The sequence below is a fragment of the Mesorhizobium sp. M1004 genome, assembly GCF_040318795.1.
In the GTDB taxonomy this organism is placed as follows: Bacteria; Pseudomonadota; Alphaproteobacteria; order Rhizobiales; family Rhizobiaceae; genus Mesorhizobium.
On sequence record NZ_JAMYNB010000002.1, the window covers coordinates 112,090 to 169,550 of the forward strand.

The 57,461-nt window shown below is 63.6% G+C and carries 50 protein-coding genes (2 of these 50 only partly in view); 21 read left to right on the forward strand and 29 right to left on the reverse strand.

The genetic code is table 11. The annotated features are described in order from the left end of the window. Positions 1-766 carry the 3' portion of a complex I NDUFA9 subunit family protein gene (locus NKH54_RS04810; RefSeq protein ID WP_023750418.1) on the forward strand. The gene continues 215 nt to the left of window position 1, outside the view, so 766 of the gene's 981 nt are visible here — the last part of the coding sequence; its start codon lies off the left edge, out of view; its stop codon occupies positions 764-766. Between the two features lie 15 nt (positions 767-781). Here the strand turns inward: NKH54_RS04810 and NKH54_RS04815 are convergent, their stop codons facing one another. Beyond that, positions 782-2,152 carry a cytochrome P450 gene (locus NKH54_RS04815; RefSeq protein ID WP_023671330.1) on the reverse strand — a complete coding sequence of 457 codons (1,371 nt, stop codon included), beginning with the start codon at positions 2,150-2,152 and terminating at the stop codon, positions 782-784. Between the two features lie 210 nt (positions 2,153-2,362). Between NKH54_RS04815 and NKH54_RS04820 the strand changes: the two genes are divergently transcribed. The 3 genes from NKH54_RS04820 (at position 2,363) to gyrB (ending at position 8,256) form a co-directional block, all read left to right on the forward strand. Next, a complete protein-coding gene (locus NKH54_RS04820) occupies positions 2,363-2,932 on the forward strand; it encodes an NADPH-dependent FMN reductase (RefSeq protein ID WP_353027784.1) in 570 nt (189 codons plus the stop codon). Positions 2,933-3,008: 76 nt separating this feature from the next. After that, positions 3,009-5,639 carry a caspase family protein gene (locus tag NKH54_RS04825; protein ID WP_353027785.1) on the forward strand — a complete coding sequence of 877 codons (2,631 nt, stop codon included), beginning with the start codon at positions 3,009-3,011 and terminating at the stop codon, positions 5,637-5,639. A gap of 145 nt (positions 5,640-5,784) precedes the next feature. Then, complete coding sequence (gene gyrB / locus NKH54_RS04830; RefSeq protein WP_023671333.1) at positions 5,785-8,256, forward strand: DNA topoisomerase (ATP-hydrolyzing) subunit B; 2,472 nt, start codon at positions 5,785-5,787, stop codon at positions 8,254-8,256. Between the two features lie 36 nt (positions 8,257-8,292). Here gyrB and NKH54_RS04835 read toward each other — a convergent pair whose 3' ends face one another. Then, positions 8,293-9,738 (reverse strand): hypothetical protein, encoded by a 1,446-nt coding sequence (locus NKH54_RS04835; RefSeq protein ID WP_353027786.1) that lies wholly within the window; start codon positions 9,736-9,738, stop codon positions 8,293-8,295. 331 nt (positions 9,739-10,069) lie between these two features. Here NKH54_RS04835 and NKH54_RS04840 point away from each other — a divergent pair, with 331 nt between their 5' ends. Beyond that, a complete protein-coding gene (locus NKH54_RS04840; protein WP_353027787.1) occupies positions 10,070-10,987 on the forward strand; it encodes a hypothetical protein in 918 nt (305 codons plus the stop codon). Positions 10,988-11,077: 90 nt separating this feature from the next. On the opposite strand, the gene NKH54_RS04845 is transcribed toward NKH54_RS04840, so the two are convergent. From NKH54_RS04845 to NKH54_RS04890, 10 genes are all read right to left on the reverse strand, one after another. Then, positions 11,078-12,475 carry an NAD(P)(+) transhydrogenase (Re/Si-specific) subunit beta gene (locus NKH54_RS04845; RefSeq protein WP_023671337.1) on the reverse strand — a complete coding sequence of 466 codons (1,398 nt, stop codon included), beginning with the start codon at positions 12,473-12,475 and terminating at the stop codon, positions 11,078-11,080. 6 nt (positions 12,476-12,481) lie between these two features. Further along, entirely contained in the window at positions 12,482-12,907 is a 426-nt protein-coding gene (locus NKH54_RS04850; protein ID WP_032898085.1) for a proton-translocating transhydrogenase family protein, read from the reverse strand. Beyond that, positions 12,907-14,184, reverse strand: coding sequence for a Re/Si-specific NAD(P)(+) transhydrogenase subunit alpha (locus NKH54_RS04855; protein WP_353027788.1), 1,278 nt, complete (start codon positions 14,182-14,184; stop codon positions 12,907-12,909). Before NKH54_RS04855 ends, NKH54_RS04850 begins: the two co-directional genes overlap by 1 nt. 101 nt (positions 14,185-14,285) lie before the next feature. Beyond that, positions 14,286-14,510 carry an aa3-type cytochrome c oxidase subunit IV gene (locus tag NKH54_RS04860; protein ID WP_023671340.1) on the reverse strand — a complete coding sequence of 75 codons (225 nt, stop codon included), beginning with the start codon at positions 14,508-14,510 and terminating at the stop codon, positions 14,286-14,288. A 157-nt stretch (positions 14,511-14,667) separates the two neighbouring features. Next, complete coding sequence (locus NKH54_RS04865; protein WP_023671341.1) at positions 14,668-14,817, reverse strand: DUF3096 domain-containing protein; 150 nt, start codon at positions 14,815-14,817, stop codon at positions 14,668-14,670. Positions 14,818-14,921: 104 nt separating this feature from the next. Then, positions 14,922-15,689 (reverse strand): N-acyl amino acid synthase FeeM domain-containing protein, encoded by a 768-nt coding sequence (locus NKH54_RS04870; RefSeq protein WP_023732632.1) that lies wholly within the window; start codon positions 15,687-15,689, stop codon positions 14,922-14,924. A 167-nt stretch (positions 15,690-15,856) separates the two neighbouring features. Next, entirely contained in the window at positions 15,857-18,199 is a 2,343-nt protein-coding gene (locus NKH54_RS04875) for an EAL domain-containing protein (protein ID WP_027049197.1), read from the reverse strand. A 112-nt stretch (positions 18,200-18,311) separates the two neighbouring features. Further along, positions 18,312-21,782 carry an indolepyruvate ferredoxin oxidoreductase family protein gene (locus NKH54_RS04880; protein WP_353027789.1) on the reverse strand — a complete coding sequence of 1,157 codons (3,471 nt, stop codon included), beginning with the start codon at positions 21,780-21,782 and terminating at the stop codon, positions 18,312-18,314. Positions 21,783-22,003: 221 nt separating this feature from the next. Next, entirely contained in the window at positions 22,004-22,534 is a 531-nt protein-coding gene (locus NKH54_RS04885; protein WP_353027790.1) for a hypothetical protein, read from the reverse strand. Beyond that, complete coding sequence (locus NKH54_RS04890; protein ID WP_353027791.1) at positions 22,527-23,138, reverse strand: CGNR zinc finger domain-containing protein; 612 nt, start codon at positions 23,136-23,138, stop codon at positions 22,527-22,529. The genes NKH54_RS04885 and NKH54_RS04890 overlap by 8 nt, the downstream gene beginning before the upstream one ends. A gap of 88 nt (positions 23,139-23,226) precedes the next feature. Here NKH54_RS04890 and NKH54_RS04895 point away from each other — a divergent pair, with 88 nt between their 5' ends. From NKH54_RS04895 to NKH54_RS04910, 4 genes are all read left to right on the forward strand, one after another. Next, positions 23,227-24,132 carry a branched-chain amino acid ABC transporter permease gene (locus tag NKH54_RS04895; protein ID WP_353027792.1) on the forward strand — a complete coding sequence of 302 codons (906 nt, stop codon included), beginning with the start codon at positions 23,227-23,229 and terminating at the stop codon, positions 24,130-24,132. A 197-nt stretch (positions 24,133-24,329) separates the two neighbouring features. Beyond that, entirely contained in the window at positions 24,330-24,935 is a 606-nt protein-coding gene (locus NKH54_RS04900) for a TRAP transporter small permease subunit (protein WP_023671348.1), read from the forward strand. After that, positions 24,932-26,710, forward strand: coding sequence for a TRAP transporter large permease (locus NKH54_RS04905; RefSeq protein ID WP_023819682.1), 1,779 nt, complete (start codon positions 24,932-24,934; stop codon positions 26,708-26,710). Before NKH54_RS04900 ends, NKH54_RS04905 begins: the two co-directional genes overlap by 4 nt. A gap of 33 nt (positions 26,711-26,743) precedes the next feature. Then, a complete protein-coding gene (locus NKH54_RS04910; protein WP_353027793.1) occupies positions 26,744-27,772 on the forward strand; it encodes a zinc-dependent alcohol dehydrogenase family protein in 1,029 nt (342 codons plus the stop codon). A 251-nt stretch (positions 27,773-28,023) separates the two neighbouring features. Here NKH54_RS04910 and NKH54_RS04915 read toward each other — a convergent pair whose 3' ends face one another. Beyond that, entirely contained in the window at positions 28,024-29,133 is a 1,110-nt protein-coding gene (locus NKH54_RS04915) for a TRAP transporter substrate-binding protein (protein WP_353027794.1), read from the reverse strand. 294 nt (positions 29,134-29,427) lie between these two features. On the opposite strand from NKH54_RS04915, the gene NKH54_RS04920 reads away from it, so the two are divergent. Beyond that, positions 29,428-30,201 carry a gamma-glutamyl-gamma-aminobutyrate hydrolase family protein gene (locus NKH54_RS04920; protein WP_027049203.1) on the forward strand — a complete coding sequence of 258 codons (774 nt, stop codon included), beginning with the start codon at positions 29,428-29,430 and terminating at the stop codon, positions 30,199-30,201. 39 nt (positions 30,202-30,240) lie between these two features. Here NKH54_RS04920 and NKH54_RS04925 read toward each other — a convergent pair whose 3' ends face one another. The 7 genes from NKH54_RS04925 to NKH54_RS04955 all read right to left on the reverse strand — a co-directional run bounded on the left by NKH54_RS04925 (position 30,241) and on the right by NKH54_RS04955 (position 35,569). Then, complete coding sequence (locus tag NKH54_RS04925; RefSeq protein ID WP_353027795.1) at positions 30,241-30,615, reverse strand: outer membrane protein; 375 nt, start codon at positions 30,613-30,615, stop codon at positions 30,241-30,243. Continuing rightward, positions 30,612-30,911, reverse strand: a complete 300-nt coding sequence (locus NKH54_RS04930) for a hypothetical protein (RefSeq protein WP_353027796.1) — start codon at positions 30,909-30,911, stop codon at positions 30,612-30,614. Before NKH54_RS04930 ends, NKH54_RS04925 begins: the two co-directional genes overlap by 4 nt. Before the next feature lie 151 nt (positions 30,912-31,062). Then, positions 31,063-31,452, reverse strand: a complete 390-nt coding sequence (locus tag NKH54_RS04935; protein WP_353027797.1) for a hypothetical protein — start codon at positions 31,450-31,452, stop codon at positions 31,063-31,065. An 82-nt stretch (positions 31,453-31,534) separates the two neighbouring features. Next, entirely contained in the window at positions 31,535-32,515 is a 981-nt protein-coding gene (locus NKH54_RS04940) for a 2-hydroxyacid dehydrogenase (RefSeq protein ID WP_352652428.1), read from the reverse strand. Next, entirely contained in the window at positions 32,512-33,534 is a 1,023-nt protein-coding gene (locus NKH54_RS04945) for a LacI family DNA-binding transcriptional regulator (RefSeq protein ID WP_023671355.1), read from the reverse strand. The genes NKH54_RS04940 and NKH54_RS04945 overlap by 4 nt, the downstream gene beginning before the upstream one ends. A 65-nt stretch (positions 33,535-33,599) precedes the next feature. Further along, positions 33,600-34,484, reverse strand: coding sequence for a DMT family transporter (locus NKH54_RS04950; RefSeq protein ID WP_032889662.1), 885 nt, complete (start codon positions 34,482-34,484; stop codon positions 33,600-33,602). A 182-nt stretch (positions 34,485-34,666) separates the two neighbouring features. Next, the gene (locus NKH54_RS04955; protein ID WP_023694713.1) at positions 34,667-35,569 is read right to left on the reverse strand and encodes a LysR family transcriptional regulator; all 903 of its coding nucleotides are present in this window, start codon (positions 35,567-35,569) and stop codon (positions 34,667-34,669) included. Between the two features lie 128 nt (positions 35,570-35,697). On the opposite strand from NKH54_RS04955, the gene NKH54_RS04960 reads away from it, so the two are divergent. Beyond that, positions 35,698-36,486 (forward strand): alpha/beta fold hydrolase, encoded by a 789-nt coding sequence (locus tag NKH54_RS04960; protein WP_023689240.1) that lies wholly within the window; start codon positions 35,698-35,700, stop codon positions 36,484-36,486. Here NKH54_RS04960 and NKH54_RS04965 read toward each other — a convergent pair. Next, positions 36,483-36,890: a DUF2000 family protein gene (locus tag NKH54_RS04965; protein ID WP_353027798.1), complete on the reverse strand. Its 408-nt coding sequence runs from the start codon at positions 36,888-36,890 to the stop codon at positions 36,483-36,485. The two genes, NKH54_RS04960 and NKH54_RS04965, sit on opposite strands and share 4 nt — an antisense overlap. A gap of 46 nt (positions 36,891-36,936) precedes the next feature. Here NKH54_RS04965 and NKH54_RS04970 point away from each other — a divergent pair, with 46 nt between their 5' ends. Next, positions 36,937-37,800, forward strand: a complete 864-nt coding sequence (locus NKH54_RS04970; protein WP_353027799.1) for an AraC family transcriptional regulator — start codon at positions 36,937-36,939, stop codon at positions 37,798-37,800. Between the two features lie 10 nt (positions 37,801-37,810). Here the strand turns inward: NKH54_RS04970 and NKH54_RS04975 are convergent, their stop codons facing one another. Continuing rightward, on the reverse strand, positions 37,811-38,281 hold the full coding sequence (locus NKH54_RS04975; protein WP_023671361.1) for a MarR family winged helix-turn-helix transcriptional regulator: 471 nt from the start codon (positions 38,279-38,281) through the stop codon (positions 37,811-37,813). A gap of 421 nt (positions 38,282-38,702) precedes the next feature. On the opposite strand from NKH54_RS04975, the gene NKH54_RS04980 reads away from it, so the two are divergent. Together NKH54_RS04980 and NKH54_RS04985 are read left to right on the forward strand one after the other, a co-directional pair. Next, positions 38,703-39,758, forward strand: coding sequence for a CobW family GTP-binding protein (locus tag NKH54_RS04980; RefSeq protein ID WP_023739647.1), 1,056 nt, complete (start codon positions 38,703-38,705; stop codon positions 39,756-39,758). Between the two features lie 249 nt (positions 39,759-40,007). Further along, complete coding sequence (locus NKH54_RS04985) at positions 40,008-40,982, forward strand: WD40 repeat domain-containing protein (protein ID WP_353027800.1); 975 nt, start codon at positions 40,008-40,010, stop codon at positions 40,980-40,982. Position 40,983: 1 nt separating this feature from the next. Here NKH54_RS04985 and NKH54_RS04990 read toward each other — a convergent pair whose 3' ends face one another. Then, positions 40,984-41,436: a hypothetical protein gene (locus NKH54_RS04990; RefSeq protein ID WP_023683507.1), complete on the reverse strand. Its 453-nt coding sequence runs from the start codon at positions 41,434-41,436 to the stop codon at positions 40,984-40,986. Between the two features lie 155 nt (positions 41,437-41,591). Between NKH54_RS04990 and NKH54_RS04995 the strand changes: the two genes are divergently transcribed. From NKH54_RS04995 to NKH54_RS05010, 4 genes are all read left to right on the forward strand, one after another. After that, entirely contained in the window at positions 41,592-42,974 is a 1,383-nt protein-coding gene (locus NKH54_RS04995; RefSeq protein WP_023752459.1) for an aspartate aminotransferase family protein, read from the forward strand. 35 nt (positions 42,975-43,009) lie between these two features. Further along, a complete protein-coding gene (locus tag NKH54_RS05000) occupies positions 43,010-44,395 on the forward strand; it encodes a glutamine synthetase family protein (RefSeq protein WP_023822078.1) in 1,386 nt (461 codons plus the stop codon). A gap of 119 nt (positions 44,396-44,514) precedes the next feature. Then, a complete protein-coding gene (locus NKH54_RS05005; protein WP_023831270.1) occupies positions 44,515-45,750 on the forward strand; it encodes a putative DNA modification/repair radical SAM protein in 1,236 nt (411 codons plus the stop codon). Positions 45,751-45,752: 2 nt separating this feature from the next. Further along, positions 45,753-47,222: a UdgX family uracil-DNA binding protein gene (locus tag NKH54_RS05010; RefSeq protein ID WP_023815960.1), complete on the forward strand. Its 1,470-nt coding sequence runs from the start codon at positions 45,753-45,755 to the stop codon at positions 47,220-47,222. A gap of 276 nt (positions 47,223-47,498) precedes the next feature. Here the strand turns inward: NKH54_RS05010 and NKH54_RS05015 are convergent, their stop codons facing one another. The 4 genes from NKH54_RS05015 to NKH54_RS05030 form a co-directional block, all read right to left on the reverse strand. Then, the gene (locus NKH54_RS05015; protein ID WP_023815959.1) at positions 47,499-48,779 is read right to left on the reverse strand and encodes a glycerate kinase type-2 family protein; all 1,281 of its coding nucleotides are present in this window, start codon (positions 48,777-48,779) and stop codon (positions 47,499-47,501) included. Positions 48,780-48,946: 167 nt separating this feature from the next. Further along, complete coding sequence (locus NKH54_RS05020) at positions 48,947-49,453, reverse strand: heme-degrading domain-containing protein (protein WP_023711326.1); 507 nt, start codon at positions 49,451-49,453, stop codon at positions 48,947-48,949. 312 nt (positions 49,454-49,765) lie between these two features. Next, positions 49,766-51,082, reverse strand: coding sequence for a guanine deaminase (guaD, locus tag NKH54_RS05025; protein ID WP_353027801.1), 1,317 nt, complete (start codon positions 51,080-51,082; stop codon positions 49,766-49,768). Between the two features lie 2 nt (positions 51,083-51,084). Beyond that, a complete protein-coding gene (locus tag NKH54_RS05030) occupies positions 51,085-52,302 on the reverse strand; it encodes a urate hydroxylase PuuD (RefSeq protein WP_023823875.1) in 1,218 nt (405 codons plus the stop codon). 135 nt (positions 52,303-52,437) lie between these two features. Here NKH54_RS05030 and NKH54_RS05035 point away from each other — a divergent pair, with 135 nt between their 5' ends. The 3 genes from NKH54_RS05035 to NKH54_RS05045 all read left to right on the forward strand — a co-directional run bounded on the left by NKH54_RS05035 (position 52,438) and on the right by NKH54_RS05045 (position 55,663). Then, positions 52,438-53,358: a LysR family transcriptional regulator gene (locus tag NKH54_RS05035; protein WP_023671373.1), complete on the forward strand. Its 921-nt coding sequence runs from the start codon at positions 52,438-52,440 to the stop codon at positions 53,356-53,358. A gap of 107 nt (positions 53,359-53,465) precedes the next feature. Further along, entirely contained in the window at positions 53,466-54,407 is a 942-nt protein-coding gene (locus tag NKH54_RS05040) for an LLM class flavin-dependent oxidoreductase (RefSeq protein ID WP_353027802.1), read from the forward strand. Continuing rightward, on the forward strand, positions 54,404-55,663 hold the full coding sequence (locus NKH54_RS05045) for an LLM class flavin-dependent oxidoreductase (RefSeq protein ID WP_023823874.1): 1,260 nt from the start codon (positions 54,404-54,406) through the stop codon (positions 55,661-55,663). Before NKH54_RS05040 ends, NKH54_RS05045 begins: the two co-directional genes overlap by 4 nt. On the opposite strand, the gene xdhC is transcribed toward NKH54_RS05045, so the two are convergent. Together xdhC and xdhB are read right to left on the reverse strand one after the other, a co-directional pair. Next, entirely contained in the window at positions 55,660-56,814 is a 1,155-nt protein-coding gene (gene xdhC, locus NKH54_RS05050; RefSeq protein ID WP_353027803.1) for a xanthine dehydrogenase accessory protein XdhC, read from the reverse strand. The two genes, NKH54_RS05045 and xdhC, sit on opposite strands and share 4 nt — an antisense overlap. 74 nt (positions 56,815-56,888) lie before the next feature. Further along, on the reverse strand, positions 56,889-57,461 hold the final stretch of the coding sequence (gene xdhB, locus NKH54_RS05055) for a xanthine dehydrogenase molybdopterin binding subunit (RefSeq protein ID WP_353027804.1). The gene runs 1,794 nt beyond the window's last position; the window shows 573 of its 2,367 coding nt (coding positions 1,795-2,367); its start codon lies off the right edge, out of view; the stop codon is at positions 56,889-56,891.

Consider the following 57,461-nt stretch of genomic DNA (forward strand, 5'->3'; position numbering starts at 1 on the left):
CGCCGTGCAGGGCGCCGACCATGTCATCAATCTGGTCGCCATCCCGTATGAAAGCGGCCGGCAGAAATTCAACACCGTGCACGAATTCGGCGCCCGCGCCGTCGCCGAAGCCGCGCGCTCGGTCGGCGCAGGGCTCACCCATATTTCGGCGCTGGGCGCCGACCTCAACGCCGAGTCCGATTATGCGCGCACCAAGGCGCTCGGCGAAAAGGCTGTCCTGGAGACGATCCCGGACGCCGTCATCTTCCGTCCGTCGATCAATTTCGGACCCGAGGACAGTTTCTTCAACCGCTTCGCCGACATGGCGCGCTATTCGCCGGTGCTGCCGCTAATCGGCGGCGGCCAGACCAAGTTCCAGCCGGTCTATGTCGGCGATGTCGCCGAAGCAGTGGCGCGTTCGGTCGAGGGCAAGATCAAGGGCGGCCAGATCTATGAACTCGGCGGGCCGCAAGTGCTCACCTTCAAGCAGTGCATGGAAGAGCTGCTCACCGTCATCGAGCGCAAGCGGCTCCTGGTGCCGGTGCCGTGGTGGATGGCCAATCTGCAGGCCTCGATCCTCGGCCTGCTGCCCAACCCGTTGCTGACCAAGGACCAGGTGCTGCTGCTGCGCCAGCCCAATATTGTGTCGGAGGAGGCCAACAAGGCCAACCGGAACCTTGCCGGCCTCGACATCCAGCCGCAGTCTATCGGCACAATCCTGCCCAGCTATCTCTGGCGCTTCCGCGCCGCAGGCCAGTTCCAGCGCAAGCCTGCCGGGATCGCGTAACAAGGCGTTGCGCCGTTAAACGCGCCGCGTGACCTGCATCGGCAGGCCGCCTTGCGGCTGTGTCGTCAGTTTCTGCACCGGCCACGGCTTGGTCTCGGCGGTCACATCGAAGCGGAAGCGCGACAGCATGATGGCCAGCGCAATGATCGCCTCCTGCATGGCGAAGCTGGCGCCGATGCAGATGCGCGGACCGGCGCCGAACGGCAGATACTGGAAGCGGTCGATCTTCTCGCGGTTTCCCGGATGGAAGCGTTCGGGCATGAAGGCGTCGGGCATGTCCCACAGTTTTCTGTGGCGGTGGACGACCCAAGGCATCACCAGTACGGCCGCGCGCTTGGGGAGCACCAGATCGTTCCAGGTCTCCGTCTCGATCGGCTCGCGGTTGATCGACGGCGCCGGCGGATAAAGCCGCAGCGCCTCCTCGAAGGCGGCGCGGGTGAACGGCATTGCCTCGAGCCATTTCGTTGGGTCGGGTTCGCGCGCCAGCACGGCCTCGATCTCGCGCTCGACCTTTTCGCGCTCCCACGGCGCTTCGGCGAGGCAGTAGATCGTCCAGCCCAGTGCCCGCGCGGTGGTCTCGTGGCCGGCGCCGATGAAGGTGATGATGTTGTCCTCGACTTCCGCCCGCGTCAGCCCGTCGGGGCCTTCGGCGCGCAGCAGAAGCGTCAGGAAATCCTGCGGCGCGGTGTCGGGGTCGCGCTTCAGCCGCTCCTCGCGCATCTTGACCGTATCGGTGACGATCTTGCGGAAATAGGCCATGGTCTTGCGGCCGCGGATGCGGGTCAGCCGCGGCAGCCATTCGGGCGCGCGCAACAGGTCGAGCGGATCGACGCGGCCCATGGTCTCGAACAGGCGGTCGATCTCCTGCGCGAAACTGCCGGGCTCGCCCGCAATCTCGCCCGAAAACAGCGTCTCGGCCAGGATATCGTAGGTGAGCAGCGTCATGTCATGGGCGACATCGGTCATGCCGCCTTCGTCATAGCGGGCGACGAACTGCATCGTGCGGCGCAGCATCGGCTCGGCGAAGCCGAAGATATGCCGCGGCGTGAACACCGGCGCCATCGCCTTGCGCGAGCGCTTCCACACCTCGCCTTCGGCGGTCAACAGCCCGTCGCGCAAGATCGGTCGCAGGATCATCTGGCGCACCGTCGCCATCTTGTAGTTCTTGGCGTTGTCGATCAGCACGTGGCGGATAAGGCCGGGATCGTTGGCGACGATCAGATGCCCGCCGACGCCATTCGCCGAAATCCAGGGCTCGTTGTAGGTGTGCTCGCCCCACAGTTCGAGCGGATTGCGGTAGACGATCCGCATCATCTCCAGCGTCGAAGGCGGCGTCGTGCGCGGCCTGGGCGCCGGCGGCACGAAGGGGACGGGCTGCGTGTCCATGAGGTGCTCCGCTGATAGCTCAGATGTAGTGGCTGGCAATCCGGGCGTCCATGTGACCGAACGGCAAACTGAAACGCTGTAGCGAGAATGCCTCGACAGACAATCTGTTCATCGGATCGTGACCGCCTGTGAAACGCTCGCGCCTTGTCCAATAGGGCACTCTGCCGTAGGTGATAGTCACTAACAGATACTGCCACCAGGAGAGCCCGCTTGAAGCACCAGCTGAACATCATCATCGGCAGCACGCGGCCGGGCCGCGCCGGGCCGGTCTTCGCCCATTGGCTGGAGGATTTTGCCCGCGAGCACGGCAAATTCGAACCGGTGCTGACCGACATTGCCACGTTCCATCTGCCGGTTCTGGACGAGCCGCATCATCCAAAACTCGGCAAATACGAGAAGGACCATACGAAGGCCTGGTCGAAGGCAATCGACGCCGCCGACGCCTTTGTCTTCGTGGCGCCGGAATACAATTATTTCGTCGCTCCGGCGATCGTCAACGCGATCGATTATCTATCGCGCGAGTGGAAATACAAACCCGCCGCCATCTTCAGCTATGGCGGCGTTTCCGGAGGCCTGCGCGCCGCGCAGGCGCTGAAGCCGCTGCTGACCGCGGTGGGCGTCATGCCCATCTCGGAAGGCGTCGCGCTGCCGATGTATCAGAAACTGCTGGAGAGCGACGGCTCCTTCCAGGCTAGTGAGCAGGTAGAGGGTGGGACCAAGACCATGCTGGACGAGCTCTCGCGCTGGAGCGAGGCGCTGAAGCCGATGCGGGCTGCGTAACGCAGCCGGCCCCGGCTTGCTCATGCCATAAAGAGGTGGAATGGTCGGCAGGTGACTGAGCCGGGGGCGGTTCGATTTGCGCCTGTTGTTTGCCTTGCTGTTGATGCTTGCGACCACCGCCACGGCGGTGGCGGAGCGGCGCGTGGCGTTGGTCATTGCCGAGGACGACTATCGGCTGGTGCGGCCGCTCTCCAATCCGGTCAATGACGGCGAGGCGATGGAAGCGGCGCTGAAGAAGCTCGGCTTCGAAGTCGTGCTTGAGACCAATCGTGATCTCAGGCGCATGCGCCGGGCTCTCGACGATTTTCGCGAGGACGCTAAGGGCGCCGACGTGGCGCTGGTGTATTTCTCCGGCCATGGCGTCGAAATCTCCGGCGACAACCGGCTGCTGCCGGTCGATGCCGATGCCTCCTCGCTCGACCAGCTGGAGAAGACCAGCCTGCCGCTGGAGGAAGTGCGCGATGCGGTTGCCGCCACGGCGAAGGTCGGGCTGATTGTGCTCGACGCCTGCCGCAGCGATCCGTTCACAGACGGCAACGGCGACGGGCGTGGCGCCACATCGCTGATCAAGGACCTGGTGGACAAGATCAAGCCGGGCCTCGGACGCGTCGGCAAGGCGGAAAACATCCTGTTCGCCTTTTCGGCGGCGCCCGGCGAGACGGCTGCCGACGGTACCGGTGCGAATTCGCCCTTTACAGCGGCGCTGATCAAATACCTCGGCACCGACGGGCTCGAAATCCGCTCGGTGCTGACGCTGGTGCAGCAGGAGGTCTACGACCTTTCGCGCGGAAAACAGCTGCCCTACGTCGAGAGCGGGCTGCCGAAGCTGTTCTTCGCCTCGGCGGCCAAGGAACAACTGCCGGAGCGCGAGCGGCTGTTGCTTGCCATGGCCGATGTGACGCCGGAAATGCGCGGCGCGGTCGAACGGGTCGCCAGCGATGCCGACATGCCGCTGGCGCCGCTCTATGGCGCGCTGATCAGTTCCGACACCAGCCATCTCTCCGGCGAAAGCCTGGACGCCAAGCTGCGCGAGGCGGCCGACGCCTTCGTCAAGGTGCGCGGCGAGATGAAGACGCTGGCCGCCGACGACCCGCAGGTGACCGAACTGCGCCGCCAGGCCGAGGAACAGTTGGCGCTCGGCGCTTTCGATGGCGCACGCGTGATCCTCGCCAAGGCCGCCGACGTCGACAATGTCTCGCGCCAGGCGTTGAAGGCCAATTTCGTCAGCCGCACCCTGTCCGAAGCCGCGACGCGATTTCTCTCGGGCGGCGCGGCGCGTGCCACCCTGGACTATGCAACCGCCATCAAGGACTATGAAACGGTGCTGGCGCTCTATGGCGAAGCCGGGCAGACCTCGCTCAGCCTGGAACAGGCCGACCGCCAAAGCCGCACGCTGGAAGAGCTCGGCATCCTCTACACAACGGTCGGCAACACCGACGCCGCCAGCCGCGCCTTTGCGGCGCTGGTCGCCAATCTTGAGCAGCGAGCGCGCCAGGAAACCGATCCGAGCGTCAAGCGCGACCTGGCCATCGGCCATATCAAGTTCGCCAACATCAAGATGGCGCAAGGCGATCTGCCGGCCTCCCTGCAAAACTATGAGGCGGCCAGGGACATGTTGCAGGGCCTGACCACAGACGTGCCGGACAAGAAGGACTGGCTCGGCGATCTCGCCATGGCCAATGACAAGATCGGCAATGTGCTGGCCACGCAAGGCGACGTGGGTGCGGCAGCCCAGGCCTACCAGCAAAGCCTGTCCATCAAGCAGCAATTGGCCGATGCCGAGCCGAACAGCGTCTATCTGCTGCGCGACCTGACCATTACCTACGACGAAATCGGCGGTCTTGCCCGTACCGCCGGCCAGCTGGATGGCGCCCAGACTGCATTCGAAGAGAGCCTGAGAATTCGGCTGGCGCTGGCGCAGAACAACCCCGACGACCCCAGGCATCAGCGCGCCGTCTCCGTCAGCTACACAAGGATCGGCGACGTCCTGCGCGAGCGTGGCGACGCTGCGGGCGCGCTCGACGCCTACAACAAGAGTCAAATAATCGCCGAAGCGCTGGTGCGCCGCGACTCAAACGACACCGATTTGAAGCGCGACCTGTCGGTCGGTTACGCCAAGATCGGCAATGCTTACGGCGACCAGAAGGACTGGCCACTCGCGTTGGAGGCCTACCAGCAGGCGCTGGCCACGGCGCGAGACCTTGCCGCCAGCGACCCAGGCAACACCGATTGGCAGCGCGACCTGTCGGTCTGTCTGGAAAAAATTGCCGGCGTGTTTGATGCCCAGGGCGATATCGCCGGTGCTTTGCAGAACTACCAGGACAGTCTCGTCATTGCCGACCGGTTGGCAAATCTCGACCCGGGCAATTCCGACTGGCAGCGCGACCTGTCGATCACGTTCGAGGAAATAGGCCTGCTGGAGACCAAGCAGCGCCACTATGAGGGCTCGAAGAAGGCCTTCGAAGCCAGCCTGGCCATCCGCCAGCGGTTGGCCCTGTCCGATCCGGACAATGCGATCTGGCAATTCGATCTGGTACAGGCCTACATCAACTATGCCTATGTGGCGAAGAATCCGAAGGCTGTGTTGTCGCAGGCGCTAGACCTGACGCTGGAGCTTGACCGCACAGGCAAACTGGCGCCGAGGGACAAACCCACGATCAAATATCTGCGCCGTCTTCTGGCCAAATTGAAAGCCGCGAAAAAATAGCCGGCTGCCAGCTCGGGATTCAGCCCTGAAATGCCCGCAAACCTTGGAAAAACCGCCTTTTGCGCCTATATCTAGGACATCAAAGCGGCGTGATTCGAAGCCATTTTTTCGCGCTGAGCATGCGGCATCAATCAGACAGGTTTTCATGAGCGATCAAAGCGACAACGCCAACGGCGCTGAGGCCGAATACGGCGCCGATTCCATCAAGGTTTTGAAGGGGTTGGACGCTGTCCGCAAGCGGCCGGGCATGTATATCGGCGACACCGACGACGGCTCGGGCCTGCATCACATGGTCTATGAGGTGGTCGACAACGCCATCGACGAGGCGCTGGCCGGCCATGCCGACCTGGTCACGGTGACGCTTAATCCCGACGGTTCGGTCACCGTTATCGACAATGGCCGCGGGATTCCGACCGATATTCACACTGGCGAAGGCATTTCGGCGGCCGAAGTGATCATGACGCAGCTGCATGCCGGCGGCAAATTCGACCAGAATTCCTACAAGGTGTCTGGCGGCCTGCACGGCGTCGGCGTCTCGGTGGTCAATGCGCTGTCGGCCTGGCTGAAGCTGAAAATCCGCCGCAACGGCCAGATTTTCGAGATGAGCTTCACGCATGGCAATGCCGATGCGCCGCTCAAGGCCACCGGCAGCTATGAGCAGAACAAGCAGCCCGGCACCTATGAGGGCCGCAGCGGTTCCGAGATCACCTTCTTTCCGTCGTCCGAAACCTTCACCATGGTCGAATTCGACTTCGGCACGCTGGAGCACCGGCTGCGCGAGCTCGCCTTCCTGAATTCCGGGGTGCGCATCATTTTGACCGATGCCCGCCATGCCGATCTCGTGCGCCACGAACTGCACTATGATGGCGGCCTGGAAGAGTTCGTCAAATATCTCGACCGGGTCAAGAAACCGCTGATCGACAAGCCGATCGCCATCAAGGCCGAGCGCGACGGCATCACCGTCGAAGTGGCGATGTGGTGGAACGACAGCTACCACGAGAACGTGCTGGCCTTCACCAACAACATCCCGCAGCGCGATGGCGGCACCCATCTGGCCGGCTTCCGTGGCGCGCTGACGCGCCAGATCACCGGCTATGGCGAATCGTCGGGCCTGACCAAGAAGGAAAAGGTGGCGCTGATCGGCGACGACTGCCGCGAAGGCCTGACGGCGGTGCTGTCGGTCAAGGTGCCCGACCCGAAATTCTCCTCGCAGACCAAGGACAAGCTGGTCTCGTCAGAGGTGCGGCCCGTGGTCGAAGGCCTGGTCAACGAGGCGCTTGGCACATGGCTGGAAGAACACCCGACCGAGGGCAAGGTGGTCATCGACAAGGTGATCCAGGCGGCCGCGGCGCGTGAAGCCGCGCGCAAGGCCCGCGACATCACCCGCAAAAGCTCGCTCGGCGTCACCTCTCTGCCCGGCAAGCTTGCCGACTGCCAGGAACGCGACCCGGCGAAATCCGAAATCTTCATCGTCGAGGGTGACTCGGCCGGCGGCTCCGCCAAGGGCGGCCGTTCGCGCCAGAACCAGGCGATCCTGCCGCTGCGCGGCAAGATCCTCAATGTCGAGCGCGCCCGCTTCGACCGCATGCTAGGCTCCGAGATGATCGGCACGCTGATCACCGCGCTCGGCACCTCGATCGGCAAGGACGAGTTCAACGCCGACAAATTGCGCTACCACAAGATCATCCTGATGACCGACGCCGACGTCGACGGCGCCCATATCAGGACCTTGCTGCTCACCTTCTTCTTCCGCCAGATGCCGGAGCTGATCGAGCGCGGCCATCTCTACATCGCCCAGCCGCCGCTCTACAAAGTGACGCGCGGAAAAAGCTCGCAATACATCAAGGACGAGAGCGCCTTCGAGGAATTCCTGATCGGCTCCGGGCTGGAAGAGGCGTCGCTGACGCTTGCCTCCGGCGAGGCGCGGGCCGGACAGGATCTGCGCGGCTCGATCGACGATGCACTGGCAGTACGCCAGCTCATCAACGGGCTGCATACGCGCTACAACAGGGGTGTGGTCGAACAGGCGGCGATCGCCGGTGCGCTCAATGCCGATGTGCTGAACGATCTCGGCCGCGCCAACGCCATGGCCGAACGCGTCGCCCAGCGCCTCGACATCATCGCCGAGGACACCGAGCGCGGCTGGACCGGCCGGCTGTCGACCTCCAATGAAGGCGTCGGCGGCTACGTGTTCGAACGCACGGTGCGCAGCGTCAAGGAATTCGCGCAGCTCGATGCCGGGCTGATAAATTCAGCCGACGCACGCCAGCTCGACCGCTATGCCCCGCGCCTCATGGAAGTCTATGGCGAGCCGCCGGTGCTGCGCCGCAAGGATGTCTCCGAAACCATTTCGGGGCCGCTGGCGCTGCTCAACGCGGTGTTTGCGACCGGCCGCAAGGGCCTGACTATGCAGCGCTACAAGGGCCTCGGCGAGATGAACGCCGAGCAGCTCTGGGAAACCACGCTCGACCCGAATGTGCGCTCGCTGCTGCAGGTCAAGGTGAATGACGCAACCGATGCTGACAGCTTGTTCTCGCGGCTGATGGGCGACGAGGTCGAGCCGCGGCGCGAATTCATCCAGGACAATGCGCTGTCGGTGGCCAATCTGGACATTTGATGGCGGGGGCCTTGCCGCCGAAGCTCCACTCCGGGGTCAGGCCTTTGGTTCCAGCTTTCGCCCGAGGTCCACCACGTCGCGCAGCACTTGCAGATGCGAGCGCGGCGCGGTGCCCGCCGGCGGGGCGATTTCAACGCCGTTTGCCGTCGATGACCAATAAAGCGTGTGCGTGAAGATACGGCCAAGTGAGCTGCGAAGCTCGATCTGGATGTTCTCCACACCGGGGCCGAAGTTTTCCGTCATCGGACCGGAAATCGGATCGCCTGTCGCCCAGCCATTGCCGCGGTCGTAGACGTTGGTCCAGCGCGTTGCCGCAAACACCGCGCCATGATGCACTGCGCGCTGCGCCTTGCCTTGGCTGTGTCCTTCCCGGTAAAGCACGGTGCCGCCGGGGCGCCCGTCATCGGCAATCGGCGGGCAGGCCGAGAACAGGCGCTCGGCAAGGCCACGCCTGAATTCCGCGAGATTGTAGGTCACCAGGAATTCGCTGTGGGAGAGCGGACTGCCAAGCGTGACGAAATCGCTGATCTTCCAGGGCAGCGGGTGGTCGGCGTCCTTGGCCCGAAGCTGCTGGTAGAGCGCCCATTGGCCGCGCCGGAACCCGGCGAGGTCTTCAAGGTTCTTTGGCCACGCTGACCCATCAGAGCCGAGCGTTGCCTTGTCGATGGCCTCGACCGCCGCCAGTTTGGCCTTGTCGCGGACCGCTTCCAGCCTTCGCGGCCGGAACTCGGCCCACAGGATCTGCAGCAAATCATAGGCGATGATCGACCCCAGGCTGTGCGAGACTAGCACGATGCGGTCGTAAGCATCGTCCTTCATCAGCGTCTTGAGCAACGTCAGGCCGCGGTCGCGGATCAGCGCACGCTTCTCGATCGTCGCCGCCTCGGCGCGCACATAAGCGGCGACGTCACCGAAATAGGGCAGGGCGAACTGATCCACCGCCCAGATGACAAAAGAAGCGAAGGTGGTGATCATCAGGCCGGTCGTCAAGGTAACGGCCTGTTGCCAGACCGATGTTGCCAGCACGAGTGCTGCGCCCAGAATGACGATAACGATCAGAAGTGTGGCGACGTAAAGCTTGCGGGCGTCGAGCGGAATGTCGGCGGGCTTGCGCCACAACAGGTTCGTAACCCAGGCGGCCAGCCGGCCGCGCGTCGTGCCTTGCGTGATGTCGGCCCAATAAAGCTCGTAGAAATCGGTACGGCGGCCATCGACGTCGTAGGGCGTGGTGATGCGGCGCAGCTCGTGTGACTTGGTCCGGCTGTCGGGCGTGATCCAGCTCTGGTTGATCGTGGCGCCGGAAACGGCCGGATCGGGAATCTGGGCGTAGGGTGGAGCACGGGTGGGATCGCTGCTCCAGACCGCCTGGACGAATCCCCTCAGCGTACCCATCGGCCGCTGCTCGCCCATGCCGTGCACGATCACCACCGCCTGGCCGGGCTGCGCCTTTTTGTAAGCCAGCGATGCGACAGTCTTGGGCATCAGCGTCTCCGTTGACGACATCCGACGGCGGGATCGCTCATGCTACCCCCGGCTCACCGAGCCAACAATACACGGCAGCCCATGTGGAACTCCGTGAACCAATCCACAGTTTCGCAGTCGTGCCTCGGGCCGCGCGGAAAATGGTTCCGTTCCCGGCAAGCAAATCATTTCATTGCCCTTCGGAACGGAAATCGCTCAGGAACATTGTGACGACATCGATCAATTTCTCGCAGGGAGGCTCTTTATGGGACGCGGTATTTTGCTCTGGTTGCTCGGTATTCCGATCCCGATCATCATTCTCATCATGCTGTTCGTACGGTAGGAGGCGTCGATGCAGTCCACCGTATCGGCTGTCGACGTATCCGCCTCAACAGAATCCTCCGCCCCGGCCGTCAGCTGGGGTCCGATCATCGCCGGCGCCTTCGCGGCCTCGACGCTGACCTTCATCCTCATGCTGCTCGGTTCGGGGCTGGGGCTGACCATGGTCTCGCCGTGGTCCGGCGCCAGTGCCTCGCTGACCACCTTCGCGGCGTCCGGCGCCATCTGGCTCATCATCGTGCAATGGCTGTCCTCCGGGGTCGGTGGCTATCTTGCCGGACGCCTGCGCACCAAATGGGTCGGCATCCACACCGACGAGGTCTATTTCCGTGACACCGCGCACGGCCTCCTCGCCTGGGCGCTGGCGACATTGCTGGTCGTCGGCATTCTCGGGTCGGCGCTGTCGGCAGTGCTTGGTTCAGGCGTGCAGGCGGCTTCTACTGTTGCCTCGGGCGCCGCCATGGGTGCTTCGGCCAGCGCGTCCGCCAATGCCGGCAGCGCACCGGCCGACAATGCGACATCCTATCTCGTGGATACGCTGTTCCGTCCGGCTGATGCCGCCAGGCTCGCGGCGGCCAATCCGGACAGCGATGCGGCTGCGGCCGGGCAGGCTTCGCGCATCCTCATCGCCAGTGCGGCGGCAGGCGAAATTTCGGCTGACGACAAGACCTATCTGTCGCAGCTCGTCGCCGCCCGCACCGGGCTTTCCGAGGCTGACGCCAAGGCGCGTGTCGACGCCCTGGTGGCCAGGGTCGAGGACGCCAAGGTCAAGGCCAAGCAGGCCGCCGACGCCGCCCGGAAAGGCAGCGCCACCTTCGCACTGCTTGGCGCCCTGTCGCTGGTTATCGGCGCCTTCATCGCCAGCGCTGCGGCAGCACTGGGCGGAAGGCAGCGCGACGACGAGGAAGCGGTTTTCCTGACCAGCCGCTGAACCGGTCTTCAACATAGAAAAGCCCGGTCGAACCGGGCTTTTTTGTTTCCGATGATGGACCAAACCTTCCAGTGGAAGGTTGCGGCGGGATCAGTGATCCATCGCCTTGACGATTTCCTCGGTCATCTTCTTGGCGTCGCCGAGCAGCATCATGGTGCCGTCCTTGTAGAACAGCGTGTTGTCGATGCCGGCATAGCCGGAGCCGAGCGAGCGCTTGACGAACAGGCAGGTGCGGGCCTTGTCGACGTCGAGGATCGGCATGCCGTAGATCGGCGACGACTTGTCGTCGCGGGCGGACGGATTGGTGACGTCGTTGGCGCCGATGACATAGGCGACATCGGCCTGCGCGAACTCGGAGTTGATGTCTTCCAGTTCGAACACTTCGTCATAGGGAACATTGGCTTCGGCGAGCAGCACGTTCATGTGGCCGGGCATGCGGCCGGCCACGGGGTGGATGGCGTATTTGACATCCACGCCATTGGCCTTGAGCTTGTCGGCCATTTCGCGCAGCGCGTGCTGGGCCTGGGCGACCGCCATGCCGTAGCCCGGCACGATGATGACCTTCTGTGCGTTCATCATCAGATAGGCAGCGTCGTCGGCCGAGCCCTGCTTGACCGTGCGTTCGATGCCGTCATCGGCAACCGCCGCGGTCTCGCCGCCGAAGCCGCCGAGGATGACCGAGATGAACGACCGGTTCATGCCCTTGCACATGATGTAGGACAGGATGGCGCCGGACGAGCCGACCAGCGCGCCGGTGATGATCAACGCCAGATTGCCAAGCGTGAAGCCGAGTGCCGCGGCGGCCCAGCCGGAATAAGAATTCAGCATCGAGACGACGACCGGCATGTCGGCGCCGCCGATCGGGATGATCAAGAGGACGCCGAGCGCCAGCGACGCCGCGACGATCAGCCAGAACACCAGCTTGGCCTCGGTGGTGACCAGAAGCACGATCAGCACGATCAGCGCGATGCCGAGGACCGCGTTGATGATGTGACGGCCGCCGATCATGATCGGCTTGCCCGACATGCGGCCATCGAGCTTGAGGAAGGCGATGACGGAGCCGGTGAAAGTGATGGCGCCGATGGCAACGCCAAGGCTCATCTCGATCAGCGCCTGGGCGTGGATGTCGCCATTCGTGCCGATGCCGAAACTTTCCGGCGCGTAGATGGCGGCTGCCGCGACCATGACGGCGGCAAGGCCGACCAGCGAGTGGAAGGCGGCGACCAGCTGCGGCATCGACGTCATGGCGATGCGGCGCGCTGTAACGGCGCCGACGCCGCCGCCGATGGCCAGACCAAGCACGATCAGGCCGAAGCGCCCGGCGGACGGAGTCGCCAGCGCCAGCGTGGTGGCGATGGCAATGCCCATGCCGATCATGCCGTAGAGATTGCCTTGGCGGCTGGTGGTCGGATGAGATAGGCCGCGAAGCGCCATGATGAACAGGACGCCGGAGACCAGGTAGAGGAAGGACGCGAAGTTGGCGTTCATGGCGCTCTACCGGTCCTTCTTCTTGTACATGGCCAGCATGCGCTGGGTGACCAGGAAGCCGCCAAAGATGTTGACCGAGACCAGCATCAGCGCGACGAAGCCGAAGCCGGTGGCAATGCCGGAGGCCGAGATGCCGACGGCCAGCAGCGCGCCGACGACGATGACCGAGGAGATGGCGTTGGTGACCGCCATCAGCGGCGTGTGCAGCGCCGGCGTCACCGACCAGACGACGTAGTATCCGACGAAGATCGCAAGTACGAAGATGGCAAAGCGGAAGACGAAGGGATCGATGGCGCCGCCGGACAGTGCGTGCGCGGCATCGCCCGCCGCATCGGCGCCACCGGGCGCGGTGGCCAGGTTCTGCACAGCCAGCCGGACGGCGGCACTTGCCTGGTCGAGCTGATCGAGGGCTTTCTGCAAGGTCTGATCCATCACTCGATCCCCTTCGGCTTGGCGGCGGACTTGCCGGCAGTGGCTTTGTCGGACGCCTTTTTCGGTGCAGCCTTCTTCGGCGTGGCATCAGCCACCATGGTCTCCGCCGGAATGGCCGCCGGTTCGACATGGGGCTGTTCCGCCGCCTTGGCGAAGGCCGGATGCACCACGCGGCCAGCGTCGGTCAGCATCGTCGCCTTGACCAGATCGTCTTCGCGGTTGATGGCTAGCGTCTTGCTGGTCTTGTCGACCAGCGTCTCGAGGAAGGCGAACAGGTTCCTGGCGTAGAGCAGCGAGGCCGATGCGGCGACGCGGCCGGGCACGTTGAGGTGGCCGACGATTTTCACGCCATTGGCCGTGGTCACCACCTGGCCTGCAACTGCGCCTTCGACATTGCCGCCGCGCTCGACGGCGAGGTCGACGATCACCGAGCCCGGCTTCATCGAGGCGACCATCGCCGCCGATACCAGCTTCGGCGCCGGACGGCCGGGGATCAGCGCCGTGGTGATGACGATGTCCTGCTTGGCGATGTGCTCAGCGGTGAGCGCTGCCTGCTTGGCCTGGTACTCCTTCGACATTTCCTTGGCGTAGCCGCCGGCGGTCTCGGCCGCCTTGAACTCCTCGTCCTCGACGGCGAGGAACTTTGCGCCGAGCGACGCCACCTGTTCCTTGGCGGCGGGACGAACGTCGGTGGCGGTGACGACGGCGCCGAGACGGCGCGCCGTGGCGATCGCCTGCAGGCCGGCAACGCCGACGCCCATAATGAAGATCTTCGCCGCCGGCACGGTGCCGGCCGCCGTCATCATCATCGGCAGCGCGCGGTCATACTCCGATGCGCCGTCGATCACGGCCTGGTAGCCGGCGAGATTGGCCTGCGACGACAGCACGTCCATCGACTGGGCGCGGGTGATGCGCGGCATGAATTCCATCGAGAAGGCGGTGATCCCAGCCTCGGCAAGCGCCGCGACCGCGGCGTCATTGCCGTAGGGATCCATGATGGCAATGACCGCCGCACCCGATTTGTAGCCCTTCAACTCGGCATCGGTCGGCCGGCGCACCTTCAGCACTACATTCGCCCGGCTCGCATCCGAAGCCTTGCCGATCGCGGCGCCCGCCTTGGCGAACTCCTCATCGGGAATGCGCGACCTGGTGCCGGCGCCCGTCTCGACGGTGACGTCGAAGCCCAGCGCCGCCAGCCGCTTCACGGTATCGGGCGAGGCCGCGACACGAGGCTCGCTGGCATCGAGCTCGCGAGGGATGAAAACCGTCTGTCCCACCGCATGATCCTTTCGGCTGGAACCTGTTTGCGCAAGAGTGCGGCTTTGCGAAAGAGTGCGGCCGGATGTCCGGCTACGCCCTTGGCAAGGGTCTGAAGAGACTATCGGAGAATGAAGGCGCCGAGGGCGAGGATCAGCACGAACAGGATGGTCGCGGAGAAGAAGCCGCCTGCGAAGAAGCCGAAAGCCATGGCCAGGAGCAGGGCGCCGCAGAACAGCGAGCCGTATTTGGCCAGCGCCAGAAAGCCATGATAGGTGCGGTCATGTTCGGCATAGTCCATCTTCGCGCCCAGTTCGACAGGACCGGTCGGCGTGTGATCAGCCATAGGAATACCCCTTCGAAGACATCTTTGAGGCACATAGCGAAAAGCCGGGCCAAGAGCAATGGCGCTATTGCCGCACGACCAGTGACAACAGCCTCAAAGGAATGTTGAAAGCCGGCGGTAGGGCTTGTCGCCGGCCTAACGTCGAACGTTTTGCGTTTCAACCGGCCAGATGCGGAAACAGCCCGAGCAGCCCAATGACGATCAGATAGAGCGCGACGATGTAGTTGAGCAGCCGCGGCATCACCAGGATCAGCACGCCGGCAATCAGCGAGATCAGCGGGGTCAGTGCTAGCTCGGGAATATGCATGTCGGTTCCTTTCTATGGCCGCGTCGGGGTCGTGACGTCCAGAACGCCGAAGCGGCCGGAAAGCTCCTCGCACCGGGCGCTAAAGTGCGCCGGCTTTGCCGACATTACGCTGCTTCGCGAAAATATTTGGCGGTGGGCAGGATGGTCAGCGGCGCGAGCTCGCCGGCCGGCGCCTTGGCAAACAGCATACGCCGCTCCAGCGCCGTCGACTGGAAGAAGGGAAAGCGCTCCAGCGTCGGGGCCATGTTCTGCTCGCAGATCGATTCATAGAAGAAGATCGGCATGGTGAAGGGCGGGTAGAGGCGCGGCTCGCCGACCTGCACCGATCCGAAGATGCGATGATAGAAGGCCGTGTGCTCCTCGCGGATCATCGAAATGCAGCTGGTGGCGTTGAAGAAGGTGTTGGCGATAACCGCGAGCCGCAGCGTGACATAGGGCAGGGCGCGGTTGGCCGACGACATTTGCGGATCGATCGCCAACCGGCTCGGGTCGATGAAGGTTTCACCGCGCGCCAGCCGCAGCAGCAGCCGGTCGCCGAAAACGGTCATGATCGGCGCTTCGGGGGTCTCACGGGTCAAATGGTGGAGCCTGACGGTGCTGACCAGCTCGCCATCCATGAAGACGCCGAAACAGTAGCAATTGCGCACTTCGTCAAGGTGATCGACGAGCTTCTGTTCGGTAATGGTATCAAGCAGGCCGTGTGTATGAAAGGCCTTGTAGCGCAGCCGGTAGACCGCTTCGAGATCCTCGCCGCTTTCGCAGCGCCGGTATTCGACACGATCGAGGACGTCGAGGACGTTGCGGGCGAACAAGGAAGGCGGGCCAGATTTGACTGCCGCACCCGAAAGCACACCTGACTGATGCGTGTCCATTACTTCCCCTCGTACCGCCGCAGGAGAACAATACCGGACGACCGAAGGAACAAGAAGATGAAACTCTAATCGTCTGTGTTTACCGATCATTAACCTTAACAATCAGTTAACGCCTAGACAATACAACGCTTTTTAGACGGGCTTTTCAAGCGCAATTTAATGACGGGTCAGGGCGTGGCGAGTTTTGCCGCCGGCCGCAGCTCGGCGGCGAAAGGCCAGGTCACGTTGGACATGGTCTCTATGCCCGAGGCACTGAGTGCTGCGCCAAACAGGAAGCCCTGGACGAGGTCCGGCTTGACCGAATGCACCAGGATCTTCAGCTGTTCGAAGGTTTCCACACCTTCGATGGTGACGGTCAGCCCGAGCACGCGGGTCAGGTCGACGATGCCCTTCAACAAGTCGAGCGAACGCTTGTTTTGGGTCACGTCCATCAGGAACGAACGGTCGATCTTGATCTTGTCGAGCGGCAGCTTGTGGAGGTAGCTCAGGCTTGAATAGCCGGTGCCGAAATCGTCGAGCGCGATGCGCACGCCAAGCTGCTTCAGTTCCTCGATATACTGGCGCGTTAGCGATTTGTCGTCGAGCAGCGCGGTTTCGGTGACTTCGATCTCGAGGCGGCCGGCGGCGAGCCCCGAAGTGGCAAGCGCGTCGCGAACCTTCTGGACAACGTCGCGGTTGCGGAAATCCTTGGCCGAAAGGTTGACCGAGACGCTGGTCTGGCCCGGCCATTTGGCGCATTCGGCGCAGGCAGCCGCGAGCACAAAAGTGCTGATCTCGGAAATGATGCCCATTTCTTCGGCCAGCGGAATGAAGATGCTGGGCGAAACCGGCCCGAGATCGGGATGATCCCAGCGGCACAGGGCCTCGCAGCTGGCGATGCGCATGGTGTTCATCGCCACGATCGGCTGATAGACCACCCGCAGCGCCTTGCCTTCGACCGCCGTGCGCAGATCGGCCTTCATCAGCTGGCGGTTGCGGAACGCCGCATCCATCGCTGCCTCGAACAGCCGCCAGTTGTTCTTGCCGAGTTCCTTGGCCTTGTAGAGCGCCAGATCGGCCTTGACGATCATGGCGTCGACATCGGTGTCCTCGACCCTGGACAGCACGGCGCCCGCGCTTGCCTGGATGCGCAGACCGTGGCCTGCGACGTCGACCTCGCCCTGCAGATCGGCAAAGATCTGGTCGAGCAGGCCCGTCAGATGGCTTTCATCCTCGACGCGGTCGAAGAAGATCATGAACTCGTCGCCGCCGAAACGGCTGACATTGACGCCTTGCCCGGCGACGGCCGCCAGCCGCTCGGCAACGGCATAGATAAGTCCGTCGCCGACCGGATGGCCAAGGGTGTCGTTGACGCTCTTGAAATCGTCGAGATCGAGCACCGCCAGGGCACACAGGCGGTCGCGGCTGCCCGACGCCATGGCCTCGCCGACCAGCTCATGGAAATACGCGCGGTTCGGCAGGCCGGTAAGGCTGTCATATCGCGCCATGAAGCGGATTTTTTCCTCAGCCTCGACACGGGCGGTGACGTCCTCGAAGGTGATGACACCGAGGTCCTGATTGCCTTCACGGGCCGAGAACTCGTAGTGCTGGCCATTGGAGAAGGAGACCAGCACCTTGCGGTCGCGGCCCTCGCGCAAGGCGCGCGTCAGCTGCGCTTCGACATAACGACAGTCTTTCGGCGCCAGCATGCCGCCGGCGACGCCGCGCAGGAGCAGCGAATGGATCGACCGCCCGAGCAGTTGGTCGGGCGAGCGCAGCGACATCAGATGCGCGGCTTCGGCATTGCCGACCACGACCTTGCCGTCGGGGCCGAGCATGACCAGGCCATGCGACATGGTGTTGAGCGCGCGGTTGAAGCGCTCGGCGAGCCTGGCGGCCGTCTTGCGCTCCGAAATGGCGTTGAACAGCACGGTGCGGACGTGGCTGGCCATCCGGGTGATGATGAAGATGAACGGCACTATGTAGAGGCCGAGGATGAAATCGCCGAGATGTCCCTTGAGCATCAGCCCGACCGCGATCGGCAGCACGACCGTGAAGGCCTGCACCGCAACCATGGTCTTGGAGCCGTAATTGCGGCCGACAATGGTCACCGTCGAGCCCATTATGACGGCGATGGCGGCACTTTCCCCGAAGACATCGGGAATGAGATAGATTGAGGTGAAGCAGAAAAGCCCCATGAAGAAAGCCTGGATGGTGCCGCCAACCAGGTAGTAGCGTTCCCACTTCTTGGCTTGTTCATAAGTTTCGAAACTGCCTATGCGCAGGCCTTTGCGGATGCCGTAATAACGGTAAAGGCCGGCCGCAAGCATAAGCGCGGCCAATGCAAGATAGGCCGGATGCCCCGAGGTAAAATAAACCAGAATGCCGATGAGGCCATGGCAAAATGCGCCAATCAGCAGGATCCCGGGATCGTTGAACAACGATCGCACGAACCCAGCATAGACGTCCTCACCTATCTCTGCGGCTTTGTTTTCTTGCATGGCCTGCGGTGTCGCACGAACCGCAGTCATGTCACATTCGCCTTAAGAAAGGTTTAGAGATGCCGTTCCGACGCCTGGCGTCAAGTCGGCTCCATCGGCGTAAACCGCGAAAATTCGTGTTCAGGTAAACAAGGCGTATCGATCACTCGGCGGCCTGAAGTTCAGGCCGCGCCGGCGTGTTGGCCAGCCGCTCGACAAGCCTTGTGCGCTCGCCCTCTGCCTTTTCGGCGCTGGCTTGCCTGACATGGCCGTAGCCGCGAATGAGCGCCGGCACCGAGACAAGGGCGATGGCGGCCTCGATCCTGCCTGGCGCAAGTGCTTTGGCGACAAGCTCCAGATCGGCCTCATAGCGGGCCAGAAGCTGCCGCTCCATGCGCCGCTCGGCGCTGTAGCCGAACACGTCGAAGGCCGTGCCGCGCAGGCTTTTCAGCGCCGCCAGCAGGCGAAAACCCTTCATCATCCACGGGCCGAAGCTCGATTTCCTCGGCTTGCCGTCATTGCTGCGCCTGCCCATGATCGGCGGCGCCAGATGAAATTCGAGCTTTTCGTAGCTCTGGAACTGTTTTGACAGCTCCATAGCGAAGGAGCCGTCAGTGTAGAGCCGCGCCACCTCATATTCGTCCTTGATCGCCATCAGCTTGAACAGATTTTTGGCGGCTGCCTCGGTCACCGCGGTCGAGCCGGGCACGGCCTTTGCCTCGGCGGCACGCAGGACCGCCAGCCGCTCGACATAGCGCCTGCCATAGGCGGCATTCTGATAGGCAGAGAGGAAAGCGACGCGGCGGGCGATGATATCGTCCAGCGTCTCGGCGATCTCAGTGGCCTTGCTCGGTTGCGCGATGAGGCCGCGCACAAACTCCGGCTGATGCGCGGCGCGCCGGCCCCAGCGGAAGGCGGCGATGTTCATCGCCACCGCCTCGCCATTCAATTCAATCGCTCTTTCAACGGCTTGCGCCGACAGCGGCAGCCCGCCATGCTGGAAGGCGAAGCCGAGCATGAACATGTTGGCGCCGAGCGAATTGCCGAACAATTGGGTGGCGGTGCGCGTGGCGTCGAAGAAATGCGTCTTGTCTTCGCCGGCGGCAGCACGGATCGCCTTCTTCAGGCGCTCGATCGGCAGCGAGAAATCGGCCGAACGGGCGAATTCGCCGGGCATGATCTCGGCGGTGTTGGCGAGGAAGATGGTATGGCCTTCGCGCACTGCGGCCAGCACCTTCTTGGCGCCCGAGACGACGAGGTCGCAGCCGAGCACCAGGTCCGCCTTGCCGGCCGAAACGCGGATCGCGTGGATGTCGTCCGGAGTGCGGGCGATGCGGACATGGGTGAACACCGAGCCGCCCTTCTGGGCGAGGCCGGCCATGTCGATCATGCCGCAGCCCTTGTCCTCAAGATGGGCGGCCATGCCGAGCACAGCACCTATGGTGACGACGCCGGTGCCGCCGACGCCGTCGATGATCGCCGCCCAACCCTCGCTACCGAGCGGGAATTCGGTCGGCACCGGCACGCCGTCAAGCGGGTCGGAGCGGCCGGCAATGCCTTCGGCCTTCCTGATCTTGGCGCCGTGCACGGTGATGAAGGACGGGCAGAAGCCGTTGACGCAGGAGAAATCCTTGTTGCAGCTCGACTGGTCTATTCTGCGCTTGCGGCCGAACTCGGTTTCGACCGGCTGGATCGAGACGCAGTTCGATTGCACCCCGCAATCGCCGCAGCCCTCGCAGACCAGTTCGTTGATGAAGACCCGCTTGTCGGGATCCGGGAAGGTGCCGCGCTTGCGGCGGCGGCGCTTTTCGGCGGCGCAGGTCTGGTCGTAGAGCAGCACCGAGACGCCCTTGACGTCGCGCAGCTCGCGCTGGACGAGGTCGAGGTCGTCGCGGTGGTGGATGGTGGCGCCGGAGGGGAATTCGGCCTTCCCCGCATATTTGTCCGGCTCGTCGGTGACGATGGCGATGCGCTCGACGCCTTCGGCGCGCACCTGCCTGGCGATCATGTCGACAGTCAGGCCGCCCTCATGCGGCTGGCCGCCGGTCATGGCGACGGCGTCGTTGTAGAGGATCTTGTAGGTGATGTTGGCATCGGTCGACAGCGCGAAGCGGATCGCCAGCGTGCCGGAGTGATTGTAGGTCCCGTCGCCGAGATTCTGGAAAATGTGGCCGCGCTTGGAGAATGGCGCCTGGCCGACCCATTGTGCGCCCTCGCCGCCCATGGCGGTGAAGCCGACCGTGTTGCGGTCCATCCACAGCGCCATGAAATGGCAGCCGATACCGGCGGCGGCGATCGAGCCGTCCGGCACCTTGGTCGAGGAATTGTGCGGGCAGCCGGAGCAGAAGAACGGCGTGCGCGAACCGATATCGCTGGTGTCGGCAAGCATCGCCTGGAACTGGCGCAGCTTTGCCACCTTGGCAGTGATCTCTTCCGAAGGGCCGATTGTGCGCAGGATGCGCTCGCCCAGCGCAATGGCGATCTCGTTGGGGTCAAGCGCGCCCTTGGCCGGGAACAGCCAGTCGCCGCGCTCGTCCTTCTTGCCGACGATCGCCGGCTGGGTGGCGGTGCCGTAGAGGTTTTCGCGCAGCTGCACCTCGATCAGCGAGCGCTTCTCCTCGACGACGACAATGGTGTCGAGGCCGCGGGCGAATTCGGCGATATGCTGCAGGTCGAGCGGCCAGGGGCAGCCGACCTTGAACAGGCGGATGCCGATGCGGTTGGCGGCGGCCTCGTCGATGCCGATGTCTTCCAGCGCCTGGCGGACATCGAGATAGCTCTTGCCGAGCGTGATGATACCGAGCTTCGGCGCGCGGCCGCCCGAATAGACGATGCGGTTCAGGCGGTTGGCATGGATGAAGGCGGACGCAGCGGCGCGCTTGTATTCATGCAGCCGCTCCTCCTGGCCGAGCATGTCGATCTCGTTGCGGATGTTGAGGCCGCCGGGCGGCATATCGAACTCCGGCACGACGATGTTCAGGCGCTCGAGCGCGGCATCGACCGAGGCCGTCGATTCGATGTTGTCCTTGACGCATTTGATAGCCGCCCAGGTGCCGGCGAAGCGCGACATGGCAAAGCCGTAGAGGCCGTAGTCGATGATCTCCTGAACTCCGGCCGGATTGAGGATCGGCACCATGGTGTCGACGAACAGGAATTCGGTGGCGTGCGCATTGGTCGATGATTCGGCCATATGGTCGTCGCCCATCAGCGCAAGCACGCCGCCATGCTTCGACGATCCCGCGAGGTTGGCGTGGCGGAAAACGTCGCCGGAGCGGTCGACGCCCGGTCCCTTGCCGTACCAGACCGAAAACACCCCGTCATGCTTGCCTTCGCCCAGCAATTCCGTCTGCTGAGAGCCCCAGCAGGCGGTGGCGGCAAGCTCCTCGTTGAGGCCGGGCTGGAAGACGATGTCGGCCTGCGCCAGCTGCTTTTTCGCCCGCCACAGCTGCATATCGAGGCCGCCGAGCGGCGAGCCGCGATAACCGGACACGAAGCCGGCCGTGTTGAGGCCGGCCCGGCGGTCGCGCTCGCGCTGCATCAAAAGCATGCGGATGACCGCCTGTGCGCCGGACAGGAAGATGCGCTCCTTGCCAAGATCGAACTTGTCGTCGAGCGCGACGTCGTGCAGCGTCATCAGGCATTTCCTCTGCGGAGACAGCACCGGGGGCGCGCAGCCAACGTAGGAGTGAGATGGCGCAGTCTTTCTCCGCTTGCAAGGCAGGTCAAACGAAATCGAAAGTGCCAGGCAAAGCGCAACGAACGATCCGCTGCCGTCGCGTATCCGGCACGAAATCGGTCCGCGGCGGTTGTCCGGCAACCAAAAATTTCCACGCAGTCGCGCCGGGCAAAGACGCGTCAGCCTTTCGAGCAATCCGGCTTCGGCTCACCCGGCAGCTTGCCGTCGGGATGGCCGGCAAGATCGGGATTGGCCGTATAGAGCTGGTCGACCACCAGCGGCCGGTCGGGAAGGATCGACTGGTCCTCGCTCGACATCAGCGTGGTGTCGATCTTCTGCAGGAACGTGCCGTCAGGACCCCTGATGCTGATCGAAATCGCATAGGGCTTGTCCTTGACGATACAGGTCAGCGCCGGGCTTTCCAGGCTGACCTTGGCGAGCTTCGGCCAGACCTTCTGCTCGATCACCAGGGGAGGACCGCCGGCAGGATTCTGGAAGCTGGCGACCGCCACCTGGCCTTCGCCCATCGGCTGCAGGGGCCGCAGCGTCACGACATAGGTCGCCCGGGCAAGGCGGTAGTTGAAGACGACGACCTTGCCGGAAACCTCGAACAGCTTGCCGTCGCCGCCGGTGTCGCGGCAGGCGCCAAGCGCAACGGCTGCAATGAGCGCTGCACCGACAAGGATCGAACGAAAAACAGCCCTAGGCATTGTTGACCCCATGGGCCACCGTGCGGCGGCGGCGATAGTGACGGCTTGCTTTCTGGCGGTTGCCGCACACAGCCATATCGCACCAAAGGCGGCTGGAATTGCGGCTCCTGTCGAGAAACAGCCAGCTGCAATTGGGACAGATCCTGAGCCTGGCGACCGCGTCGTCGCGCAGCAGCGACAAGGCCGAAACCGCCAGCGCCGCCTCGAACGCGATCGGCGTCGCCGGATCGCCGAACGGTCTGCCCGGGGCGCCGATTTCGGCCGGGCTCCGATCGAGGCCGTTGGCGCAGGCCTTGAGAAAAGCGGAGAGGTCGCCGGCGGCAAGCGCACCTTTCGACACCGCGCCGCGAAACAGGCAGTCGGTCGTCTCGCGGATCGCCAGCACCACCGGAGCGATGCTGTCCGGCGAGGTCGCCTCCAACGGTCTGCCGCCAAGCTCGGCACCGCGAAAGCCGGTTGCGGCGTTGGCGAAGCGCGCGATCTCGGCCGGATCGGCAAAACGGTCGAAAGTCTTTTCCGGATCGTTGCGCAACACCACGGTGTTGGCCGTATCGAGCGCAAGAATGCCGCCGGTGAAGCGATGCGGGGTCCAGGATACCGTCATGCCGGAAATCTAACCGATAAATCGCGTTTGACAAGTTAGATTTACGATGCAAACCTTGGCGCGGGCTCCGGCGCCCGGAAAGCTGTCTATGCTCTATTTCTTCCAACAGGTGCTGAACGGGCTGCATTCCGGCGCGCTCTATGCGCTGCTTGCCTTCGGCTACGTGCTGACCAATGGCATCCTGCACCGGACCAATCTCGCCTATGGCGCGCTGTTCGCCTTTTGCGGCCAGACGATGATCCTGACCGTGGCCTTCGGCTATCAGGTATTGTGGCTGACCTTGCTGGCGGCAGTGGTGCTCGGCGTCGTCACGGCTTTCCTTTATGCCGCGCTGATCGGCCACGTGCTGTCGCGCAGCGTCTTCGAACCGCTGGCCGACCGCACGCCCAATGCCATTGTGGTGACGACGCTCGGCATCCTGCTGGTGCTGTCGGAAGCAAGCCGTATCGCCGCCGACACGCATGATTGGTGGCTGCCGCCGATGCTGGCGCAGCCCATCGTTTTTGCTCAGGATGCCGGCTTCCAGGCGACGCTGACGCTGGTCCAGCTCATCGATTGCGCGGTGGTTCTGGCGGCAATCATGCTCGCTGCATGGGCGTTTGCCCGCTCGGGCTTCGGCCGCCGCTGGCGCGCCGTCTCCGACGATCCCAAAGCGGCTGCCATGTGCGGCGTGGACGTGCGCGCAGTGTTCCGGCATGCGGTGCTGTTCGGCGGTTTCTGCGCCGCGCTGGCCGGAATCATGGCCGCCCTTTACTACGGCAATGTCAGCTTCGGCTCCGGCCTCGTCTACGGGCTGAAAATCCTGTTCGTGACGGCGGTGGGCGGCTATCTCTCTCCGCCTCGGGCCGCGCTCGGTGCGGCCGCCTTCGGCATGGCGGAGTCGCTATGGGCCGGCTATTTCCCGATCGAATGGCGCGATGGCTGGATGTATCTGTTCCTGGTCGCGGCACTTGTGCTGATCGGTCCCGGCCGCGACCAGCAGAAGATCGCCTGATCGCCGCATCCGCTGTCAGACTTTGGTTGCATGACGCAGCAGCCGGTCGGCACTTATCCCCTGCCTCCCGTCACGACGGCGTTGATCGCGCCCATGCCATGTTGACCCGCCGAACCACGCACGGCATACCGTTGGGCCACAGCGGCGCGACGGAAAATAGGGGAGCCGGCGCGCCTTCGACCTCAGGGAGGAAATGCATGGCAGGGCTGCTCGCTCTATCCAGAACGATCGACCGTATGAACGAGTTCATCGGCCGGTGGATATCGTGGCTGATCCTGCTGGCAATCCTGGTCAGCGCCGCCAATGCCATCATCCGCAAGGTCTTCGACGTCTCGTCGAATGCCTGGCTGGAACTGCAGTGGTACCTGTTCGGCGCCGCCTTCATGCTGGCCGCCGCCTACACGCTGAAACAGAACGACCATATCCGCATCGACATCGTCTACGGCATGTGGTCGCGCCGCGTGCAGCACTGGATCGACCTGCTCGGCCATGTCTTCTTCCTGATGCCGTTCGTGACGCTGATGGTGATCTATTTTATACCCTACGTGTCGCTGTCGTTCCGCAGCGGCGAAATGTCGAACAATTCCGGCGGCCTGATCATCTGGCCGGCCAAGGCGATCCTGCTCGTCGGCTTCTTTCTGCTGGCGCTGCAGGGCATCTCCGAGATCATCAAGAAGATCGCCATCATGCGCGGCGACATGGACGATCCCAATCCGTTCATCTCGGTGCACGAACAGGCCGAGCTCGAGGCGAAAGCCCTTGCCGAAGAAGCCAAGGCGCTCGCCCAGGAGGCGCGCCCATGATCGAGTTCATCGCCCAGAACATGGCGCCGATCATGTTCGCCTCGCTGATCATCTTCCTGCTGATTGGCTATCCCGTCGCTTTCTCGCTCGCCGCAAACGGCCTGATGTTCTTCTTCATCGGCGTTGTGCTGTCGCCCTATTCGGGCGGCTCGATCAACCTGGCGTGGCCGCTGCTGCATGCGCTGCCCGACAATTTCTACGGCAGCCGGGTGATGTCGAACGACACGCTCTTGGCGATCCCGTTCTTCACCTTCATGGGCATCGTGCTCGAACGATCCGGCATGGCCGAGGACCTGCTCGACACGATCGGCCAGCTGTTCGGCCCGGTTCGCGGCGGCCTTGCCTATGCGGTGATCTTCGTCGGTGCGCTGCTGGCAGCAACCACCGGCGTCGTGGCGGCGTCGGTCATCGCCATGGGACTTATCTCGCTGCCGATCATGCTGCGCTACGGCTATGACCGCCGGCTGGCATCGGGCGTCATCGCGGCATCCGGCACGCTGGCGCAGATCATCCCGCCGTCGCTGGTGCTGATCGTTCTGGCCGACCAGCTCGGCCGTTCGGTCGGCGACATGTATGCCGGCGCGCTGATCCCCGGCCTGGTGCTGACCGGCCTTTACACGCTCTACATCCTGATCATGTCGATCGTCCGGCCGAACTCGATGCCGGCGTTGCCGCTGGCGGCCCGCACGCTTGGCCACGGCGTGCTGTCGCTGCTCGCGGCACTGCTGGTGGCAGTCGCGGCTTCCTATGCGGCCTATCGCTACCTTGCGCCGGCGCATGGCGACAATGCCGATATCCTTGGCGCCAGCATCGGGGTGATCCTGATCTATATCGTGGCGATCGCCGACAAGGGCCTGAACATCAACATGATGTCCAGGTTGGCGCAGCAGGTGATCATCGTTTTGATCCCGCCTCTGGCGCTGATCTTCCTGGTGCTGGGCACCATCTTCCTCGGCATCGCCACCCCGACGGAGGGCGGCGCCATGGGCGCGGTTGGCGCCCTGGCGATGGCGGCAATGAAGGGGCGGTTGTCGCTGGATGTCATCAAACAGGCGCTCGCGTCGACCACCAGGCTTTCCTCCTTCGTGCTGTTCATCCTGATCGGCGCGCGGGTGTTCTCGCTGACCTTCTACGGCGTCAACGGCCACGTCTGGGTCGAGCATTTGTTGACGTCGCTGCCGGGCGGCGAAGTCGGCTTCCTGATCGGCGTCAACATCCTGGTCTTCGTGCTCGCCTTCTTCCTCGACTTCTTCGAGCTCGCCTTCATCATCGTACCGCTCTTGGCGCCGGCTGCCGATAAGCTCGGCATCGACCTGATCTGGTTCGGCGTGCTGCTAGGCGTCAACATGCAGACAAGCTTCATGCACCCGCCTTTCGGCTTTGCGCTGTTCTACCTGCGCTCTGTCGCCGCGCGCGTGCCCTATCTCGATCGCCTCACCGGCAAGCAGATCGCGCCGGTGACCACCGGCCAGATCTATTGGGGCGCCGTGCCCTTCGTCTGCATCCAGGTGATCATGATCGGGCTGACCATCGCCTTCCCGCAAATGGTCATGCGCTACAAGGGTGCGGCCGTCGATCCGGGAACGATCGAGATCAACTTGCCTGATATGCCAAGCCTTGCGCCTCTCGGCACACCACCACCAGCCAACGGTGGCCCATCACCCGCGGCGCCACCGTCGAACGATCTCTCGCAGCCGCCGAATTTCGGCGAGACGCCGCCCGCCAAGCCGGCGGCGCCGGCGACCGACCTGTCGCAGCCGCCGAACTTCAACTGATGTGTGAACACTGAGAACCTGAGTGAGGATGTCATGAGAGCCGTGCGCCTGGAAGCCGTGGGCAGCATTGCGCTACGGGAGGTCGACAAGCCTGTTGCGGGACCGCAGGACGTTCTGGTGCGCGTCGAAGCCTGCGGCGTTTGCGGCACCGACCGTCACCTCCTCCACGGCGAATTCCCTTCGAGCCCGCCGGTGACGCTTGGTCACGAATTCTGCGGCATCGTCGAGGCTGTCGGCGATGCGGTTTCCGGCATCGCCATCGGTGACCGTGTTACCGGCGATCCCAACATCTTCTGCGGACGCTGCAGTCATTGTCGGGCCGGCCGGGTCAATTTGTGCAGCAATCTCAGGGCCATCGGCATCCATCGCGACGGCGGCTTCGCCGACTACGTCGTGATGCCGCAGAGCCAGGCCTTTCTTCTGCCTGCGAACCTCGAGCCAACGCATGGCGCCTTCTGCGAGCCGCTGGCCTGCTGCCTGCACGCTGTCGACCTCGCCGGAATCAGACCCGGCGCTGCCGTGGTGGTGCTTGGTGGCGGCGTCATCGGCCTGCTTACCGTGCAATTGGCGAGGCTCGCAGGAGCGGCGACCATCATCCTGTCGACGCGGCAGGCCTCCCGCCGTGCGCTCGCCGAAGAGCTCGGTGCAACGGCGACGGTCGACCCAAACGCGGTCGACCCGATCGAGGCGATCGCCGGCCCAACCGGCCTTGTGCCCGGCGGGGCCGACGTGGTGCTCGAATGCGCCGGTGTCCCCGATACCGTCGAACAATCGATGCGGCTGGCGAAGTCCGGCGGCACGGTGGTGATCGTCGGCGTGATGCCGCAAGGCGTGAAAGTGACCTTCGAACCGTTCGACATCCTGTTTCGCGAGCTGAAGGTTCTCGGCTCGTTCATCAATCCCTTCACCCACAGGCGGGCGACGGACCTTGTCGCGTCCGGCGCAATCGAGATCGACAAGCTCATCTCAAGGCAGGTCGGCCTGGAGGAAGCCGCCTCGGTGATCGCCAATCCGGCAGCGCCCGGCGAGGTCAAGGTGTTGGTGGTGCCGGGCAGGGATTGAAGGGCAGCCTCAATCCTGCGGCGTTGGCGATTGGCGAAACGGCGATGACCGCGCCCCTCTCCCCGTCACTATACGGGGAGAGGATGCCGGCAGGCAGGTAAGGGGCAGCGTCAACGCTTGGATGGATAAGGTATAATTTCGGGCTCAAGGCGCCTACCAGGCCCAAGGCGATCGCCGAAGTTTGCGCCGCCCCTCATCCCCCTGCCGGGACCTTCTCCCCGTATAGTGACGGGGAGAAGGGGCTAATGTTCCTACAGCTTGCCGTTGCGCTGCTGGACCATCATGAAGGTATCGTAATTGTACTCGGCCACCTGGGCCCACAGATAGTGCTCCTTGCGGAAGCCCTTGATCGAGTCCCAGATCTTCTTGAACGGCGCGTTGGTGGCTTCCATTTCGGTGTAGACCTCATTGGCCTTCTCGAAACAGGCGGCCATGATGTCCTGGCTGAACGGGCGCAATTTCGCGCCGCCGGCCACCAGCCGCTTCACTGCTGCAGGATTGAGATAGTCGTATTTCTGCAGCATGTTGGCGTCTGCCGCGTGCGCGGCCGTTTGCACCAGCGACTTGTAGGCCGGCGAAAGCTCTTCGTACTTCGCCTTGTTGAACAGGAGATGTACGGTCGGACCGCCTTCCCACCAGCCGGGATAGTAGTAGTAGGGCGCGACCTTGTAGAAGCCGAGCTTCTCGTCATCATAGGGGCCGACCCATTCGGCGGCGTCGATGGTGCCCTTTTCCAGTGCCGGATAGATGTCGCCACCGGCGATCTGCTGCGGCACGACACCGAGCTTCGAGACCACTTTGCCGGCAAAGCCGCCTATGCGCATCTTGAGGCCGGAGAGGTCGGCGACCGTGTTGATCTCCTTGCGGAACCAGCCGCCCATCTGCACGCCGGTGTTGCCGCCGGGCAGGCCGAACAGGCCTTGCGTGGCGAGAAACTCGTTGAACAGGTCGATGCCGCCGCCATGATAGTGCCAGGCATTCATGCCGCGCGCGTTGAGCGAGAACGGCACCGCCGCACCGAGCGCCCATGTCGGGTCCTTGCCCCAATAATAGTATGACACCGTGTGGCAGGCCTCGACGGTGCCGGCCGTGGTGGCGTCGGCGGCCTGCAGGCCGGGTACGAGTTCGCCGGAGGCGAAGACCTGGACCTGGAAATTGCCGTCCGTCGCCTCAGACAGCATCTTGGAGAAGACTTCGGCGCCGCCATAGATCGTATCGAGTGACTTGGGGAAAGATGACGCCAGCCGCCACGTCACTTTCGGATTGGACTGGGCGATTGCCGGTGCGGCTAGCGTCGCGGCAGCCGCCGCTGCGCCCACGCCGGTGACCCCGGCCTTGCGGATGAATGAACGACGATCCATGCAGAACCTCCCTTTTGGACCAACAAACCGACATCAGGGACATCTCCTCGCGCCCGGTATCGATTTGCCGAAACAATACACGGGCAAGGGGTCGAGTCCAGCATGGCAGCGGGATTTGACGGCGGCGCTGGCGACAAATCCGCGGGCCGGCCAGCCAGCCTGCAACTATAGTCTAACGTTCGCCGCGTGGCCCATGCGAGATGGCGAAACTTGCCATGGAAAAGCGCCTTCGGATCGCCTATTTTGCAGGCACAATAGATAATTCGCTTCGCTCCAAATGGAATCCGGACCCAAATGCACCAGCCGCTCGTCGCCATATCCACCGACGTCCGTCAGTTTGACAACTACACTTGGCATGCCGTCCCGCAGCAATATATCGAGGCAGCACTTTCCGGCGCCGGCGTGTTCCCGCTTTTGGTGCCGTCCTTCGGCGACCGGCTCGATTTCGACGAGCTGTTGTCCTCGGTCGATGGTGTCATGGTCACCGGCTCAAAGTCCAACGTGCATCCCTCGCTCTATGGCGGCGACGCCAGCGAGGCCAACGGCCCCTACGACCCGGCGCGCGATTCCACCACGCTGCCGTTGATCTGCAAGGCGATCGAGCGCGGCGTGCCGCTGCTTGCCATCTGCCGCGGCATCCAGGAGTTGAACGTGGCGCTAGGCGGCACGCTTGGCACCGAGATCCAGGAGCGCGAAGGTTCGCTGGACCATCGCGCGCCGGTGAGCGACAATCAGGACGAACGTTTCGCCATTCACCAGACCATTTCGATCAAGCCGGGCAGTTGCCTGGCCGGTGTATTCGGCGCCAGCGACATCAAGGTCAACTCGCTGCACCGCCAAGGCATCGACCGCCTCGGCTCGAAGCTGCAGGTCGAGGCCGTTGCCGGCGACGGCACGGTCGAGGCCATTTCGGTGAAGGACGCCCGCGCCTTCGCCGTCGGCGTGCAATGGCACCCCGAATACTGGGTCAAGTCGGACAGCAACTCGGCCAAGATCTTTCGCGCTTTCGGCGATGCGGTGCGCCTGCATGCGGCGGCGAAAGCCGGCGCGCGGGCGGCGGCCGAGTAGACATCGGCCACCGGCGCTTTCACTCGCCATCAAGCGATATCAGAACTTGTAGCTGAAGCCCACGCGGACAGTTTGAGTCGTCACCTCGGTCGGGTAAAGCCAAGAACTGTCGGTCGCCGGGTTGTCGGTGAACTTGCCGAAATCGCTGTAGCGATATTCGACACGGGTCGTCCAGTTTTGCGTGAAGGCATATTCCACGCCCCCACCCAGTGTCCAACCTGCTTTTGTATGAGACGAACTGTCTGTCGTTATGCCTTCATCGTAGTGGGTATCGAAATGAGCTATCGCAAGACCGCCCGTTGCATAGAACAGGGCTGGTCCCGTTGCGTAGCCAAGGCGTGCGCGAAGCGAGCCCTGGACATCGATCTTGGTTTTGATGGTGCCGGCAAAGTCTGAATCCACGGAGCCGCTCATTCCCGAGCCTCGATATCGGCCTCGGCACCGAGAACGATCGAATTGAAGGCCTTGTTGTAGCCGAGGTGAATACCGCCGAGCGCTCGGTCAGAGTTCCATGAATCAGCCCAGTCGGAACTGCCGCTACCGATGTTCTGATCGTGGCCTTTGACATCACCCCAGCCGTAGCCAAGCTGCGCGCCCACGTAAAAGCCGCTCCATTCGTAAGCTACTGGAGCCGCGGTAATCGAATCCGCAGCAAAAGCGCAACCCGAAAAGGCCGCAATAATGGTTGACGCAAGAAGGATCGATTTCACGTAGCACCCCCGGATAGAACAGGGGGAAGCCTATCCCGCTTCGGTTGCAATGCAAGGATGTCGGGTCACTTTGAGGCTCCCTCGAAGCACTTTTCCCATCCGCCGTTGCAGAAAGCCCACGGTTTTTGCTCGACAAGCGATCTCCGGCAGATCAATCTTCGGTTGTCGCCAGCGACAGCAGCGGCGTGGCCGGAGCGTAGGATTCGTAGCCGTCGCCATCCGCAACCGAGAAGGTGACGATCGGGTCGGTGCCGTCGGCGCTGAACGCGATCGTGCCGTCCTCGCCCTCTCGCCAGAATTTTGCCCGCTCGATGCCGGGCAGCAGCCCGCGGCAATTCGGCGCCACGGTCAACAGCGACAGGCCATCGTCAATCGCGGCGCCGCGGCTAACCGCGCAGTCGCCTTCGTCGCCATTGGCGACCAGCCTGAAGGTGGTTGCCGGCCTTGCTTCATTGGCCGAACTTTCACTGCTGCCGCCGTGAAACAGCTGAAAGCCGGCGAAAAGTGCCGCTGCCGCAATCGATGCCGGAAGTTTCGTCATCTTGCACTCCGCGCCCCCCGGCGCAGATGCAGAATGATTCCAAAGCGTCAAGTCAACGTTAACGAGTGTGGCAGAGAGCCGCTCAGCTTCGTGGCTTGACTTGCGCCGTCTCAGGCACCGGGGTCAGTGGCCGGCGCTCGCTGAACCAGGATACCAGATTGTCGACGCACAGATCCGCCATGGCGCGGCGCGTATGGTGCGAGGCCGAGCCGACATGGGGCAAAAGCGAGGTTGGCGCCTCCAGCAAAGCCTTGGGCACATTCGGTTCATCGGCGAAAACATCGAGCCCGGCCGCGGCGATGGTGCCGTTGGCAAGCGCTGCGGCGAGGTCTGCCTCGTCGACCGTGCTGCCACGGCCGATGTTGACGAAAACGCCGTTGGCGCCAAGCGCCGCCAGGATTTCGGCATTGACCGCCTTCTCCGTGGAAGCGCCGCCCGGCACTACGGAAATCAGCGTATCGACCGCTTCGGCAAGGCCCTTCAGCGTCGGGTGGTATTCATAAGCCAGACCTTCGACCTTGCGCCTGTTGTGGTAGGCCACCGGCAGCCCGAACGCTTCCAGCCGGCGCGCAATGGCAAGGCCGATGCGGCCCATGCCGAAAATGCCGACATGCCGACCGCGCAAGGTCAGCCGGCTCAGGGGATAGTTGCCCTTCTTCACCCAACTGCCGTCGCGCAGCCATTTCTCGGCCTTGTAAAGTTCACGCACGGTGTTGAGCAAAAGGCCGATCGTGGTGTCGGCGACCTCCTCGGTCAAAACATCGGGGGTGTTGGTGACCATGATGTTTTTCTTGGCCGCATGGCCGGCATCGACCGAATCATAGCCGACGCCGAAGGAGGCGATGAGTTCGAGGTTGGGCAATGCATCCATCAATGCCGCATTGACGCCGGCGAAGGACGCAATGGCGCGCACGTCATGGCGCATCTCCTCGGTGACCAGGGCGGGATCGGCGCGCTCTATCTTGACCCGCTTGAAGGTGCGGTCGATGCGCTCGACCGCATGGTCGTTGAAATGTCCTGGCACCAGAACGGCGACGGTCTGCAACGCATCAGTCTTGGTCATGCACGCTCCACCGGCTTGCCGGTCGACTGGCGCACATGCAGTTCCGGCTTGATCAGTTCCTGTGACGGCCGTACCGCCTGTCCGTTCAGCTTGTCGAGCAGCGCGCTGGCGGCACGGCGGCCGACCTCTCGCTGGCCATTCCAGACTGTGGTGAGCGCCGGTGTCGCGATTGCCGCCTCCTCGAGATCGTCATAGCCGGTGACCGAGATGTCGGCGCCCGGCACCAGGCCGGCGCGGGCAATGCCGTTCATCAGGCCGATGGCGACCAGATCATTCCAGCAGCAAGCGGCGGTTGGCTTGTCTTTAAGCGCCAAAAACTGTCCAGCCGCCTCGAATCCGCCCTGCTTGGTGCGCGGCCCGGCGATGCGCCAGGACGGCCTGACCTCAAGCCCGGCGGCCTCCATGGCGTTGAGATAGCCCTGGTAGCGGTCGCGCCCTGTCGAGGTCTGGTCGGTGCCGCCGATCATGGCGATGCGCTTGTGCCCGAGCGAGATCAGATGATTGGTGGCAAGTGCCGTGCCATAGGCATCGTCACCACGAAACACCGGCACGTCGGCGCCTTCCACGCTGCGTGCGATCAGCACCGCAGGCAGGCCGTTTTCCTCGGCCATGACGATGTCGGAGGCCGGCGTGCCGATGGCCGGGGACATGATGACGCCGTCGGCGCCGAGCTGCAGCAGCGTATCGATGAAGGTGCGTTGCTTTTCCAGCTGGTCGTAGTGATTGGACAGGATGAAGGTCTGCCGGCTGCGATCGAGTTCGCTTTCGATGGAGCGCAGGATCTCGGCGAAGAACGGGTTCATGATGTCGTGCACGACGACGCCGACAATCCCCGAGCGCGAGGTGCGCAGTGAGGCGGCGCGGCGGTTGTAGATATAACCGATGGCCCGCGCATGCTCCTTGATGCGGTCACGCGTGGCGCCTGCGACCAGTGGACTGTCGCGCAAGGCGAGGGAGACCGTGGCCGTGGAGACGCCAAGCGCATCCGCGATCGTCGAAAGCTTGATCTTTTGTGCCAGCCCTTCGCTCCCCGAGTTTTTTAAATTTTTTAAATGCGGCGTTATGCCATCGGATTCGGAGCAAATCAAAGTTTTTTCGCCAGCGCCTCCGCCTCGACATCGACGGTCGTGCGATTGCGCAGCCGCAAACGGTGCTCGCGATGGATGATGTAGAGGCCGCTGGCGACGATGATGGCAGCACCCACCAGCGTCCAGCGGTCGGGGAACTGATGGAAGATGATCCAGCCGGACAGGATCATCCAGACCATCTGCGAATACGGGTAAGGCGCCAGCGCCGTGGTGGTCGCCAGTCGGTAGGCCTGAACCAGCAGCCAGTGGCCGCCGGCGCCGAACACACCCAGCATCACAAGGATAAACCAGTGCCAGCCATCCTGCGGCAGCCCATGCGAGAACGGCAGCATCGGCAGAAGCAGCACGGCCGGCGCCAGCGCTGAAAACAGGATCAGGCTCTCCGAGCTTTCGCTGGCCGACATGCGCCGCGTCATGATGACGTAAAAACTGTTCGACAGCATCGAGCCGAGCGCAAAGAGGTGGCCGACGCCGAACACGCCGACGCCAGGCCTTGTGATCACCAGCACGCCGACAAAGCCCGACAGGATCGCCAGCCAGCGCCGCCAGCCGGCCCATTCACCAAGCAGCGGTCCGGCAAGGGCGGTGATCACCATCGGGCCGAAGAAGTAGATCGAGGTGGTCTCGGCCAATTGCAGTGTCTTGAGCGCCATGACGTTGCACATGGTCGAGCCGAACAGCAGTCCGCCGCGCAGGATGTGGGCCGACAGATTGTTGGCGCGGAAGCGCGACGGCTCGCGCCAGCCGCGCAGAAAAACGCCGACAAGCAGGACATGGACGGTGAAGCGGGCCCAGGCGACGATCAGCGCCGAGACGCCGGCCAGCACCAGATATTTGCTCGAGGTGTCGAGAAAGGTGAAAAAGACATAGGTGGACAGCATGAACAGCATCGCCGCGGGCGGCGTTGCGCTTTCGTCTGATCTTGCGGGAACGTTCAAATGTCAGGCCGGGCAGGGAGGATCAACGCTTAACCTTTGCGGCAATCGCCTGCGCCCGGCAAGCCAAAAGCGACTGGCACAACAGGAGCCGCGCGCAGGCTCAGCGCGGGCCGATCCTATGCCGGCTAAAGCGCCTCGCCGGATGCCACTTGCGCCTGGAGATGAAGCCACAACGCCTGGGCGACGGGTCCATGCGGTCGGTCGCGCCGGCGCACCGCCGCCAGGGTCTCCGTCCGGCCGGGCAGATGTGCACCAGCGATCGAGATCAGCCTCCTATCCCGCAGTTCGTCCTCGATCAGCCATGCCGGCAGATGGCCCCAGGCCAATCCGTGAAGGATCAGTTCCTTCTTCATCAGATGATCCGGCACCGAGCACTGATGCGCACCGTCGACGAGGAAATAGCTCTCCGGCGACGGCCGCCGCGCCGTGTCGCGGATCACGCACTGGGTGAAGGGCCGCATCTGCTCCGGCGCAATCTCGCGGCCAGGCGCGAACGGAAGGAACCCAGGCGCCACCACCGGCACGAGGGGCACCGCGCAGAGATGGATCCGCTCGAGATGCGGATCGGAAGGATCCGCGCGATGGAAGATGAGGTCAGCCTCGCCTTCCATCAACCGTTCGAGCGGACCGCCGACCGCCTCGTACTCCAGGTGCAGGCGTGTCCCGGTGCGTTCGGCAAAGAAGCCGCTGAGCATAGGCAGGATTTGCGGTCGCGGGCACAGATCACCCACGACGACACGCAGGACCGTCTCCTCGCCACTCGCCAACTGGCCCGCATAGGTTCGCAGATGGTCGAGCTCGCGCAATGTCAGCTGCGCTCGCGCGTGAAACTCGCGGCCCGCCTCCGTCAGCCCCACCCGATATCCGCTGCGGTCGAGAAGTGTGAGCCCGAGCAACTGCTCGAGGCGTGCGACAGCGGCGAAGACGGATGGATGCGATCGGTTCAAGGCAAGGGCGGCCGCCTGGAAGCTGCCCTCGCTTGCCACGGCGTCAAAGCACCGTAGGTCGTGGAGTTTCAGACCATTCATTATCGCCAAAACCTACTGAGATTGTCCAATCATAGTAATTTTCCTGGATAATTACGAGGCCTAGGGTGGCTCATTCAAAGGGCGGCGGGAGCATCGAACTCCTTTCGCCAGGGTGAGATGAGGACCAGATGACTGACACGCTTTATTTTACGACGGGCGACGGCTGCCGGATCGCCTATCAGCTGGCGGGGGCCGGCCCTGTGCTTGTGCTCTCGAATTCCATTGCGACGAACCTGCATATGTGGGACCGGCAGCTTGCGGAATTTGCCGGATCTTTCCGGGTGCTGCGCTATGATCTGCGCGGCCACGGCAGTTCCGATGCTCCGGCCGGAGCCTATTCGCTCGATCGGCTGGGCCGCGACGTCCTTGAGCTGCTGGATGCGCTTCAGATCGCCCGCGTGCATTTCTGCGGGCTGTCGCTGGGCGGCTTCGTAGGGCAGTGGCTGGGTATCCATGCCCCGGACCGCATCGAGCGTCTCATCCTTTCCAACACCTCGCCACATCTCGGGCCGGCTTCTTACTTTGACGAGCAGATCCGTACTGTCCTTGCTGCGAGCAACATGTCGGCCGCCGCGGACATGTTCATGCACAACTGGTTTCCCGCCTCGATGCTTGCCGGCCCAAACGAAACCGTCGACGCGTTCCGCGCGATGGTCCTGGCGACGCCGCCCCAAGGTCTCGCGGGATGCTTCGCCGCCGTACGCGATTGCGATCTGCGCCGGACTGTCTCCCTCATTACCGCCCCCACCCTGGTGATCGGTGGAGAAGACGACAAGGTAACGCTGGCAAGCCACAGCGAGGCGATCGCAGCCAGCATCCCCGGCGCCACGCTTACACTGCTTCCGGGCGTCCATATGCTGAACGTCGAGCGGCCGACTGAATTCATGAGCGCCGTTACACGCTTCCTGCTGAATTAGGCGTGCATGCGGGCGCCCTTGGTGATCTTGTCGACGAGTTTCTTGTCGGCACGCAGCGCGATGCCGACGATCTTGGCGTCCTCAGGGCCGAACTCGGCGAAGACGGCGCGGTTGGCCGCATCGAAGCCGGTGGCAAACATCTCCTCGACATAGGCTGACGCCGTCACGCCCCGCTCCAGCGCCTTCCGGTGGATGGAGTTGAGCGTCGGCCCATCGGCCGAAAGCACGATGACCGGCTGGATCGACAGAGGATTGTAAAGGTTGCCGGCGCGGTCGCGGTAGGGTTCGCCGATAATGTCGGGGAATTGCGCGACGACGCCGCTGGTCAGGAAGGCGGCGACGTTGAGCTTTTGCCAGACGGCGAGATCGTCCCGCAGCACGATTGCAAATTTCGTATCGAACACCAAAATGAGGACTCCGGAGCACGCCCATGAAGGGCAGGGATAGGTGATGACGCACGATCTAGACGGTGAGGCGACACAGGGTCTTGGACGTTCGTGCGCGGATGAAGACCGGATCGTCTCGGCGCCAGGCGGCACCGGCATCGAGCGCATCGAGGCGCATTTCCATGGCAACGCCTTCGACCTGCACCGTCATGATACACTTGCCGTCGGCGTGACGCTTTCCGGTGTGCAGCGCTTCCACTACAGGGGCACTGTCAACCACAGCCTGCCCGGCCAGGTTATCGTGCTGCATCCCGACGAAGTGCACGATGGCGGCGCCGGGACCGAGGATGGTCTGCGCTACCGGATCCTCTATCTGGAACCCTCACTGCTGCTCGACTGCCTCGACGGCGCGCCGCTGCCTTTCGTCAGGGATGCTGTGGTCAGCGATCCTGCCTTGCGTGGCACGCTGCTTTCGGCCCTGTCGCCGCTCGATGAGGAACTGGACGAGCTGTTCGTCGCCGATTTCGTTGCGGAGCTGGCGCAGCATCTGGGGCGTCATGCGGGACAGAAAGCAAAGCCGATGGGGAAGTCGGCCTCGCGTGCGGCAGCGCTGGCGCGCGGCTATCTCGAGGAGAATGCCGAGCGGTCCGTTCGTTCCGATGAGCTGGAAGCCGTCACCGGGCTCGACCGCTATGCGCTGTCACGCCATTTTCGCGCGACCTATTCCACCAGCCCGCATCGGTTCCTGCTGATGCGCCGGCTGCAAAAGGCAAGACGGATGATCGAGGTGGGCGAGCCGCTGGCCGAGATTGCCGTTGGCGCCGGCTTCAGCGACCAGAGCCATTTCAACAGGCATTTCAAGAAAGCATTCGGCCTGACGCCCGGCCGCTGGTCGACCCTGGTGCGCGGGCCTTCGGTAGCCGCCTAGGTCAGGAAGATCAATCGTCGATGTCGCCATCGTCGTCGACAAGCACCAGCTCCTCGTTCGACAAATTGGCCTCGATGCGGGCGAGCAGCTTGAACAGCGTCTTCTGTTCTTTCTTGTCGAGGCCCTTCAACGCCTGCTTCTCGGTCTTCTTCACCGACTTCTCGATGGCGTGGATGATCTCGCGGCCGGTGTCGGTGAGAAAGATATGCGCCTGGCGTGCATCCGCGGAAGAGGCGCGCTTTTCCAAAAAGCCCTGGGCCTGCAGCCGGTTGATGGTCTTGGTGATGGTCGGCGGGCGCACGCCGAGGCGGCCGGCGAGATTGCCGGGCGTCTGGCCGTCCTCGCGGTCGAGCGTCAGCATGATCTGGTCCTGGCCGGCATAGAAGCCGTGCGCCAGAAGCCGCGCCGCCAGCGCGGTCCTTGCCAGCCTTGCCGCCGAATGCAGCCGGCTCATCGTTGCAGTCTTGTCCGCCTTGGCCATGGTGATCCCTCTTCGGCCGTACCGGTGCGTGCAGCATAGACGCAGCCGGCCGGTTGGCAATCGACGATCAAAAAGATTCCGGCTTTCGAAACAGCTTTGCCGGCAAGCATTTGTGGTGCTCGAAATGGTGATGCCAGATGTTTATTTCAGTTAGATGACAAACGAGTTTCCGCCAAGGCGATTGCAACGGTTTGACGCGGCGCGGCTTAGCACAGGTCAACGAAGAGGCGTTTCCGGCAACACGTTGATGGTCGGCATCCCTCGCACTCGGCCTCTCGGGTCTACCCATCCGCTTCGTCAATCCTGGGTCAAACACCCAGGCGGTTTGCCTCGTGCAAAAGGCCGGCACACATCCTATATCAGGCCAACAATCCCTTCTTGCGGCCCGCAATTCCGTGGCCCAGCCATTTCGAGGCAAGATATGAGCGAAGCACAGACGCAAATCCCCGTGACCGTTCTCACCGGGTATCTCGGCGCCGGCAAGACGACGCTGCTCAACCGCATCCTGTCGGAAAACCATGGCAAGCGTTATGCCGTCATCGTCAATGAATTCGGCGAGATCGGCATCGACAATGATTTGATCGTGGAATCCGACGAGGAAATCTACGAAATGAACAATGGCTGCGTCTGCTGCACGGTGCGCGGCGACCTGATCCGCGTCGTCGAAGGCCTGATGCGCCGTCCCGGCCGCTTCGACGCCATCGTCGTCGAGACCACCGGCCTCGCCGATCCTGTGCCGGTGGCGCAGACCTTCTTCATGGACGACGACGTGCGCTCCAAGACCAAACTCGACGCTGTCGTGGCTCTGGTCGACGCCAAGCACCTGCCGCTCAGGTTGAAGGATTCCAAGGAAGCCGAGGACCAGATCGCCTTCGCCGATGTTGTCGTGCTGAACAAGACCGACCTGGTGACGCCCGAAGAACTGGCCAAGGTCGAGGCCACCATCCGCGCCATCAACCCGGCGGCCAGGATCCACCGCACCACGCGCGCCGGCGTGGCGCTGTCCGAAGTGCTCGACCGCGGCGCCTTCGACCTGTCGCGCGCATTGGAAAACGACCCGCATTTCCTTGAGGCGCACGATCATGATCACGACCACCATGACCATGACGGGCACGATCACCACGACCATGATCACGACCATCATCATCACGATCACGCGCATCCCTCCGACATCCATGACGTGACCGTGCAGTCGGTGTCGCTGCGCGGCGGCGAGATGGACCCGAAGAAATTCTTCCCGTGGATCGAGAAGATCACTCAGATGGAAGGTCCCAACATCCTGCGGCTGAAAGGCATCATCGCGCTCAAGGGCGACGACGAGCGCTATGTCATCCAAGGCGTGCACATGATCATCGAAGGCGACCACCAGCGCGCTTGGAAAGACGGCGAAAAGCATGAGAGCCGGCTGGTGTTCATCGGCCGCGAGCTTGACGCCGAACGGCTGAAGAAGAGCTTTGACGCCTGCCAGGCGGCTTGATTTCCGGACTCTATGGCGCTAGCGCTGCCCGCTCTTCCTTCTCCCCTTGTGGGAGAAGGTGGCCTCGCGAAGCGAGGTCGGATGAGGGGTGCTCCAGCTCGGCACCGACGGCGATCCGTTCAACACCCCTCATCCGTCTCGGCGCTGCGCGCCGATCCACCTTCTCCCACAAGGGGAGAAGGTTGACGCCAGGCCTGGCCGCCTCAGTGGCTTCCCGGGAGTGGTGACAGCTTCATTGGAATGGTCCTGATGCCCACAGTTGCTCCCCTCGACCTGGAAGGTCACTGCCTTGCCGCCGTCTTCCTCGACAACGTGCCGCATTATGCGCTGGCCGATGGGACAGTTCATAGGCTCGACAACGGCCACAAGACAATTCAGGCCAATGACGGCCTGCTCTCCACGTTCCATGACGCCGCCAACGACCGCCTGATCACCGGCGGCGAGGACGGCAAGATTTTTGCCGTTGCCGCCGGCGGCAATGTCAGCGAACTCGCCAGCGCCGGCAAGAAGTGGATCACCAGCGTCGCCGCCGGGCCGCAAGGCGCTATCGCCTATGCCACAGGCAAGACTGCGTTCGTGCGCTTTGCCGACGGCAAGACCAAAGAGTTTGCCCATCCGCGTTCGGTCGAGGGGCTGGCCTTCTCCCCCAAGGGCATACGCTTCGGCGTCGCCCGCTACAATGGCGCGACGCTGCATTTCCCGGCCGCCGACGGCAAGCCGGTGGAGCTGGAATGGGCCGGTGCCCATACCGGCGTCACCTTCTCGCCGGATGGCGCCTTCCTCGTCACCACCATGCAGGAAAACGCGCTGCATGGCTGGAAGCTCGCCGACGGCAAGCACATGCGCATGACCGGCTATCCCGGCAAGGTCAAAAGCCTGTCGTGGAGCGTGAAGGGCAAATGGCTGGCGAGTTCCGGCGCGCCGGCGGCGATCGTCTGGCCGTTTTCGGGCAAGGACGGCCCGATGGGCAAGGCGCCGCTGGAGCTCGGCACGCGCGGCAACGCCATGGTGACATCGGTTGCCTGCCATCCGAGCCAGGATGTCGTCGCCGTCGGCTATGATGACGGCATGGTCATGGCGGTGCGCTTTACCGATGCCAAAGAGGTGCTGTTGCGCCGCCCGGGCAAGGGCGCCATCACCGCGATGATGTGGGATAAGGAAGAGCGCCGGGTCGCCTTCGGCAGTGCCGCCGGCGACTGCGGCGTCATCGATATCTCGGCGTGACCTATTCGGCTCCGCACGACACCTTGCCGGTCAATTCTTTCGGCTTGCCGTCCTGTTCCGTGTCGGCGGCGTTGTCGTAGACGGCAAGCGTGTACCGGCCGTCATAGACGCCCTCGTCACTGGTCTTGGTCAGGATCGTCAGTTCGACAGAGTTGAATTTATCTCCGAGCTGATGCTCGTGGTAGACGTTCAGCCGCAACTCCTTGTCGTCCAGCCAGTACTGGGTGAGGTCGGAATCCTCGAAGACGGTCTTGCGCAGACTGTCGCCTTCCGGCCGGCCAAGTATCTCGAGATCGCCGCGAAAATTGAAGGTCGGGCCGCCCATACCTCTGGTGACCCCGGCGCCGACCTCGAATTGCACCGCTTTGTCATCGACGGAACACCAGACGCCGCCCGATGCGGAAGCCGCAGCGGCCGACAAGAGTAGCGCAATAGCGCAGATGATCGTCCGCATTTTTCTCCCCAAACCACAGACCCGATCGCATTGGCGCCCGACTGCGCCGGAAGGTCAAGTCTGCCGAACTTGCTGCTGACCCAATGCAGGGCACCAACACGGCCAATTGCGGTTGCCGTCGCCAATTGGGTAGTGTGCCGGCCGAGAGGGATTTCATGCACAGCACGAACAGTTCAAAAGCATCCATCGGCGGTATCAGCCGTGACCGCATCGCTGCATTGCGGACAAGCGAGGCGAACACCTTCCGCAAGGCGCGGCCGAAATCGCAGGCCAAGGTCGGTAACGGCCTGCCAGGCTTCTTCGGCGGTGTGCCGATGCACTGGATGAACGACTGGCCGACGCCATTCCCGATCCTGGTCGAAAGCGCCAAGGGCGCCGCCATCACGGATATCGACGGCAACAGGCTGGACGATTTCTGCCTCGGTGACACCGGCTCGATGTTCGGCCATTCGCCGCCGCCGGTGGCGCGCGCCATCCGCCGCCAGGCCGGGCGCGGCCTGACCTATATGCTGCCTTCGGAAGATGCGCTGGCCATCGGGCCGCTGCTCACACAGCGTTTCGGTCTGCCGTTCTGGCAGATCGCCACCACCGCCACCGACGCCAACCGCTTCGCGCTGCGCGTCGCCCGCGCCGTCACCGGCCGCGAAAAGATACTGGTCTTCAACGGCTGCTATCACGGCTCGGTCGACGAGACGATGGTCCGGATGGTCGACGGCAAGCCCGTGAATCGGCCGGGGCTGGCGGGTGAGTTTCGCGACCTGACCAAGACGGCGAAGGTCATTGAATTCAACGATGTCGCCGCGCTGCAAGCAGCGCTCAAGGACAAGGATGTCGCCTGCGTCATTGCTGAGCCGGTGCTGACCAATTCCTGCATGGTGCTGCCCGATCCGGGTTTTCACGACGCCTTGCGCAAACTGACGCGCGCGGCCGGAACGCTGCTTCTGATAGACGAGACGCACACGATTTCGACTGGACCCGGCGGCTACACCAGGAAATTCGGGCTGCAGCCCGACCTGTTCGTGCTGGGCAAGCCGATCGCCGGCGGCGTGCCGGCAAGCGTGTGGGGCATGAGCGACGAGGCCGCCTCGCGCTATGCCGACTACAATCGAACCAAGGAGCCGGGCTATTCCGGCATGGGCACGACGCTGTCGGCGAACCCGCTGCAGTTCGCAGCCATGCGCGCAACGCTCGAAGAGGTGATGACGCAGGAGAATTATGCCCGGATGGATCGCCTCGCCCTGCGGCTCGATGCCGGGCTGACCGGCGTCATCGATCGCTACAATCTGCCCTGGCATGTCGCCCGCGTCGGCGCCCGCGTCGAGTTCATCTGCGCCCCTGGCCCGCTCAGGAACGGCGCCGAAGCCGAGACTGCCCATGCGCCGGAGCTTGAGGCGGCTATCCATGTCGCGCTGGTCAACCAGGGCGTGCTGATCGCGCCCTTTCACAACATGATGCTGATCTCACCGGCCACCACCGGCGCCCAGGTCAACCGGCTGGTCACCGCCTTCGCCACGGTTGCGGCAAGGCTGACGGCATGAGACAAGCTGCCAAGCCAAACTCGAGTACACTAATCATGACTTCACCTTCGGGCTCGACGCCCGCCGAGGCGCAAGCCTTTCTCGACGCCCATCCCGAAATCGAAGCCTTCGACATCGTCTTGACCGACGCCAACGGGGTCGGCCGCGGCAAGATCGTGCGCCGGCATGAGCTGAAAAGCATCTTCGAGGGCGGCCGCCACATGCCGATCTCGATCCTCGGCCTCGACATCACCGGGGAGGATGTGCACGAAACCGGGCTGATCTGGACGACTGGAGACGGCGATCTCAGGGCATGGCCGATCCCCGGCACGCTGGTGCCGCTTTACGGCACGAACCCGCCGCGCGGCCAGTTGCTGATGGCGATGTACCATCTCGAGGGACAGCCTATGTCGTCGGACCCACGGCTGGCGCTGGCCAGGCAGGTCGACATCTTGGCGGCCAAGGGCCTCTATCCCGCCGGCGCCTTCGAACTCGAATTTTTCCTGCTTGCCAATGAGCGTGACGCCGACGGCAAGGTAAAGCCGGCGGACGCCGTGCTCGACGGCCGCCGCTCGGCCAAGACGGAAGTCTATTCCGTCGACCATCTGCACGGCATGGAGCCGCTGTTTTCCGACATCTATGCCGCGGCTAAGGCGCAAGGCATTCCGGCCGAAACGGTGATTTCCGAATACGCGCCCGGCCAGTACGAGCTGACGCTGAATTACCGCAAGGATGTCATGCGGGCGGCCGACGACCTCGTCATGTTGAAGCGGCTGGTGCGGGCGCAGGCGCGCCGCCATGGTGTCACCGCCTGCTTCATGGCCAAGCCGATCGAAAAATACGCCGGCTCCGGCATGCATTTCCATGTTTCGTTGCAGGACAAGAACGGCCGCAACGTTTTTGCCGAGGCTGGCGGCGAAAGCTGGTCGCTGCCGCTGCTGCAGGGGCTCGGCGGGCTGATCCAGACCATGGCCGAATCGATGCTGGTGTTTGCGCCGCACGCCAATTCCTGGCGGCGCTTCGTCTCGCAGTCCTATGCGCCGGTGGCGCCGACCTGGGGCGTCAACAACCGTTCGGTGGCGCTGCGCATCCCGGCGGGCGACGCCAAAAACCGGCGCATCGAGCACCGGCCGTCGGGTGTCGACGCCAATCCCTACCTGATCGCGGCAACGGTGCTGGCCGGCATCATCAAGGGTCTGGACGAAGGCCTCGACCCCGGCCCCGAAACCACTGGGAATGGCTATGAAGCCGCCGTCACGCGCACGACCATGCCGGTCGACTGGCGCGCCGCGATCGAGGCGGCGCGGGCCTCGAGCTTCCTGAAAGAGGCGCTTGGCGAGGATCTGCATCGCACCTTCGTGGCGATCAAGCAGTCGGAGTATCTGCGCGTCGCCCGCACCGTCAGCGAGCTGGATTACCACCTCTACCTCCATGAGGTCTGAGAGACCGCCTGGAACTCGGGCAGTCGTCCTGCTAGCCCGACGATCAGGCGGCGATTACTTTTTCGCCGCCTGCATCAAATGAGGTGGCGCTGCAGCCTTCAAGAACATATCATGAACGGATGAGCGCACCCACCGTCCGTGAAAAGCTGGCAATCCTGTCTGACGCCGCCAAATACGATGCTTCTTGCGCCTCGTCCGGCTCGGCGAAGAAGGATTCGCTCCAATCCGGCGGTATCGGCTCCACAGAAGGCATGGGCATCTGCCATTCCTACGCGCCGGATGGCCGCTGCATTTCGCTCCTGAAAATCCTGCTCACCAATTTCTGCATTTACGATTGCAGCTACTGCATCAACCGCTCGTCATCGAATGTGCGCCGCGCCCGCTTTAGCATCGACGAGGTGGTGAAGCTGACCATGGACTTTTATCGGCGCAACTACATCGAAGGCCTGTTCCTGTCCTCCGGCGTCATCCGTTCGCCCGACGAGACCATGGCCGAGATGGTGGAGGTGGCGCGGCGGCTGCGGCTGGACGAAAAATTCTCCGGCTATATTCATCTGAAGACCATTCCGGAAAGCTCGGCCGAACTGGTCGAGCAGGCCGGGCTCTACGCCGATCGGCTGTCTATCAACGTCGAACTGCCGACCGATGAGGGCGTCAAGAAACTGGCGCCGGAGAAGAAGCCGGAAACGATCCGGCTTTCCATGGCGAACCTGCGCCGGAAGATGGAGGAAAAGGCCGAGCCGACGCTGAGGACCAAGAAGCGCGAACGCTTTGCGCCCGGAGGTCAGTCGACGCAAATTATTGTCGGCGCCGACAAAACATCCGACGACGGCATTTTGCACACCAGCGCGCGGCTCTATGGCAGCTATCACCTGCGGCGCGTCTATTATTCCGCCTTCAGCCCAATCCCGGATTCGTCATCGTCGCTGCCGCTGCAAAAACCGCCGCTGATGCGCGAGCACCGGCTCTATCAGGCCGACTGGCTGATGCGTTTCTACGGCTTTTCGCAGCCGGAAATCCTCGCCGGCAGCAGCGACGGCATGCTCGATCTCGCCATTGACCCCAAGCTCGCCTGGGCTTTGCGCAATCGGGCGAGGTTTCCCGTCGACATCAACCGCGCCGACCGCGAAGCGCTGCTGCGGGTTCCGGGTCTGGGCACCAAGGTGGTGGCGAAGATCCTTGAAACCCGCCGCCACCGACGCATGCGGCTGGAAGATGTCGGACGGATCTGCCATTCGATCGCCAAGCTGAGGCCCTTCATCATCGCCGAAGGCTGGTCGCCGGGCGGACTCACCGACAAGACAGGCCTGCGCGACACGATCGTAAAGTCCTGCGAACAACTGTCGCTGTTTTGACCATGCAGCCGGCTCAGCTCGACCTTGCCCGATACACTGTCCGGCTAGCGAGCCAGACCGATTTCGCCGGTTGGCGCGATGCGGCACGGCGTCTGGCGCTGAATGAGGTCCGACCTGAGGATATTAGTTGGGGTGTCGGGTCCGACGCCAATGATCCTCAAGATGCCTTGCCGGCGGTGCCAGAGGGCGCGCAGCTTACCGTCCCGCGCGAGTTCATCGCCCATGCCGAAACCGCCTTCTGCCACTCCGACCCCGGCCGGTTTGCCTTTCTCTACTGGATGCTTTGGCGCCTGCGCACCGAGCCGAAACTGCTGGCGATCGCATCCGATCCCGACACCAGGCGGCTCGAAGCCATGGAAAAGGCGGTGCGGCGCGACAGCCATAAGATGCATGCCTTCGTACGCTTCCGGAAGATCGGCGACGGCGAGAACGAGCGCTACGTCGCCTGGTTCGAGCCGGAGCATTTCATTGTCGAGCGCAACGCGGATTTCTTCGTCCGGCGGTTCACCGGCATGCGCTGGACCATCCTGACGCCCTATGCCTCCGCCGACTGGAACGGCGAAAGGCTGGCGATCGGGCCGGGTGCGGCCAAGGGCGATGCACCCGATCAGGACGACACCGAGGCGTTGTGGCTGACCTATTTCGAAAACATCTTCAACCCGGCGCGGCTCAAGGTGAAGGCGATGCAGAAGGAGATGCCGAAGAAATATTGGCGGAACCTTCCCGAGGCCTCGCTCATTCCAGATCTGATCGCAGGAGCGGACGAGGCCGCCAGGGATATGATTGCCAGACTGCCGACAACGCCGGCGCCGCACCACGCCAAGCTGCAGGCAAGACATTGGCCGAAGCCCGAGCCGGCCGAGGCGCCGGATGAAGACGATGCCAAGACGATTTCCGATTTGCGCGAGGCTGCAAAGGGTTGTCGTCGCTGCCCGCTCTGGCGCGACGCGACACAGACCGTGTTCGGCGAGGGGCCGGATGACGCCAAAGTGGTCTTCGTCGGCGAACAACCTGGCGATCAGGAAGATCTCGCCGGCAAACCTTTTGTCGGGCCAGCGGGCAAAGTGTTCGATGCGATTCTCGATGACGCAGGCGTCGACCGGCAAAAAGTCTACGTCACCAACGCCGTCAAGCACTTCAAGTTCGAGCCGCGCGGCAAGCGCCGCATCCACTCGAAGCCAAATACCGGCGAAGTCCAGGCCTGCCGCTGGTGGATCGGCCGGGAGCTTGAGCTGATCAAGCCGGACCTCGCCGTGGCGCTTGGGGCAACGGCGGCGTTGTCGCTGCTGGGCAAGGCCATTGCCGTGACGAAAATGCGCGGCCAGTTGATCGAACGCGAGGATGGCTTGCGCGTGTTCATCACCATCCACCCCTCCTTTATTCTGCGTATTCATGAGCCCGCGGACAAGGAGGCAGAGCGCGAGCGGTTTCTCAGGGATATGAGAGAGGTGAAGCGGCTGATGGGGTCGTGAGATGAGCGAAAGCCTCAGCGACATCGTCATCCGCGGGCGGAGCAAGGAGTGAAGCGACGCAGCGCAGACCCGAGGATTCATGCCGCGACGTTTGGACGCTGCTACGGTGCAGAATTCTGCTCCGCTGCGCTCGACGGCTAACATCACGGAATGGACCCGGGGCTTCGCGACGGAGCTTCGCTCCTGCTTCGCCCAGGGATGACGAAGCTGAGTGGCTTCAGCCAATCACCTACGGTCGTGAAGCCAACGTTGGAAACTTCGGCCGCCACGGCCGAATTAACTGATTAGGATTGCCCTCAGATCATTCACATTCGTACCCGTCGGCCCTGGCACGAACAGATCGCCGATCGCGTTGAACGCCGTCCAGGCATTGTTGCCGGCCAGCATCGCCTTGGCGTCGATGCCGGCGGCACGCATGCGCGAGACAGTTGAGCCATCGGCAAAGGCGCCGGCATTGTCTTCAGAGCCATCGATGCCGTCGGTATCGGCGGCCAATGCATGAATACCTTCCGCGCCGCTGATACCGATGGCAAAGGCGAGCAGGAATTCGGAGTTGCGGCCGCCCTTGCCCCTTTTTCCGTCAACAGGGGCCCGCAAGGTCACGGTCGTCTCGCCGCCGGACAGGATCAGCACCGGCTTTTTGAACGGCCGGTTGCGCGTCGCCACTTCGCGCGCAATGGCTGCATGCACGCCACCGACCTCGCGCGCCTCGCCCTCGATGGAATCGGAGAGGATGACGGCTTCGATGCCCTGCCGTTTTGCCTCAGCGGCTGCCGCTTCCAGCGACACGCCAGCCGAGGCGATCAGGTGCACTTCATTGCGTGAAAAGCGCTGGTCATCCGGATCTGGCGCATCGGCCTCTGGCGAGTTGATGTGCGCCATGACGGCGTCGGGCAGTTTCATGCCGTAGGCCGCTATCGAGGCCAGCGCATCGGCGCGGTTGCCGGAGTCGGGCACGGTCGGGCCGGAGGCCACCAGGGCCGGGTTGTCGCCGGGAATGTCAGAGACAACCAGTGATACCAGTTTGGCCGGCCAGGCGGCAGCTGCCAGCCGGCCGCCCTTGATGGTCGAGAGATGCTTGCGGATTGTGTTCATCGCCGCGATCGGCGCGCCGGAGGCAAGCAGCGCCTCGTTGACGGCGATTTCGTCGGCGAGCGTCAGGCCGGCGGCAGGCGACGGCAGCAGCGCCGATCCTCCGCCCGATATCAGCGCCACTACCAGGTCGTCCGCAGTCAGCCCTTGCACCTTTTCGAGCAGGCGCCGCGACGCCTCAAGACCGGCAGCGTCCGGTACCGGATGTGCCGCCTCGATGATTTCGATGCGCTCGCATCTGGCGCCATAGCCGTAGCGGGTGACGACCAGCCCTTCGATTGGGCCATCCCACACCTTCTCGAACGCGGCCGCCATCTGCGCCGAGCCCTTGCCGGCGCCAATGACAATGGTACGGCCCTTGGGCCTGGCCGGCAGATGATCCCTGATGGTCCGTTCAGGATCGGCAGCGGCAACAGCGGCATTGAAGATCGAGATGAGAAAGGATTTGGGATCGAGCACGGTTATCCTTGGCCGTAACTGGCGGTTTTCAAAATGAGCAAACGTTGGCGCTGCCCCTCACCCTCACCCCGTGAAAGACGGGGAGAGGGGATCGCCAGCGCTCGAGCTTGTCCTTTCTCCCGTCACTATACGGGGAGAAGGTGCCGGCAGGCGGATGAGGGGCAGCGCCAACGTCACGATTTACCTTCCGGCGGCAGCGCCAATTGTGTCCGATCGACGCCGAGATGATCGCACAGTGCATCGACGACGACGCCATGATCCTGGCGTTCCGGCAGGCCGGAGACGGCGATGACGCCAATGACGCCGGCACCCTTTACAGTCACCGGAAACCCGCCGCCGGCCAGTACGTAATCAGCAATATCCAGCCCCTCGCCGACCTTGAAGGTGCGGTCCGGTCGCTGCTGTTCCAGCACCAGACGATAGGTGCTCCTGAGGTAGCGCTTGACCACATTGATCTTGCGTCGTGCCCAGTCGGGGTTGGAGGCGTTTGAACCGGGCATCGCGGCATAAAACAGCGGCCGATCCCACAGCCTGATATCGACAATGATGGGCAGCTTTTCGGCCAGCGCCCGCTCGCGGATCGCCGCGCCGACCTTGAAGGCGACGGCCTCGTCGAAGGCCGGGAAGACCAGCGTCTCTTCCTGTTTCTGGATCAGAGCGATGTCGTCGGCAGCGGCCATTTTGTTCTCCGAAGTCAGTCACAAATCGTGTGTACGACAAGCTCCGCCCGGTCAAGGTCTCGTCGCGGTGGTGGTCTTGCCCCGCCAGGGTCGACCCCCACTCCGTCGAGCTTCTCTCGACACCTCTCCCCCGATCGACAGGGTAGAGGAAGGGCGCCAAGCTGTCCGAACCGGCGCCCGTCCTCCGAAGCAAAGGCTCCCTTCCTCTCCCTCCGGAGGGGGGAGAGGTGGCGCCGCGAAGCGGCGACGGAGTGGGGGAACCACTTGGCAACCAGGCGCAATCATCATCTTGTCCCGCGCGGATGATGGGTCCTACCCCACGATCATATCGATCTTGGCCGGCCGCCCCGCAACATAGACCTCGCGCACCGCGCGGTCGTCGCCCAATGTCTGCAGCAGGAACAGCTCCTCCGCCAGCGTCTCCACAGTCTCCATCCTCAGCCGCATCGCCGGCGTGGCGCGGGCGTCGAGCACGGTGATGTCCGCGTCGGTGCCTTTATCCAGCGTGCCGACCTTGTCCGCCACAGACAGCGCCTCGGCATTGCCACGCGTTATCTGCCAGAAGGACTGGAACGGGTTCAGCTTTTCGCCATTCAGCGCAATCACCTTGTAGCCCTCGTCCATAGTGCGCAGCATCGAATAGTTGGTGCCGCCGCCGACATCGGTGGCGGCAGCGATCCTGAGCGGCTTGTCGCGGCGACGAAAGCGCTGGTAGTCGAACAGGCCGGAGCCGAGGAACAGGTTCGAGGTCGGGCAGAACACCGCCACCGAGCCTGAGTCCGACAGCGCATCGGCCTCTCGTTCCGAGAGATGGATGCAGTGGCCGAACAGGCTCTTTGGCCCCAGCAGGCCATACTGCTCGTAGACATCGGTGTAGTCGCGCGCCTGCGGATAGAGTTTTTGCGTGAAGGCGATTTCGGCGTGGTTTTCCGACAGATGCGTCTGCATGTGGAGGTCGGGGTTTTCGCGGCAGAGCGTGCCGGCCATCTCCAGCTGCTCGGGCGAGGAGGTGATGGCGAAGCGCGGCGTGATCGCATAAAGGTGGCGGCCCTTGCCGTGCCATTCCGCAATCAGCGCCTTCGTATCGTCATAGCCGGATTGCGGCGTGTCGAGCACGCCTGCCGGCGCATTGCGGTCCATCATCACCTTGCCGGCAATGTTGAGCATGCCGCGCGCATGCGATTCGGCAAAGAACGCTTCGGCAGACGCCTTGTGCACCGAGCAGTAGGCGGCGACCGTCGTCGTGCCGTGGCGCACCATCTCGTCCAGGAACAGCCGGGCGATGCGGCGGCCATGCTGGGCGTTGGCGAATTTGGTCTCTTCGGGAAAGGTGTAGGTGTTCAGCCAGTCGAGCAGTTCGGCGCCGTAGGAGGCAATGACCTGCATCTGCGGGAAATGCGCATGCGCATCGATGAAGCCGGGCAGCAGCAGATGCGGCCGATGATCGATCTTTTTCGCACCGTCGCCCGCTTGCTTTTCGACTTCCGTGTAGCTGCCCACGGCAACGATCCGGCCGTCGCGGATCAGCAGGCCGCCATCCTCCTCATAGCGCCAGGCGGCATGGTCGTCGATGGCTTCGGGCCAGCGCAAAAAACTTAGGGTGCGGCCGCGCAGAAGTGTGGAGGTCATCCCTATTTCCCTGCGCCTTCGAACCAGGCGACCAGCAGCGCCCGTTCCTTGTCGCTGATCTGGGTGACGTTGGCGGGCGGCATGGCGTGGCTGCGCCCGGCCTGCAAATAGATTTCACGCGCATGCTCGGCAATGCTGGCGTCGGTGTCGAGCATCACGCCCTTCGGCGCATGGTAGATGCCTTCATAGACCGGCTCGGCCGTATGGCACATCGAGCAGCGGCCAAGCACGGTGTCGCGCACCGCCGGGAAATGCGACGAGGCGATATAGACTTCGGCCGCGGCGGATGCCTTGGGCTCGCCGGTCAGTATTTTCGGCGCTGTCGACAGCCACATGATGATGACGAATAGCACCGCAGCCGCCATCCAGGTCCAGTGGGGGTTGCCGGCACGCTTATGCACGGTGTTGAAATAGTGCCGGATCAAGACGCCGATGATGAACACCAGCGAGGCGATGACCCAGTTGAACTCCGTCGCAAACGCCAGCGGATAGTGGTTCGACAGCATCAGGAACAGCACGGGCAGCGTCAGGTAGTTGTTGTGCAGCGAGCGCTGCTTGGCGATCTTGCCGTATTTCGGGTCGGGCTTTCGGCCGGCAATCAGGTCGGCGACGACGATCTTCTGGTTTGGAATAATCACCATGAAGACATTGGCCGACATGATAGTGGCGGTGATGGCGCCCAGATGCAGGAAAGCGGCGCGGCCGGTGAACAGATGCGTCAGACCCCAGGCGATGAACACCAGAACGCCATAGAGCACCAGCATCAGTCCGGTGTCACTTTTGCCGAGCGGCGACCGGCAGAGCAGATCGTAGACAACCCAGCCGACGCCGATCGTCGCCATCGACAGCAGGATGCCCACGGGAACCGACATGGACAGAACATTGGGGTCGATCAGGAACAGGTCGGCGCCGGCATAGTAGACCACGCACAGCATGGCGAAGCCGGACAGCCAGGTGGCGTAGGATTCCCACTTGAACCAGGTCAGGTGTTCCGGCATTTCGGCCGGCGCCACCAGATATTTCTGGACGTGGTAGAAGCCGCCGCCATGCACCTGCCATTCCTCGCCGAATGCGCCGACCGGCATGCCGGGGCGCTGGCGCAGGCCAAGGTCGAGCGCGACGAAATAGAAGGACGAGCCGATCCAGGCGATGCCGGTGACGACGTGCAGCCAGCGCACGGCGAAACTCAGCCAGTCCCAGAAAATCGCGAAATCCATCATGTGAAATCGTCCCTGCCGATCGGCTGACTTTACGGTGTGGGGCGCAAACGAAAAGAGGCGAGGTGTACGATGACTTTCAAAAAAAAATGGAAAATACTAGGCTGACCACGTACGCCGCCACATAAAGAGCCACGAATGGCCTATCTCGACAACATCGCCGTCTTCGTCCGCGTCGTCGAGCTTGGTAATCTCTCGGCGGCAGGCCGCGACATGCGCATTTCGCCGGCGGTCGCCTCCAACCGCATCAAGGAGCTGGAAAAACACCTCGGCGTGCGGCTGTTCAACCGCACGACACGGCAATTGATGCCGACGGAGCATGGCACGGTGTTCTACTCCGGCGCCAAGCAGGTGCTGGAGGCTATCACCGAGGCGGAAGCCGCGGTTTCGGCGCTTTCCGGCCAACCGCGCGGCACCATCAAGGTGACCGCACCGCTCGGCCTCGGACGGCGGCTGGTGGCGTCGGGCATTCCGGATTTCCACGACAAATACCCCGATATCGAGGTGCGGCTGAGGCTCTCCGACCACAATATCGACATCATGAAGGAAGGCATCGACGTCGCCTTCAAGCTCGGCATCATCGAGGATTCCAGCCTGCGGATGCGCGGCATCATGGAATGTGAACGCGTGCTGGTGGCGGCACCGAAATATCTCGAAGCGCGCGGCGAGCCGGTGGAGCCACAGGAGCTGATCGGCAAGAAGCACGACTGCCTGATGCTGCGCTATTCCGGGGCGCGCGAATATGTCTGGACGCTGCAGACGCCGTCCGGCCCGCAGAAATTCGAGGTGCACGGCCCCTACGACACCGACGATGGCGATGTGCTGACCGGCTGGGCGCTGTCGGGCCGCGGCATCATCAACAAGCCGCGCTTCGAGGTCGAACCCTTCATCCGCGACCGGCGGCTGCAGGTCATCCTGGCCAGCACGCCGCCAACGCCGGTGCAGTTCGCCGCCGTCTATCCGCACAAGAAGCTGCAGGATCCAAAGGTGCGGCTGTTGCTCGACTTCATGGCCGAGCGTTGCCAGCGGCTGATCAAGGATTTGCTGGCCGGCAAGTGAGGGGCTGTTGGCCCAGTCGCCAGGGTTGTCTTACAAGCAGGTGACCTTAGGTTCGCATACGCCGCCCTATGATCGATGGTCCCATGCCGACTGACCAGCAAGCCACAATGCATCTTGCCGTTTCGCTCAACATTACTTCCGGGCAGCCGCTCGGGTTTAGCGACCTGGCCGGCTTTGCCAAGCAAGCGGAAGCGGCGGGGCTGGACATGATTGTCCTCGATGATTCCGCGCCGAACAGCGCCGGGTCGAGTTCTTTCGAAGCGACGACCTTGCTGGCGGCGCTGGCGACGGTGACAAGTCGGATCGGCCTTGTCGCTGCAGCCTCGACGGTGGCTCACCAGCCGTACAATCTGGCGCGCCGTTTTGCTTCGCTCGACATCATCAGCCATGGCCGCGCCGGCTGGCACGCGACCATGGCGCAGGCGCCACGGGAAGCCGCCAATTTCAGCCGGCCGGATGGATTTTCCGACGATGTGTTCCGCCGCCGCACGCAGGAATACATCGGCATCGTTCAGCGCCTGTGGCAGGGCTGGGATGCCGACGCGCTGCTGTTCGACAAGATCGGCGGCCGCTTCCACGATCCCGAAAAAATGCACCTGCTCGACCACAAGGGCGAATTTTTCTCCGTGCGCGGGCCGCTGAACGTCGCGCGCTCGCCGCAGGATACGCCGGTGCTGGTGCTGTCCGGCCTGTCCGAGGCCGACCTGGATATCGCCGCCCGCACCGCCGATGTCGTCCTGCTGGACAGACCCACAGAGGACGCCAAGGCGCGCCATGACGTTCTCAAGCGCCGCGTTGTGGCCTGCGGACGCGATCCGGGTGCGGTCAAGCTGCTGCTGAACGTTGGCGCAGATGTCGCTGCCAACGCGCTCGAAACATTGTTCAGCTCGCAAAGCTGCGACGGGTTCAACATCGCAATACCGCCTGCCGCGATTGACGGTTTCATCGGCCGCGTGCTGCCGGAATTGCAGCGCCGCAGCCTCGTCCGACCGGATTATCCCGGCACCACCTTGCGTTCGCATCTCAGACTTGCCGGAGGAGCGCAATGACCCGCCAGATGAAGCTTGGCGCCTTCCTGTGGGCGACGGGCCACCACATCGCCGCCTGGCGTCACCCCAAGGCGCATGTCACGGCAGGCATCGACATCGATCATTACATCCGGCTGGCGCGCACGGCGGAAGCGGCGAAGTTCGACATGGTGTTCTGCGAGGACGCCGCCGGCCTGCGCGAAGCCAATGTCGGCATCGCCAGCCAGACCTCACGCTCGATCGGCTTCGAGCCGATCAGCCTGCTGTCCGCGCTCGCCGTCCAGACCAGCCGCATCGGCCTCGTTTCGACGGCCTCGACCAGCTACAACGAGCCCTATGGGCTGGCGCGCACCTTTCTCTCGATCGATCATCTGAGTGGTGGCCGGGCTGGCTGGAACCTGGTGACGTCGGCCAGTCCCATCGAAGCCGCCAATTTCGGCGCGACGGGCCTGAAACCGCATGCCGACCGCTACGAGCGGGCGCGCGAATTCGCCGAGGTGGTATCAGGACTTTGGCAAGGCAGCGGCTTTCACGGTCACAACGGCCAGAGCTTTTCGGTGCGCGACTCGCTCGACCTGCCGCGCTCGCCGCAGGGCGCGCCGGTGATGGTGCAGGCCGGCGCCTCGGATGTCGGCCGCGACCTTGCCGCCCGCACCGCCGACGTCGTGTTCACGGCGGCGCAGACCCTCGAGGAAGCCAAGGCCTTTTACGACGACCTCAAGGGCCGTATGGCGGGCTATGGGCGGGAACCCGACGACATCAAGATCATGCCCGGCGTCTCCCCGGTGGTGGCAGACACCGAGGCCGAAGCGCGGGAGAAACAGGAGGAATTGCAGGCGCTGATCCCCGACGATGTCGGCGTGGCGCTACTGTCCAGCTATCTCAGCATCTCCGATCTCGGGAGCTATCCGATCGACGGACCGATGCCCGAACTGCCGGAGACCGAGGGCATGAAAAGCCGCCAGGCGCTGGTCATCCAACAATCGCGCCGCGACGGCCTGTCGATCCGCCAGCTTGCGCGCCATTTCGCCGGCGCACGTGGCCATTGGCGTATCGTCGGCACGCCGGCGCGGATCGCTGACGAATTGCAGGCGCGGTTCGAGGGCGGCGGCGCGGACGGCTTCAACGTCATGCCGTCATACTTCCCCGGCGAGCTCGATGCCTTTGCCACGCTGGTGGTGCCGGAACTGCAGCGACGCGGACTGTTCCGTCGGGAATACGAAGGCAGCACCTTGCGAGATCATCTTGGCCTGAAGCGGTCGGATAAAAAAGATTAGCCGGCTACCTCTTGGCCTTGCCGCGCCTGCTGGCTTACCGCCGGTGCCGCGCCGTGCGCGACCAGCGCCGTCATGATCTCGGCCGCGGCCAGCGCAGCTATGACCGGTGGGCGCTTGTCCTTGACCGCATCGCCGCCCATCGGCGAGACGAGGCGGGCGAACTCAGCCTCCGTGCCCTCAGCCGATTTCAGGAACCAGTTCCTGAACGTCGCTCTCTTGGTTTTCGAGCCGATCATGCCGACATAGGCCGCGTCGTCGCGCTTCAGCGCTTCGGCGACGATGAGGAAATCCAGCGCATGGTCGTGGGTGAGGACGGCGAAGGCGGTGCCGGCGGGAGCGTTTCGAACCTCGGCCTCGGGCATCGGCGTCAGCCGCCTCTCGACCGTCTCCGGCATACCTTCCAGCGCTTCGGCCCGCGTCTCAATGACGACGCCATGCACGGGAAGAAGTGCAACCGTCGCGGCCAGCGCCTGGCCGACATGGCCGCCGCCGAAGATATAGACATGCGGCAGGTGGGCTTCCTCGGCTTCTGCGGCCGCGATCAGCTCGGCTGTAAGCGCGGCATCGACGATACGGATCAAGACTTCGACGCGCCCGCCGCAGCACTGGCCGATCTCGGGACCTAGCGGCACGTCAAGCGTGGCGCGGACTTCATCGACCGCGATGCGGGCTTCTTTACCCTCCCCCTTGTGGGGAGGGTCGGTGAGCGGACGCCGCGGGGGGGGGGGCGCGCAACGGGGTGGGGTGGGCCGGTCGGGCGCGGCCCCCCCCCCCCGGGGGGGGGGGGGGGGGGGGGGGGCCCCCCCGCCCGGGGGGGGGGGGGGGGGGGGCCCGCCGCCCCGCCGGCCCCCCCCCCCCCCCCGCGGGGGGGGGGGCCCCCCCCCCCCCCCCCCCCCCCCCCCGGCCCCCCCCCCCCCCCCCGACCCTCCCCACAAGGGGGAGGGTGAAGACCCCACCATCTGCCTCGCCTTGTCGATCGCCATGTACTCGAGCTGACCGCCGCCGATCGTGCCAAAAATCGCCGCCTGCGATACGAGCATGAAGGCGCCCTTCTCGCGCGGAGTCGAGCCTTTGGTGCCGGCCACTTCGACCAGAGCAAGCCGGCCGGCGCTGGCGAGAAAAGCTCTGAGGCTTTGCACTTTCGACTTCATATTTCGCATTCCCGTACGGGAAATATAGGGTTTTTCAGTCTGAATTGCACGTTTTGCCAGAATCCAGGTCAGAGTCAGGCGCTATTCTTGGCTTCACCCTTCAGCCGTTCGATCGCCATCAGCACCCGTTCTGGTGTTGCAGGAGCGTCGAGACGCGGACAGACCTTATGATCGGCCACACTTGCCACCGCGTCCGACAGCGCATGCAGCACAGACATGCCGAGCGGGAAGGGCGGTTCGCCGACCGCCTTGGAACGGTGCACCGTCGGCTCGTTGGCCTCCGGCCAGTCGGCCAGCGTGACGTTGAATATCTTCGGCCGGTCGGACGCGAGCGGGATCTTATAGGTCGACGGCGCATGCGTGCGCAGCCGGCCCTTGTCGTCCCACCACAGCTCCTCCGTCGTCAGCCAGCCCATGCCCTGGATGAAGCCGCCCTCGATCTGGCCGAGATCGATGGCGCGGTTCAGCGAGCGGCCGGTTTCATGCAATATGTCGGTGCGCTCGACGACATATTCGCCGGTCAGCGTGTCGACCGAGACTTCCGAGCACGAGGCGCCATAGGCGAAATAATAGAACGGACGGCCCTCGCCCTTGTCACGGTTCCAGTGGATTTTCGGCGTCTTGTAAAAACCCGCCGCCGACAGTTG

Excerpts from the sequence above, each read along its gene's own strand:
- NKH54_RS04815 (WP_023671330.1), bottom strand. The coding sequence starts at position 2,152 with ATGGACACGCAGCCCGTCCCCTTCGTGCCGCCGGCGCCCAGGCCGCGC.
- gyrB (WP_023671333.1), top strand. The coding sequence starts at position 5,785 with ATGAGCGATCAAAGCGACAACGCCAACGGCGCTGAGGCCGAATACGGC.
- NKH54_RS04835 (WP_353027786.1), bottom strand. The coding sequence starts at position 9,738 with ATGCCCAAGACTGTCGCATCGCTGGCTTACAAAAAGGCGCAGCCCGGC.
- NKH54_RS04840 (WP_353027787.1), top strand. The coding sequence starts at position 10,070 with ATGCAGTCCACCGTATCGGCTGTCGACGTATCCGCCTCAACAGAATCC.
- NKH54_RS04845 (WP_023671337.1), bottom strand. The coding sequence starts at position 12,475 with ATGAACGCCAACTTCGCGTCCTTCCTCTACCTGGTCTCCGGCGTCCTG.
- NKH54_RS04850 (WP_032898085.1), bottom strand. The coding sequence starts at position 12,907 with ATGGATCAGACCTTGCAGAAAGCCCTCGATCAGCTCGACCAGGCAAGT.
- NKH54_RS04860 (WP_023671340.1), bottom strand. The coding sequence starts at position 14,510 with ATGGCTGATCACACGCCGACCGGTCCTGTCGAACTGGGCGCGAAGATG.
- NKH54_RS04865 (WP_023671341.1), bottom strand. The coding sequence starts at position 14,817 with ATGCATATTCCCGAGCTAGCACTGACCCCGCTGATCTCGCTGATTGCC.
- NKH54_RS04870 (WP_023732632.1), bottom strand. The coding sequence starts at position 15,689 with ATGGACACGCATCAGTCAGGTGTGCTTTCGGGTGCGGCAGTCAAATCT.
- NKH54_RS04875 (WP_027049197.1), bottom strand. The coding sequence starts at position 18,199 with ATGACTGCGGTTCGTGCGACACCGCAGGCCATGCAAGAAAACAAAGCC.
- NKH54_RS04880 (WP_353027789.1), bottom strand. The coding sequence starts at position 21,782 with ATGACGCTGCACGACGTCGCGCTCGACGACAAGTTCGATCTTGGCAAG.
- NKH54_RS04885 (WP_353027790.1), bottom strand. The coding sequence starts at position 22,534 with ATGCCTAGGGCTGTTTTTCGTTCGATCCTTGTCGGTGCAGCGCTCATT.
- NKH54_RS04890 (WP_353027791.1), bottom strand. The coding sequence starts at position 23,138 with ATGACGGTATCCTGGACCCCGCATCGCTTCACCGGCGGCATTCTTGCG.
- NKH54_RS04895 (WP_353027792.1), top strand. The coding sequence starts at position 23,227 with ATGCTCTATTTCTTCCAACAGGTGCTGAACGGGCTGCATTCCGGCGCG.
- NKH54_RS04900 (WP_023671348.1), top strand. The coding sequence starts at position 24,330 with ATGGCAGGGCTGCTCGCTCTATCCAGAACGATCGACCGTATGAACGAG.
- NKH54_RS04905 (WP_023819682.1), top strand. The coding sequence starts at position 24,932 with ATGATCGAGTTCATCGCCCAGAACATGGCGCCGATCATGTTCGCCTCG.
- NKH54_RS04910 (WP_353027793.1), top strand. The coding sequence starts at position 26,744 with ATGAGAGCCGTGCGCCTGGAAGCCGTGGGCAGCATTGCGCTACGGGAG.
- NKH54_RS04915 (WP_353027794.1), bottom strand. The coding sequence starts at position 29,133 with ATGGATCGTCGTTCATTCATCCGCAAGGCCGGGGTCACCGGCGTGGGC.
- NKH54_RS04920 (WP_027049203.1), top strand. The coding sequence starts at position 29,428 with ATGCACCAGCCGCTCGTCGCCATATCCACCGACGTCCGTCAGTTTGAC.
- NKH54_RS04925 (WP_353027795.1), bottom strand. The coding sequence starts at position 30,615 with ATGAGCGGCTCCGTGGATTCAGACTTTGCCGGCACCATCAAAACCAAG.
- NKH54_RS04935 (WP_353027797.1), bottom strand. The coding sequence starts at position 31,452 with ATGACGAAACTTCCGGCATCGATTGCGGCAGCGGCACTTTTCGCCGGC.
- NKH54_RS04940 (WP_352652428.1), bottom strand. The coding sequence starts at position 32,515 with ATGACCAAGACTGATGCGTTGCAGACCGTCGCCGTTCTGGTGCCAGGA.
- NKH54_RS04950 (WP_032889662.1), bottom strand. The coding sequence starts at position 34,484 with ATGCTGTCCACCTATGTCTTTTTCACCTTTCTCGACACCTCGAGCAAA.
- NKH54_RS04955 (WP_023694713.1), bottom strand. The coding sequence starts at position 35,569 with ATGAATGGTCTGAAACTCCACGACCTACGGTGCTTTGACGCCGTGGCA.
- NKH54_RS04960 (WP_023689240.1), top strand. The coding sequence starts at position 35,698 with ATGACTGACACGCTTTATTTTACGACGGGCGACGGCTGCCGGATCGCC.
- NKH54_RS04970 (WP_353027799.1), top strand. The coding sequence starts at position 36,937 with ATGACGCACGATCTAGACGGTGAGGCGACACAGGGTCTTGGACGTTCG.
- NKH54_RS04975 (WP_023671361.1), bottom strand. The coding sequence starts at position 38,281 with ATGGCCAAGGCGGACAAGACTGCAACGATGAGCCGGCTGCATTCGGCG.
- NKH54_RS04980 (WP_023739647.1), top strand. The coding sequence starts at position 38,703 with ATGAGCGAAGCACAGACGCAAATCCCCGTGACCGTTCTCACCGGGTAT.
- NKH54_RS04985 (WP_353027800.1), top strand. The coding sequence starts at position 40,008 with ATGCCCACAGTTGCTCCCCTCGACCTGGAAGGTCACTGCCTTGCCGCC.
- NKH54_RS04990 (WP_023683507.1), bottom strand. The coding sequence starts at position 41,436 with ATGCGGACGATCATCTGCGCTATTGCGCTACTCTTGTCGGCCGCTGCG.
- NKH54_RS04995 (WP_023752459.1), top strand. The coding sequence starts at position 41,592 with ATGCACAGCACGAACAGTTCAAAAGCATCCATCGGCGGTATCAGCCGT.
- NKH54_RS05000 (WP_023822078.1), top strand. The coding sequence starts at position 43,010 with ATGACTTCACCTTCGGGCTCGACGCCCGCCGAGGCGCAAGCCTTTCTC.
- NKH54_RS05005 (WP_023831270.1), top strand. The coding sequence starts at position 44,515 with ATGAGCGCACCCACCGTCCGTGAAAAGCTGGCAATCCTGTCTGACGCC.
- NKH54_RS05010 (WP_023815960.1), top strand. The coding sequence starts at position 45,753 with ATGCAGCCGGCTCAGCTCGACCTTGCCCGATACACTGTCCGGCTAGCG.
- NKH54_RS05020 (WP_023711326.1), bottom strand. The coding sequence starts at position 49,453 with ATGGCCGCTGCCGACGACATCGCTCTGATCCAGAAACAGGAAGAGACG.
- guaD (WP_353027801.1), bottom strand. The coding sequence starts at position 51,082 with ATGACCTCCACACTTCTGCGCGGCCGCACCCTAAGTTTTTTGCGCTGG.
- NKH54_RS05030 (WP_023823875.1), bottom strand. The coding sequence starts at position 52,302 with ATGATGGATTTCGCGATTTTCTGGGACTGGCTGAGTTTCGCCGTGCGC.
- NKH54_RS05035 (WP_023671373.1), top strand. The coding sequence starts at position 52,438 with ATGGCCTATCTCGACAACATCGCCGTCTTCGTCCGCGTCGTCGAGCTT.
- NKH54_RS05040 (WP_353027802.1), top strand. The coding sequence starts at position 53,466 with ATGCATCTTGCCGTTTCGCTCAACATTACTTCCGGGCAGCCGCTCGGG.
- NKH54_RS05045 (WP_023823874.1), top strand. The coding sequence starts at position 54,404 with ATGACCCGCCAGATGAAGCTTGGCGCCTTCCTGTGGGCGACGGGCCAC.
- xdhC (WP_353027803.1), bottom strand. The coding sequence starts at position 56,814 with ATGAAGTCGAAAGTGCAAAGCCTCAGAGCTTTTCTCGCCAGCGCCGGC.